Origin of the sequence: Pseudoxanthomonas sp. LjRoot125 (genome assembly GCF_964252705.1) — a bacterium.
Lineage (GTDB): Bacteria > Pseudomonadota > Gammaproteobacteria > Xanthomonadales > Xanthomonadaceae > Pseudoxanthomonas_A.
On the sequence record NZ_CAXUOY020000001.1, the window covers coordinates 1803775 to 1861445 of the forward strand.

The 57671-nt window shown below is 67.0% G+C and carries 50 protein-coding genes and 1 tRNA gene (2 of these 51 only partly in view); 41 read left to right on the forward strand and 10 right to left on the reverse strand.

The window, feature by feature from the left end; translation table 11 throughout:
* The 29 genes from ACSION_RS08310 to ACSION_RS08450 all read left to right on the forward strand — a co-directional run.
* A protein-coding gene (locus ACSION_RS08310; RefSeq protein ID WP_014603538.1) for a hypothetical protein crosses the window boundary here: on the forward strand, positions 1-210 show its 3' portion. It extends 117 nt beyond the left edge of the window; the window shows 210 of its 327 coding nt (coding positions 118-327); its start codon lies off the left edge, out of view; it ends in the stop codon at positions 208-210.
* Positions 207-1574 (forward strand): P-type conjugative transfer protein TrbL, encoded by a 1368-nt coding sequence (trbL, locus tag ACSION_RS08315; protein ID WP_001000746.1) that lies wholly within the window; start codon positions 207-209, stop codon positions 1572-1574. The genes ACSION_RS08310 and trbL overlap by 4 nt, the downstream gene beginning before the upstream one ends.
* Before the next feature lie 18 nt (positions 1575-1592).
* On the forward strand, positions 1593-2297 hold the full coding sequence (gene trbF / locus ACSION_RS08320; RefSeq protein ID WP_001211312.1) for a conjugal transfer protein TrbF: 705 nt from the start codon (positions 1593-1595) through the stop codon (positions 2295-2297).
* Entirely contained in the window at positions 2294-3286 is a 993-nt protein-coding gene (gene trbG / locus ACSION_RS08325; protein WP_000776560.1) for a P-type conjugative transfer protein TrbG, read from the forward strand. Before trbF ends, trbG begins: the two co-directional genes overlap by 4 nt.
* 2 nt (positions 3287-3288) lie before the next feature.
* Positions 3289-4569, forward strand: coding sequence for a TrbI/VirB10 family protein (locus ACSION_RS08330; RefSeq protein ID WP_435305603.1), 1281 nt, complete (start codon positions 3289-3291; stop codon positions 4567-4569).
* Positions 4566-4811, forward strand: coding sequence for a DUF2274 domain-containing protein (locus ACSION_RS08335; RefSeq protein ID WP_000108283.1), 246 nt, complete (start codon positions 4566-4568; stop codon positions 4809-4811). The genes ACSION_RS08330 and ACSION_RS08335 overlap by 4 nt, the downstream gene beginning before the upstream one ends.
* A 608-nt stretch (positions 4812-5419) precedes the next feature.
* Positions 5420-5776 carry an NADH-quinone oxidoreductase subunit A gene (locus tag ACSION_RS08340; protein ID WP_056881208.1) on the forward strand — a complete coding sequence of 119 codons (357 nt, stop codon included), beginning with the start codon at positions 5420-5422 and terminating at the stop codon, positions 5774-5776.
* Positions 5767-6321: a NuoB/complex I 20 kDa subunit family protein gene (locus ACSION_RS08345; protein WP_056881209.1), complete on the forward strand. Its 555-nt coding sequence runs from the start codon at positions 5767-5769 to the stop codon at positions 6319-6321. The genes ACSION_RS08340 and ACSION_RS08345 overlap by 10 nt, the downstream gene beginning before the upstream one ends.
* Positions 6322-6363: 42 nt before the next feature.
* Positions 6364-7089: an NADH-quinone oxidoreductase subunit C gene (locus ACSION_RS08350; RefSeq protein ID WP_056881210.1), complete on the forward strand. Its 726-nt coding sequence runs from the start codon at positions 6364-6366 to the stop codon at positions 7087-7089.
* Positions 7086-8390 carry an NADH-quinone oxidoreductase subunit D gene (locus ACSION_RS08355; RefSeq protein WP_435305604.1) on the forward strand — a complete coding sequence of 435 codons (1305 nt, stop codon included), beginning with the start codon at positions 7086-7088 and terminating at the stop codon, positions 8388-8390. The genes ACSION_RS08350 and ACSION_RS08355 overlap by 4 nt, the downstream gene beginning before the upstream one ends.
* Positions 8387-8914, forward strand: a complete 528-nt coding sequence (gene nuoE / locus ACSION_RS08360; protein WP_056881212.1) for an NADH-quinone oxidoreductase subunit NuoE — start codon at positions 8387-8389, stop codon at positions 8912-8914. The genes ACSION_RS08355 and nuoE overlap by 4 nt, the downstream gene beginning before the upstream one ends.
* A 4-nt stretch (positions 8915-8918) precedes the next feature.
* Positions 8919-10289: an NADH-quinone oxidoreductase subunit NuoF gene (gene nuoF / locus ACSION_RS08365; protein WP_435305605.1), complete on the forward strand. Its 1371-nt coding sequence runs from the start codon at positions 8919-8921 to the stop codon at positions 10287-10289.
* Positions 10286-12520, forward strand: coding sequence for an NADH-quinone oxidoreductase subunit NuoG (gene nuoG, locus ACSION_RS08370; RefSeq protein WP_435305606.1), 2235 nt, complete (start codon positions 10286-10288; stop codon positions 12518-12520). The genes nuoF and nuoG overlap by 4 nt, the downstream gene beginning before the upstream one ends.
* Entirely contained in the window at positions 12517-13608 is a 1092-nt protein-coding gene (nuoH, locus tag ACSION_RS08375; RefSeq protein ID WP_435305607.1) for an NADH-quinone oxidoreductase subunit NuoH, read from the forward strand. Before nuoG ends, nuoH begins: the two co-directional genes overlap by 4 nt.
* Positions 13609-13611: 3 nt before the next feature.
* The gene (nuoI, locus tag ACSION_RS08380; protein WP_162108528.1) at positions 13612-14100 is read left to right on the forward strand and encodes an NADH-quinone oxidoreductase subunit NuoI; all 489 of its coding nucleotides are present in this window, start codon (positions 13612-13614) and stop codon (positions 14098-14100) included.
* 10 nt (positions 14101-14110) lie between these two features.
* Entirely contained in the window at positions 14111-14764 is a 654-nt protein-coding gene (locus ACSION_RS08385; RefSeq protein WP_093490627.1) for an NADH-quinone oxidoreductase subunit J, read from the forward strand.
* Positions 14761-15066: an NADH-quinone oxidoreductase subunit NuoK gene (gene nuoK, locus ACSION_RS08390; RefSeq protein WP_056881218.1), complete on the forward strand. Its 306-nt coding sequence runs from the start codon at positions 14761-14763 to the stop codon at positions 15064-15066. Before ACSION_RS08385 ends, nuoK begins: the two co-directional genes overlap by 4 nt.
* A 16-nt stretch (positions 15067-15082) precedes the next feature.
* Positions 15083-17302 (forward strand): NADH-quinone oxidoreductase subunit L, encoded by a 2220-nt coding sequence (gene nuoL, locus ACSION_RS08395; protein WP_435305608.1) that lies wholly within the window; start codon positions 15083-15085, stop codon positions 17300-17302.
* 58 nt (positions 17303-17360) lie between these two features.
* On the forward strand, positions 17361-18872 hold the full coding sequence (locus ACSION_RS08400) for an NADH-quinone oxidoreductase subunit M (RefSeq protein WP_093490629.1): 1512 nt from the start codon (positions 17361-17363) through the stop codon (positions 18870-18872).
* Positions 18873-18881: 9 nt separating this feature from the next.
* Positions 18882-20345, forward strand: coding sequence for an NADH-quinone oxidoreductase subunit NuoN (nuoN, locus tag ACSION_RS08405; RefSeq protein ID WP_435305609.1), 1464 nt, complete (start codon positions 18882-18884; stop codon positions 20343-20345).
* A gap of 126 nt (positions 20346-20471) precedes the next feature.
* Positions 20472-20548: transfer RNA gene (locus ACSION_RS08410), tRNA-Met, on the forward strand.
* Positions 20549-20726: 178 nt separating this feature from the next.
* Positions 20727-21338 (forward strand): ribosome maturation factor RimP, encoded by a 612-nt coding sequence (rimP, locus tag ACSION_RS08415; RefSeq protein WP_435305610.1) that lies wholly within the window; start codon positions 20727-20729, stop codon positions 21336-21338.
* 3 nt (positions 21339-21341) lie between these two features.
* Positions 21342-22853 carry a transcription termination factor NusA gene (gene nusA, locus ACSION_RS08420; protein ID WP_435305611.1) on the forward strand — a complete coding sequence of 504 codons (1512 nt, stop codon included), beginning with the start codon at positions 21342-21344 and terminating at the stop codon, positions 22851-22853.
* A 92-nt stretch (positions 22854-22945) separates the two neighbouring features.
* Positions 22946-25594, forward strand: a complete 2649-nt coding sequence (infB, locus tag ACSION_RS08425) for a translation initiation factor IF-2 (RefSeq protein ID WP_435305612.1) — start codon at positions 22946-22948, stop codon at positions 25592-25594.
* A 2-nt stretch (positions 25595-25596) separates the two neighbouring features.
* Complete coding sequence (gene rbfA / locus ACSION_RS08430; RefSeq protein WP_142124240.1) at positions 25597-25968, forward strand: 30S ribosome-binding factor RbfA; 372 nt, start codon at positions 25597-25599, stop codon at positions 25966-25968.
* A 120-nt stretch (positions 25969-26088) separates the two neighbouring features.
* The gene (gene truB, locus ACSION_RS08435; protein ID WP_435305613.1) at positions 26089-27039 is read left to right on the forward strand and encodes a tRNA pseudouridine(55) synthase TruB; all 951 of its coding nucleotides are present in this window, start codon (positions 26089-26091) and stop codon (positions 27037-27039) included.
* A gap of 151 nt (positions 27040-27190) precedes the next feature.
* Entirely contained in the window at positions 27191-27451 is a 261-nt protein-coding gene (gene rpsO / locus ACSION_RS08440; protein ID WP_056881226.1) for a 30S ribosomal protein S15, read from the forward strand.
* 183 nt (positions 27452-27634) lie between these two features.
* On the forward strand, positions 27635-29743 hold the full coding sequence (pnp, locus tag ACSION_RS08445; protein WP_435305614.1) for a polyribonucleotide nucleotidyltransferase: 2109 nt from the start codon (positions 27635-27637) through the stop codon (positions 29741-29743).
* 143 nt (positions 29744-29886) lie between these two features.
* A complete protein-coding gene (locus tag ACSION_RS08450) occupies positions 29887-31149 on the forward strand; it encodes a CynX/NimT family MFS transporter (protein ID WP_435305615.1) in 1263 nt (420 codons plus the stop codon).
* 65 nt (positions 31150-31214) lie between these two features.
* Here ACSION_RS08450 and ACSION_RS08455 read toward each other — a convergent pair whose 3' ends face one another.
* The 3 genes from ACSION_RS08455 to ACSION_RS08465 all read right to left on the reverse strand — a co-directional run bounded on the left by ACSION_RS08455 (position 31215) and on the right by ACSION_RS08465 (position 34363).
* Entirely contained in the window at positions 31215-32372 is a 1158-nt protein-coding gene (locus tag ACSION_RS08455) for an NAD-dependent epimerase/dehydratase family protein (protein WP_435305616.1), read from the reverse strand.
* Positions 32369-33409 carry a Gfo/Idh/MocA family protein gene (locus ACSION_RS08460; RefSeq protein WP_435305617.1) on the reverse strand — a complete coding sequence of 347 codons (1041 nt, stop codon included), beginning with the start codon at positions 33407-33409 and terminating at the stop codon, positions 32369-32371. The genes ACSION_RS08455 and ACSION_RS08460 overlap by 4 nt, the downstream gene beginning before the upstream one ends.
* 78 nt (positions 33410-33487) lie before the next feature.
* Complete coding sequence (locus tag ACSION_RS08465) at positions 33488-34363, reverse strand: hypothetical protein (protein WP_435305618.1); 876 nt, start codon at positions 34361-34363, stop codon at positions 33488-33490.
* 720 nt (positions 34364-35083) lie between these two features.
* On the opposite strand from ACSION_RS08465, the gene ACSION_RS08470 reads away from it, so the two are divergent.
* Complete coding sequence (locus ACSION_RS08470; RefSeq protein ID WP_435305619.1) at positions 35084-36226, forward strand: NAD-dependent epimerase/dehydratase family protein; 1143 nt, start codon at positions 35084-35086, stop codon at positions 36224-36226.
* Between the two features lie 22 nt (positions 36227-36248).
* Here the strand turns inward: ACSION_RS08470 and ACSION_RS08475 are convergent, their stop codons facing one another.
* The 4 genes from ACSION_RS08475 to ACSION_RS08490 all read right to left on the reverse strand — a co-directional run bounded on the left by ACSION_RS08475 (position 36249) and on the right by ACSION_RS08490 (position 42279).
* Positions 36249-37328 (reverse strand): hypothetical protein, encoded by a 1080-nt coding sequence (locus ACSION_RS08475; RefSeq protein WP_435305620.1) that lies wholly within the window; start codon positions 37326-37328, stop codon positions 36249-36251.
* Between the two features lie 83 nt (positions 37329-37411).
* Positions 37412-38893 carry a DUF1501 domain-containing protein gene (locus tag ACSION_RS08480; RefSeq protein ID WP_435305621.1) on the reverse strand — a complete coding sequence of 494 codons (1482 nt, stop codon included), beginning with the start codon at positions 38891-38893 and terminating at the stop codon, positions 37412-37414.
* Between the two features lie 9 nt (positions 38894-38902).
* Positions 38903-40777, reverse strand: a complete 1875-nt coding sequence (locus ACSION_RS08485) for a DUF1800 domain-containing protein (RefSeq protein WP_435305622.1) — start codon at positions 40775-40777, stop codon at positions 38903-38905.
* 98 nt (positions 40778-40875) lie between these two features.
* On the reverse strand, positions 40876-42279 hold the full coding sequence (locus ACSION_RS08490; RefSeq protein ID WP_435306683.1) for a GntP family permease: 1404 nt from the start codon (positions 42277-42279) through the stop codon (positions 40876-40878).
* 170 nt (positions 42280-42449) lie between these two features.
* Here ACSION_RS08490 and ACSION_RS08495 point away from each other — a divergent pair, with 170 nt between their 5' ends.
* From ACSION_RS08495 to ACSION_RS08510, 4 genes are all read left to right on the forward strand, one after another.
* The gene (locus ACSION_RS08495) at positions 42450-44669 is read left to right on the forward strand and encodes a TonB-dependent receptor (RefSeq protein WP_435305623.1); all 2220 of its coding nucleotides are present in this window, start codon (positions 42450-42452) and stop codon (positions 44667-44669) included.
* Positions 44670-44781: 112 nt separating this feature from the next.
* Positions 44782-47886, forward strand: coding sequence for a PAS-domain containing protein (locus ACSION_RS08500; RefSeq protein WP_435305624.1), 3105 nt, complete (start codon positions 44782-44784; stop codon positions 47884-47886).
* Positions 47887-48123: a hypothetical protein gene (locus ACSION_RS08505; RefSeq protein WP_435305625.1), complete on the forward strand. Its 237-nt coding sequence runs from the start codon at positions 47887-47889 to the stop codon at positions 48121-48123. It begins immediately after the preceding gene.
* A gap of 55 nt (positions 48124-48178) precedes the next feature.
* Complete coding sequence (locus tag ACSION_RS08510; protein WP_093490648.1) at positions 48179-48667, forward strand: NUDIX hydrolase; 489 nt, start codon at positions 48179-48181, stop codon at positions 48665-48667.
* A 332-nt stretch (positions 48668-48999) separates the two neighbouring features.
* Here ACSION_RS08510 and ACSION_RS08515 read toward each other — a convergent pair whose 3' ends face one another.
* Positions 49000-49665 carry a response regulator gene (locus tag ACSION_RS08515; RefSeq protein WP_093299330.1) on the reverse strand — a complete coding sequence of 222 codons (666 nt, stop codon included), beginning with the start codon at positions 49663-49665 and terminating at the stop codon, positions 49000-49002.
* Positions 49666-49675: 10 nt separating this feature from the next.
* A complete protein-coding gene (locus tag ACSION_RS08520; RefSeq protein ID WP_435305626.1) occupies positions 49676-50443 on the reverse strand; it encodes a 3-hydroxybutyrate dehydrogenase in 768 nt (255 codons plus the stop codon).
* 131 nt (positions 50444-50574) lie between these two features.
* Here ACSION_RS08520 and ACSION_RS08525 point away from each other — a divergent pair, with 131 nt between their 5' ends.
* From ACSION_RS08525 to ACSION_RS08555, 7 genes are all read left to right on the forward strand, one after another.
* The gene (locus ACSION_RS08525; RefSeq protein WP_435305627.1) at positions 50575-52404 is read left to right on the forward strand and encodes a 3-hydroxybutyrate oligomer hydrolase family protein; all 1830 of its coding nucleotides are present in this window, start codon (positions 50575-50577) and stop codon (positions 52402-52404) included.
* A gap of 196 nt (positions 52405-52600) precedes the next feature.
* Positions 52601-53215: a CDP-diacylglycerol--serine O-phosphatidyltransferase gene (gene pssA / locus ACSION_RS08530; RefSeq protein WP_435305628.1), complete on the forward strand. Its 615-nt coding sequence runs from the start codon at positions 52601-52603 to the stop codon at positions 53213-53215.
* Between the two features lie 70 nt (positions 53216-53285).
* Complete coding sequence (gene phaE, locus ACSION_RS08535; RefSeq protein ID WP_435305629.1) at positions 53286-54707, forward strand: class III poly(R)-hydroxyalkanoic acid synthase subunit PhaE; 1422 nt, start codon at positions 53286-53288, stop codon at positions 54705-54707.
* Complete coding sequence (locus ACSION_RS08540) at positions 54704-55774, forward strand: class III poly(R)-hydroxyalkanoic acid synthase subunit PhaC (RefSeq protein WP_093490651.1); 1071 nt, start codon at positions 54704-54706, stop codon at positions 55772-55774. The genes phaE and ACSION_RS08540 overlap by 4 nt, the downstream gene beginning before the upstream one ends.
* Complete coding sequence (locus ACSION_RS08545; protein ID WP_435305630.1) at positions 55771-56154, forward strand: DUF5329 domain-containing protein; 384 nt, start codon at positions 55771-55773, stop codon at positions 56152-56154. Before ACSION_RS08540 ends, ACSION_RS08545 begins: the two co-directional genes overlap by 4 nt.
* A gap of 39 nt (positions 56155-56193) precedes the next feature.
* Complete coding sequence (locus ACSION_RS08550) at positions 56194-56397, forward strand: PspC domain-containing protein (protein WP_435305631.1); 204 nt, start codon at positions 56194-56196, stop codon at positions 56395-56397.
* A 3-nt stretch (positions 56398-56400) separates the two neighbouring features.
* On the forward strand, positions 56401-56835 hold the full coding sequence (locus tag ACSION_RS08555; RefSeq protein ID WP_435305632.1) for a hypothetical protein: 435 nt from the start codon (positions 56401-56403) through the stop codon (positions 56833-56835).
* A gap of 264 nt (positions 56836-57099) precedes the next feature.
* Here the strand turns inward: ACSION_RS08555 and ACSION_RS08560 are convergent, their stop codons facing one another.
* On the reverse strand, positions 57100-57671 hold the 3' portion of the coding sequence (locus ACSION_RS08560; RefSeq protein ID WP_435305633.1) for a TetR/AcrR family transcriptional regulator. It continues 124 nt past the right edge of the window; the window shows 572 of its 696 coding nt (coding positions 125-696); its start codon lies off the right edge, out of view — the gene reads right to left on this strand; its stop codon occupies positions 57100-57102.

A 57671-nucleotide genomic window follows, 5' to 3' on the forward strand; every position in this document is an offset into this window, starting at 1 on the left:
CAATGCGCGGCCGACCGGCAGGCCGTGGGCGAGGATGCCTGCCGCGCCGCCGCTGAAGCCTTCCGGCGGCGCTTCTTCGCCGGCCATACCGGGCCGGATGAATACAACTCGCTGGCTGAACTCCCGCCGATTCCGCCGAGCTTCGATACGCCCGCAGATGAATTGCCAGAGGGCGCCGTTCCGCTCACTCCGCCCGAGGATTCGCCATGAACGACGTGACCATCATCGACCGTTTCCTCGATACGTTCTCGCGCTACATCGACTCGGGCTTCGGCTTATTGCAGGGCGAAGTGGCATTTCTCACCGCCACGCTCATCGTCATCGACATGACGATCGCTGGCCTGTATTGGGCCATGAGCCACGCCACCGGCCAGGGCGACGACGTGATCGCCAAGCTGCTGCGCAAGGTGCTCTGTGTCGGCGCGTTCGCCTACATCATCGGCAACTTCAACTGGCTGGCGAGCATCGTGTTCCGCTCGTTCGCCGGCTTGGGAATTACCGCTACCGGCTCGGCCATCACGATGGAGAACTTCCTTCAGCCGGGCCGGCTGGCGAAGACCGGCATCGACGCAGCCGCGCCGATTCTGGAACAGATCGGGGACATGGCTGGGTTCCCCGAGGTGTTCGTGAACATCGACCCTATCGTGGTTCTGTTCATCGCCTGGCTGGTGGTGATCCTCTGCTTCTTCGTGCTGGCCGTACAGCTTTTCATCACGCTGATCGAGTTCAAACTGACTACGCTCGCCGGCTTCGTCTTGATCCCGTTTGCACTCTGGAACAAGACCTCGTTCCTCGCGGAAAAGGTGCTAGGCAACGTGGTGTCGTCAGGCATCAAGGTCTTGGTGCTGGCCGTCATCGTCGGCATCGGTTCAGGCCTGTTCGCCGAGTTCCAGGTGCATCCCGACGAACCATCCATCGACCACGCGCTGGTCGTGATGCTGGCCTCGCTCGCGCTGCTGGCGCTGGGCATTTTCGGCCCCGGTATCGCCACCGGCCTGGTGTCCGGTGCGCCACAGCTTGGTGCGGGCGCGATGGCTGGTGCTGCGGTCGGGGCTGTCGGCACCGGCGTTGCCATCGGCGCCGCCGTAACGGGCGTGGGCGGCGCCGTCATGGCCGGGGCACGAATGGCCCCGGCGGCCGCAAAGCTGGCCGGTGCCGGTGCGCGTGCCGCGACTTCGGCGGCCGGCAGTGCCCGATCGGCGTTCCAGGCCGGTTCCGCTGCGGCCGGCGGCGGTGCCAAGGGCGCGGCGGCTGGCCTCGGCAATGTCGCCAAGACTGGCGCACAAGCCGCAGGCCGCAGCGTCACCTCTGGTGCTTCCGCTGTTGGGCAGAAGGTGGCCGACTCCTTCCGCGCTGGCTGGAACGGCACAGAAGCCGGCAGCGACGGTGCTGGCCCCGGCCAGACCGCAGACGGCACCGCAGGCTCGCAGAAGCAAGAGCAACCGGCCTGGGCCAAGCGGATGCACCGCCGCCAGCAGGCTACCCATGCCGCGACCACTGCCGCCCACACGCTGCGCGGCGGCGACGGCGGCGGCTCCGGGCAAGGCCCGAGCCTGCGGGATTCCGATACCTAACCTTCAAGGAGAACACCCATGCGATTCAAACGACCGCAGGTGCGCTACGCCGATACGCCGCAGCCTGCCACCCCGTATCAAGCCGCCGCCCAGGTGTGGGACGACCGTATCGGCTCCGCCCGCGTGCAGGCGAAGAATTGGCGCCTGATGGCCTTCGGCTGCCTAGTGCTCGCGCTGTTGATGGCCGGCGGCCTGGTGTGGCGCTCGGCGCAGTCCATCGTGACGCCCTATGTCATCGAGGTCGATCAAGCCGGGCAGGTGCGCGCCGTGGGAGAGGCCGCCACGCCGTACCGGCCCGGCGACGCGCAGATCGCGCACCACCTGGCGCGCTTCGTGACGCTGGTTCGCTCGCTGTCCATCGACCCCATCGTGGTGCGGCAGAACTGGCTCGATGCCTACGACTACACCACCGACAAGGGCGCGGCGGTGCTCAACGACTACGCCCGCACCAATGACCCATTCGCCCGCATCGGCAAGGAATCGGTAACGGTGCAAATCACCAGCGTGGTTCGCGCGAGCGACACGTCTTTCAACGTGCGCTGGACAGAGCAGCGCTATGTCAACGGTGCGCCCGCCGGCACCGAACGCTGGAACGCCGTGCTTTCGACCGTCCTGCAAACCCCGCGTACTGAACAGCGCCTGCTCAAGAACCCATTGGGTATCTACGTCAACGGCCTGTCATGGAGCCGCGAACTGGATTCTTCCGAAGGAGCCAAACCATGAAACTTCGTTTCCGCCTTTACGTTGTTCCTTTGACGCTGCTGGCCCTCGCGGGCTGCGCCTCGCAGGGGAAGCCGCCGCCATCCATCTCGCTCGACGAGACGGTGCTGGCCCAGCCGTTGCCCGAACCGCCCAAGCCCGTCGAAGTCGTCGCCGTCCCTGAACCGCTGGCGCTGCCGGCGCAGTTGAAGCCCCTGCCGGAACTCGATGAGGCCCCCGTTGCGCCGGAGCCGGCCGACGAAAAGGTGCGCGTTTCCCGTGCCAATGCAGAAGCGCGTATCGCGCCTACCCGTGAGGGCTACGTCAACGCGATTCAGGTGTGGCCGTTCACCGATGGCGCGCTTTATCAGGTCTATGCGTCGCCGGGGCGCGTGACGGTGGTTTCGCTTCAACCGGGCGAGGAACTGGTAACGGTCGCCGCCGGCGATACCGTGCGCTGGATCGTGGGCGACACGTCCAGCGGCGGCGGGGCCGATCTGCGCGTCAATGTGCTGGTCAAGCCTATCCGCTCCGGTCTGAAAACCAATCTCGTCATCACCACCAGTCGGCGCACCTACCTGCTGGAGCTGACCTCGACCGAGAGGGCATGGATGGCGTCGGTGTCCTGGGACTATCCGAAAGACCGAATGCTCGCGTTGCAGCGCCAGGCGCAGGCAGCGCAGGCAACAACGCCTGTCGATACGGGCCTGTCGCTGGACAAGATCCGCTTCCGCTACGCGGTATCGGGCAGCAACCCGCCGTGGAAGCCTCTGCGCGCCTTCGATGATGGAGAGAAGGTCTATATCCAGTTCCCGCCGGGCATCGCCCAGGGCGAGCTGCCGCCGCTGTTTGTCATCGGCGCGCAGGGCGACGGGCAACTGGTGAACTACCGTTTTCGCTCGCCGTACTACGTCGTGGATCGCCTGTTCGGCGCGGCCGAACTGCGGCTGGGCGGCGATGGCGGCGACGTGGTGCGGATCGAGCGCACCGATGGTGTTGCACGGAGGAACTGACCATGAGCCAGGATGACACTCCCGACCTTGCCGCGCCGCAGGCGGACAAGGTGGCGCCGGAGGCAGTGGCGCTGCGCGCCCAGCCGCGTCCAGTCACACGCCTGAACCGGCGCTCGCTGGCCATCCTTGCCGGCGTCCTAGCGGTCGCCGTGCTCGGCGCGCTGATGTGGTCGCTGCAACCTCATCGACGCAGCACAGGCGAGCAGACCGAGCTTTACAACGTCGATCGCGTGTCAAAGTCGGAAGGACTGGATGCGCTGCCGACGGACTATTCCAAGCTGCCGCCGGCGTTGCTGCCTGCCGTTCCCGAACTAGGGCCACCGCTGCCGGGCGATCTTGGCCCGGCTATCGTGAAGTCGCAGCAACCGGCGACGGCTGCCTACGCGGCCCCCGGTCACGACCCGAACGATGCCCTGCGAAAAGAAGCCGAGGTGGCCGCGGCCTCGTCCGTGTTCTTCCGCTCGGGTGGGCAGAATGCGGCGCCGGTAGCGCAGACACAGGTGGCCGCTGCGCCGGGCTTCGCCGCCAATGCGGCGTTTGACCCGCTGGCGGCCGGGCCGGCCTCCACGGCGGCCCAACCTGCTGACCCGACAGCGGTGCAAAACCGGCAAGACCAGAAAGAGGCTTTCATGAAAGCTGGCCCCACTGAAACCCGTAATTCCGGCAATCTGACTCTGCCAATTTCGCCGTATCAGGTTATGGCCGGAACAGTGGTCGCAGGTGCCTTGGTGACGGGCATCAAGTCGGACTTGCCCGGCGACGTGATCGCCACGGTGACGGAGCCGGTCTATGACACAGCCACCGGGCGCTTCCTGCTGATTCCGCAGGGTTCGCGCATCCTGGGCAAATACAACAGCCAGGTCAGCTACGGGCAGAGCCGCGTTCAAGTCGTCTGGAACCGGATCATCCTGCCGGACACGTCTTCGCTCACGCTCGACAACCTGGCCGGCACCGACCCAGCCGGCTATGCCGGGCTGGAGGACGATGTGGACTACCACTGGGGCCGCATCTTTGCCGGTGCGGCACTCACCACGCTGCTGGGCGTCGGTGCCGAGCTGGCCGCGCCGGAGAACCGGCAGGATGGTGATCGCGTCATCATCGCTGGGCGCGACAGCGCGCAGGACAGCATCAATCAGGTCGGCCAGGAGATGACCCGGCGCAACCTCAACATCCAGCCGACCTTAACGCAACGGCCGGGCCTGCCGGTTCGCATCATCGTCAACCGGGATCTGGTGCTGCGGCCGTACCAGCCGCTGTTCTTCAACCGGGGGACTTCACGATGAGCACGACCAAGAAGCTGCGGCTCGGCCCGCTGCCGAAGACCGAGAGCACCAAGCTGACTTTCGTTTGCCCGACCAGCTTGAAAGTCGACCTCGACCGCTACGCCGCGCTACACGCGCAGGCGTATGGCGAGGCCGTTGATGCGGCGACGCTGATCCCGCATATGCTGGAAGCGTTCATGGCGGGGGATCGAGGATTCAGGAAGGGCACGGCGACCCGCAGCACACCACCGAAGCCGCCATGATTGCACCGCATGCTATTCAACGGCATCCATCGAACGCGCAGCCCAGGCTGCGCGTTCTTCATTCTGGATGCCGCCGAGCCTGTTGGGCTATGATGATGCGACAGGCCCGCCGTTCCTCGGCAATCCAGCACTACACAGTGCGATGCGGCTTTCTCTCCCAACGCTCCTATGTCGCTCCTAGCCGACAACGCCGCTCTTCTTCTAAGCGGCCCCGAAAGGAGCTAACCTACTGTCCCATATACGGTTTCAAGTCCTTCTTGATTTGCGCGAAAGAATTGACACCGGCACTTTTTTGTTGGCCCGCGCATCGCGATACGCGCGGGTAATCGTTTACTACCCAGTTCACCAACCGTTACAATCCCGTCGATTCATCGGGCGCCCGGTACGTGTTGCGGAAGGGGGCCCGCGGAGGGTGGATCGGCGCGGTATGCGCCGGTACGCCAAGGTGGATGTGCCGTCGGGCTCCGGGCCGTGCGGAAGTCCCGATGCCCCTGCGCCGCTGGCCAGGGCCGCGGCGAACGCCGGGCCCCGGTTGATGGCGCGAGCCCCGTTCAGGCCCGGACGCAGTCGCATGCGGTCGGGCGGAAAGGACTAGAAGAGACAAGCGAGTGCTGGCCAATTACCTGCCCACCCTGTTGTTCCTGATCGTCGCCACCGGCATCGGCATCGCGCTGATGGTGGTCGGACGGTTCCTCGGCCCCCGCCGTCCGGACGCGCAGAAGCTGTCGCCGTACGAATGCGGCTTCGAGGCCTTCGAAGATGCGCGCATGAAGTTCGACGTGCGCTACTACCTGATCGCCATCCAGTTCATCGTCTTCGATCTGGAAATCATCTTCATCGTTCCGTGGACGCTGGTGTTCCAGGAGCTCGGCCCGCGTGCGTTGGTCACGATGGGCCTGTTCGTGGGCATGCTGTTCCTCGGCTTCATTTACGTTTGGAAGAAGGGAGCGCTCGAATGGGAGTGATCCAGACCGTCGATCGTCTGATGAACAACCCGATCCCGGAAGGGCGGGTGGACGACATCCTGCGCCCCGAGGGCGACAACCCGCTGCTGGAAAAGGGCTACGTGACCACCAGCGTCGATGCGCTGATGAACTGGGCGCGTACCGGCTCGATGTGGCCGATGACGTTCGGCCTGGCCTGCTGCGCGGTCGAGATGATGCATGCCGGCACCTCGCGCCTGGACCTGGACCGCTACGGCGTGGTGTTCCGCCCGTCGCCGCGCCAGTCCGACGTGATGATCGTCGCCGGCACCCTGGTCAACAAGATGGCCCCGGCGCTGCGGAAGGTCTACGACCAGATGCCCGACCCGAAGTGGGTGATCTCGATGGGCAGCTGCGCCAACGGCGGCGGCTACTACCACTACTCGTACTCCGTGGTCCGTGGTTGCGACCGCATCGTGCCCGTGGACGTCTACGTGCCCGGTTGCCCGCCCACGGCCGAAGCGCTGGTGTACGGCATCCTGCAGTTGCAGAAGAAGATCTGGCGCACGCAGACCATCGCGCGCTGATCCGTCTCTCCCCCGTTCCCTTTCTAGAGCACGCCACGCCCCATGGCTGAGCAAGCTGCAAACTTCACCGACCAGTTGCGCGCGCGCTTCGCCGACGCGACGGTCAGCGTCGCCGAGCCGCGCGGCGAAGTCACCCTGGAAGTGCCGTCGGCATCGTGGCACGCCGTCGCGCTCGCGTTGCGCGACGAATTCGGCTTCGAGCAGGCCGTCGACGTCAGCGGCGTGGACTACCTGGGTTACGGCAGTGCCGAGTGGGATACCGCGGACGTGTCGTCCGAAGGCTTCAGCCGCGGCGTCGAAGGCTTCGGCCCGGGTCGCTTCAGCTGGGAACAGCGTCCGCGCGACGCCGCCCGGCCGAACCGTTTCGCCGTGGTCCTGCACCTGCTGTCGTACCAGCACAACCGTCGCGTGCGCGTGCGCTGCTTCGCGCCCGACGACGGCCTGCCGGTGGTGGCATCGGTGTCCGATGTATGGCCGGGCCTGAACTGGTTCGAGCGCGAAGCGTTCGACCTGTACGGCATCATCTTCGAAGGCCATCCGGACCTGCGCCGCATCCTGACCGACTACGGTTTCGTCGGTCATCCGTTCCGCAAGGACTTCCCGCTGATCGGCAACGTCGAAGTGCGTTACGACGAAGAGAAGAAGCGCGTGGTGTACGAGCCGGTCACCTCGGTCGAACCGCGCGTCGGCGTGCCGCGCGTGATCCGCGACGATGCGCGCTACCAGACCGCCGCCGGCGAAGCCGCGGCGCGTGAGGGCAAGGCATGAGCAATCCGCAATCCGGCACCGCGTTCGCTAGCAATCCTGCCGAAGCCAAGCAGGAAATCCGCAACTACACGTTGAACTTCGGCCCCCAGCATCCGGCCGCGCACGGCGTGCTGCGCCTGATCCTGGAAATGGACGGCGAGACGATCGTCCGTGCCGATCCGCACGTCGGCCTGCTGCACCGGGGTACCGAGAAGCTGGCCGAATCCAAGCCGTTCAACCAGTCGATCGGCTACATGGATCGCCTGGATTACGTGTCGATGATGTGCAACGAGCACGCCTACGTGCGCGCCATCGAGACCCTGATGGGCATCGAGGCGCCGGAGCGTGCGCAGTACATCCGCACGATGTTCGACGAGATCACCCGCATCCTGAACCACCTGATGTGGATCGGTTCCAACGCGCTCGACCTCGGCGCGATGGCGGTCATGCTGTACGCGTTCCGCGAACGCGAAGAGCTGATGGATTGCTACGAAGCGGTCAGCGGTGCGCGCATGCACGCGGCGTACTACCGTCCCGGCGGCGTCTACCGCGACCTGCCGGACCGCATGCCGAAGTACAAGGAATCGCCGTGGCGCAAGGGCAAGTCCCTGGCCCACTTCAACCAGGCGCGCGAGGGTTCGCTGCTCGACTTCCTGGAAGACTTCACCAACGAGTTCCCCAAGCGCGTCGACGAGTACGAGACGCTGCTGACCGACAACCGCATCTGGAAGCAGCGCACCGTCGGCATCGGCGTGGTCTCGCCGGAACAGGCGCGCGCGCTGGGCATGACCGGCGCGATGCTGCGCGGTTCGGGCATCGCGTGGGACCTGCGCAAGAAGCAGCCGTACGCGAAGTACGACGTGGTCGATTTCGACATCCCCGTCGGCGTCAATGGCGACTGCTACGACCGCTACCTGGTCCGCGTCGCCGAAATGCGCCAGTCCAACCGCATCATCCAGCAGTGCGTGAAGTGGCTGAAGGCCAACCCCGGCCCGGTCATGGTGCAGAACTTCAAGGTCGCTCCGCCCTCGCGCGAGGAAATGAAGGACGACATGGAAGCGCTGATCCACCACTTCAAGCTCTTCAGCGAAGGCTACTGCGTGCCGGCCGGCGAAACCTATGCCGCGGTCGAGGCGCCGAAAGGCGAGTTCGGCTGCTACCTGGTGTCCGACGGCGCCAACAAGCCGTTCCGCGTGAAGCTTCGCGCACCGGGCTTCGCGCACCTGTCCTCGATGGACGAAATCGTGCGCGGCCACATGCTCCCCGACGTCGTCGCGATGATCGGTACCTATGATCTTGTCTTTGGTGAGGTGGACCGATGAGGGCCACGGGTAATTTCGAAGCGGCGCAGAACGTCGATCCGCTGGTGGCGTTGAGCGACGAGACGCGCGCGCACATCGATCATTGGCTGACCAAGTTCCCGCCGGACCGCAAGCGCTCCGCGGTGCTGCAGGGCCTGCACGCCGCGCAGGAACAGAACGAGGGCTGGCTGACCGACGAGCTGATCGCCGCCGTCGCCAAGTATCTCGACCTGCCGCCGGTGTGGGCCTACGAGGTCGCCAGTTTCTACTCGATGTTCGAGACCGAGAAAGTCGGCCGCAACAACGTGGCTTTCTGCACCAACATCAGCTGCTGGCTCAATGGCGCCCAGGACCTGGTCGCGCATGCCGAGAAGAAGCTGGGCTGCAAGCTCGGCGAATCCACCGCCGACGGCCGCGTGTACCTGAAGCGCGAAGAAGAGTGCGTGGCCGCGTGCTGCGGCGCGCCGGTGGTCGTGATCAACGGCCACTACCACGAGAATCTCACGCCGGCGAAGGTCGACGAGCTGCTGGACGGGCTGGAGTAAGCGCATGGCAGGCCATTCCCACTATTCCGAAGGCTACGGCCCGGTCGGTCCTGCTCCGAAGGAGCACCAGGCCGTCTACACCACGCTGCATTTCGACAAGCCGTGGTCGTACGAGAACTACCTGAAGACCGGCGGCTACGCCGCGCTGCGCAAGATCATCGAAGAGAAGATCCCGCCGGCCGACGTCGTCGAGATGGTCAAGCAGTCCGGCCTGCGCGGCCGTGGCGGCGCGGGCTTCCCCACCGGCCTGAAGTGGAGCTTCATGCCCAAGGGCGACATGCAGAAGTACATCCTCTGCAATTCGGACGAATCCGAGCCGGGCACCGCCAAGGATCGCGACATCCTGCGCTATAACCCGCATGCGGTGATCGAGGGCATGGCGATCGCCTGCTACGCCACCGGCTCGACCGTGGGCTACAACTACCTGCGCGGCGAATTCCACCACGAGCCCTTCGAGCATCTGGAAGAAGCGACCGCTGAAGCCTACAAACACGGTTGGCTGGGCAAGAACATCTTCGGCTCCGGCGTGGACATCGACCTGTACAACGCGCTCGGCGCGGGCGCCTACATCTGCGGCGAAGAAACCGCGCTGATGGAGTCGCTGGAAGGCAAGAAGGGCCAGCCGCGCTTCAAGCCGCCGTTCCCGGCCAACTTCGGCCTGTACGGCAAGCCGACCACGATCAACAACACCGAGACCTATGCGTCGGTGCCGGCGATCGTGCGCAATGGCGCCGAGTGGTTCATGAGCCTCGGCAAGCCGAACAACGGCGGCTGCAAGATCTTCTCGGTCTCCGGCCACGTCGCACGTCCGGGCAACCATGAGATCCGCCTGGGCACCTCGTTCGCCGACCTGCTGGAGCTTTGCGGCGGCATGCGCGAAGGCCGCAAGCTCAAGGCGGTCATTCCGGGCGGCTCCTCGATGCCGGTGCTGCCGGGCGAGGTGATGATGGGCCTGACGATGGACTACGACAGCATCCAGAAGGCTGGTTCCGGCCTGGGTTCGGGTGCCGTGGTCGTGATGGACGACACCACCTGCATGGTGCGTGCGTGCCAGCGCATCGCGCGCTTCTACTTCAAGGAAAGCTGCGGCCAGTGCACGCCGTGCCGTGAAGGCACCGGCTGGATGTACCGCATGCTGACCCGCGTGGCCGAGCACAAGGCCACGATCGAGGACCTGCAGACGCTGCGCGCGGCCGCGGGTCAGATCGAAGGCCACACCATCTGCGCGTTCGGCGAAGCCGCCGCGTGGCCGGTGCAGGGCATGCTGCGCCATTTCTGGCACGAATTCGAATACGCGATCGTCAACAAGCGTTTCCTCGTCGATGACGAGCGGGACGGCAAGGTGGTCCGTTCCAACCTGGAGGTGGCCGCGTGAGTGCGCAGCCCGTGAATCCCAACCTGCCGCCCGACCACGTCACCGTCTTCATCGACGGGCAGGAGTTGGCCGCGCCCAAGGGTTCGATGATCATCCAGGCGGCCGACAAGGCCGGCATCCCGATCCCGCGCTTCTGCTACCACGAGAAGCTGCCGATCGCGGCCAACTGCCGCATGTGCCTGGTGGAAGTCGAGAAGATGCCGAAGCCGGCACCGGCCTGCGCCACGCCGGTGATGGATGGCATGAAGATCGCCACGCGCAGCGACAAGGCGTTGAAGTCGCAGCGCAACGTGATGGAATTCCTGCTGATCAACCACCCGCTGGACTGCCCGATCTGCGACCAGGGTGGCGAATGCGAGTTGCAGGACCTGTCGCTGGGCTACGGCCGTTCGGTCAGCCGCTTCCAGGAGCGCAAGCGCGTGGTGCCGGACGAGGACATCGGTCCGCTGGTCGCCACCGAGATGACCCGCTGCATCCAGTGCACGCGCTGCGTGCGTTTCACCGCGGACGTCGCCGGCACGTATGAGCTGGGTGGCATGTATCGCGGCGAGAACCTGCAGATCGGCACCTACGACGGCAAGCCGCTGACCACCGAGATTTCCGGCAACGTCATCGACGTCTGCCCGGTGGGCGCGCTGACCAACAAGGTGTTCCAGTTCCGCGCCCGCCCGTGGGAACTGATCGCGCGCGAATCCATCGGCTTCCACGACGCGATGGGCTCCAACGTGTTCCACCACGCCCGCCGTGGCCAGGTGCTGCGCACGGTGCCGCGCGAGAACGAGGCGGTCAACGAATGCTGGTTGTCCGATCGCGACCGCTATTCGCACCAGGGCCTGTACGCCGAGGACCGCGCGGTGAAGCCGCTGCAGAAGGTCAACGGCGAGTGGCGAGACGTCTCCTGGGCCGAAGGCCTGTCCGCCGCCGCCGAGATCCTGCGCGCGAACCGCGGCGACAGCCTTGGCGTGCTGGTGCACCCGGCGGTGTCGAACGAGGAGGGTGGCCTGCTGGCGAAGCTTGCCGAAGGCCTCGGTACCGGCAACCTGGACCACCGCATCAACAACCGCGACTTCTCCGACGGCGCCGTCGCCGAGCCGTTCACGCTGCCGCTGGCGGAGATCGAGCAGGCCGACGTCATCGTGCTGTTCGGCACCAACGTGCGCCACGAATTGCCGCTGCTGCACCAGCGCATCCGCAAGGCCGTCCGCAAGGGCGCCAAGGTGCACGTGGTCAATCCGGTCGACTTCGATTTCGCCTTCAGCGTGGCCGGCAAGCAGATCGTCGCGCCGTCGCAGCTGGGCGGCGCCCTCAATGACGCCGCGTTGCGTGAGGTCGCGAAGAGCGCCAACCGCGCTGTCGTGCTGGTCGGCGGGATCGTGGAGAATCATCCGCAGGCCGCTGCGCTGCGTGCCGCCGCTGGCGAGTTCGCCGGCGCGACGGGCGCCTCGCTGTGCCGCATCCCGCAGGGCGCCAATGCCGTCGGCCTGGCGCGCCAGGGCGTGCTGCCGAGCGCTCGCGACGTCGCCGGCATGTTCGCCGAGCCGCGCAACGCCTACGTCATCTACGGCATCGAACCGGGCCTGGATTTCGCCGATACGCCGGCGGCTACCAAGGCGCTGGTTTCGTCGAAGGTCGTGGCGTTCAGCCACTTCGCCTGCAAGTCCACGCGCGACGTGGCCGACGTGATCTTGCCGATCGGCGCACTGCCGGAAATCGAGGCAACGCTGACCAATCTCGATGGCAAGAACCAGCATACGCAGGCCTCCGGCAAGCTGCCGGGCGAAGCACGCGAGGGCTGGAAGGTCCTGCGTGCCCTGGGTGGCGAGCTGCAGTTGGCCGGTTTCGAGTTTGCCGACGCCGCGGGCATGCGCGACGCGATTGCGCATCCGAAGACGGTCTCCATCGCCAAGTCCGCGGCGCCCGCGGCGCAAGGGCAGGGCCTGGAGCTCGCGGTCAGCGCCGCGATCTATCGCACGGACGGCACCGTCCGCCGCGCCGAAGCGCTGCAGGCGCATCCGCTGAATGTCGGCGCGCGCATCGTGCTCAACCCGGCCGATGCGCAGGCCGCCGGCGTGGCCGATGGCCAGGTCGCGAAGGTCGGCAACGGGATCGGTACCGCGGCGCTGCCGGTGGTGGTCGATGCCCGCGTCGCGGCGGGTGCGGCCTGGATCGAAAGTGGCTACGGCGCCACGGCCCCCCTGGGTGCCGGACGCGTGACGGTGGTGAGCGCATGAACGAACTGTTGATCAACGCCGTCGGCCCCCTGCGCGAGTGGTTCTTCGGGCTGGGCGACATCGGCACGGTGCTGTGGATCGTGCTGAAGATCCTGGTGGTCGCCATGCCGGTCATCATCTCGGTCGCGTTCTACGTGGTCTGGGAACGCAAGCTGATCGGCTGGATGCACGTGCGCCACGGGCCGATGTACGTGGGCATGGGCATCTTCCAGGCCTTCGCCGACGTCTTCAAACTGCTGTTCAAGGAAATCATCCAGCCCAGCAGCGCGCAGAAGGCGATGTACGTGATCGCGCCGCTGATCGTGCTCGCACCGGCGTTCGCCGCGTGGGCGGTGGTGCCGTTCGACTACCAGCTGGTGCTGTCCAACGCCAATGCCGGCCTGCTGTACCTGCTGGCGATGACCTCGTTGGGCGTGTACGGCATCATCATCGCCGGCTGGGCGTCCAACTCGAAGTACGCGTTCCTGGGCGCGATGCGCTCCGCAGCGCAGGTCGTCAGCTACGAGATCGCGATGGGCTTCGCGCTGGTGGGCGTGCTGATCGCCGCTGGCAGCCTGAACCTGACCGACATCGTGATGGCGCAGGCGGGCGATTCCGGCTTCTTCGAGTGGTTCTGGCTGCCGCTGTTCCCGCTCTTCATCGTCTACTGGGTGTCCGGTGTCGCCGAAACCAACCGTTCGCCGTTCGACGTGGTGGAAGGCGAATCGGAGATCGTGGCCGGCCACATGGTGGAGTACTCGGGTGCGGCGTTCGCGCTGTTCTTCCTGGCCGAATACGCCAACATGATCCTGGTCAGCTTCCTGGTGTCGCTGTTCTTCCTCGGCGGCTGGCTCAGTCCGCTGCAGGGCTGGATCACGGCCGACGTGTCGCCGTGGATCAACTGGATCTGGACCGGCGGTTGGCCGTGGCTGCTGCTGAAAGTCCTGTTCTTCGCCAGCGCCTACATCTGGTTCCGTGCCAGCTTCCCGCGTTACCGCTACGACCAGATCATGCGCCTGGGCTGGAAGGTGTTCATCCCGCTCACGATCTTCTGGATCGCGGTGACGGCGTTGCTGGTGTTCTTCGGCGTGTTCGAGAAGGGTGTGTAAGACATGAGCAAGGTTGTGCACTACTTCAAGAGCCTGATGCTGCTGGAGCTGCTCCAGGGCCTGTGGCTGACGCTGAAGTACACCTTCAAGCCGAAGTACACGCTGATGTACCCGATGGAGAAGTTCCCGCAGTCGCCGCGCTTCCGCGGCCTGCACGCGCTGCGCCGCTATCCGAACGGCGAAGAACGCTGCATCGCCTGCAAACTGTGCGAAGCGGTGTGTCCTGCGCTGGCGATCACCATCGATTCGGCCCCGCGCGAGGACGGCACGCGCCGCACCACGCGCTACGACATCGATCTGTTCAAGTGCATCTACTGCGGCTTCTGCGAAGAGAGCTGCCCGGTGGACTCGATCGTGGAAACGCACGTGCTGGAGTACCACTTCGACAAGCGCGGGCAGAACATCGTCACCAAGCCGCAGCTGCTGGCGATCGGAGACCGGCTGGAAGCCGAGATCGCCGAGCGCCGCGCCGCCGACGCCGCCTTCCGTTGAGGTCCGAAGCATGGATTGGGTCCTGATCAGTTTCTACGCCTTCGCCACCGTCGCGGTCATCGCCGCCGGCGCGGTGATCAGCGTGCGCAACCCGGTGCATGCCGTGCTGTGCCTCATCCTGACGTTCTTCTCGGTGGCCTGCACTTGGCTGCTGGTAGGCGCCGAGTTCCTCGGCGTCGCCCTGATCCTCGTCTACGTGGGTGCGGTGATGGTGCTGTTCCTGTTCGTGGTGATGATGCTCGACATCGACATCGTGAAGATCCGCGAGGGCTGGGTGAAGTTCCTGCCCATCGGCCTGCTGGTGGCGGTGGTGATGCTGGGCCAGATGCTGGTGCTGATCGGTATCAAGGCGCGCACCGCCACGCCGTTCCCGGACAACGCCGCCTCCGCTGCCGCCGACGTCTCGAACACGGCATGGTTGGCGCGCTCGCTGTTCACCGAGTTCCTGCTGCCGTTCGAATTCGCCGCCGTCATCCTGACCGTGGCCGTTGTGGCCGCCGTCATGCTGACGCTGCGCAAGCGCACGGGCAACAAGACGCAGGACCCGGCGGAGCAGTCGCGGGTCAAGGCCAGCGACCGCATCCGCATGGTGTCGATGCCGGCCGAGAAGCCGGTGCGCGAAGTGCCGGCCAGCGCGCCGGTGGAAGGGGAGGGCAAGGCATGATTTCCGTAGGCCACTTGCTGGCGCTGGGTGCGGTGCTGTTCTGCATCAGCCTGGCCGGCATCTTCCTCAACCGGAAGAACGTCATCGTCCTGCTGATGTCGATCGAGCTGATGCTGCTGTCGGTCAACATCAACTTCGTCGCCTTCTCGCGCGAACTGGGCGACGCCGCCGGACAGATCTTCGTGTTCTTCATCCTCACCGTGGCCGCGGCCGAGGCCGCCATCGGCCTGGCGATCCTGGTCACCCTGTTCCGCACCCGGCGCACGATCAACGTGGCCGAAGTCGATACGCTCAAAGGCTGATGCACCGATGACCGGTATGGAAGTCCTCCTCTCCAAGAACGTGCTGCTGGCCATCGTGCTGGCGCCGCTGCTGGGCTCGATCATCGCTGGCCTGTTCGGTCGGCTGGTCGGTCGCGCGGGCGCGCACACGGCCACCATCCTGGGTGTGGCGGTCAGCTGCGCGCTGTCCTGCTGGGTGCTATATCAGCTGGTCGCGCAGGGCGCGTCGCCGTTCAACGAGAACCTGTACACGTTCTTCGAAGTCGGCAACTACACCGGCCATGTCGGCTTCATGATCGACAAACTGACCGCGATGATGATGGTCGTGGTGACCTTCGTGTCGCTGCTGGTCCACGTCTACACGATCGGCTACATGGCCGAGGATCCGGGTTACCAGCGCTTCTTCAGCTACATCTCGCTGTTCACTTTCAGCATGCTGATGCTGGTGATGAGCAACAACTTCCTTCAGCTGTTCTTCGGCTGGGAAGCCGTGGGCCTGGTGTCCTACCTGCTGATCGGCTTCTGGTTCAAGCGTCCCACGGCGATCTTCGCCAACATGAAGGCGTTCCTGGTCAACCGTGTCGGTGACTTCGGTTTCCTGCTGGGCATCGGCTGCGTGCTGCTGATGTTCGGCACGCTGGACTACGCCACCGTGTTCGCCAATGCGCCCATGTTGGCGGGCAAAGTGGCCCCGGTTTGGTCCGGCGCGGTCACGATGTTCGGCCACACCACGCAGATCCTCGACCAGCCGGTCGTCTGGTCGATGGCCACGTTGACCTGCATCTGTCTGTTCATCGGTGCGATGGGCAAGTCGGCCCAGGTGCCGCTGCACGTGTGGCTGCCGGATTCGATGGAAGGCCCGACGCCGATCTCCGCGCTGATCCACGCCGCGACGATGGTGACCGCCGGCATCTTCATGGTGGCGCGCATGTCGCCGCTGTTCGAGCTGTCGCAGACCGCGTTGGATTTCGTGCTGTTCATCGGCGCGACTACGGCGCTGTTCACCGGTTTGATCGGCATCGTGCAGAACGACATCAAGCGCGTGGTGGCGTATTCCACGCTGTCGCAGTTGGGCTACATGACGGTCGCGCTGGGCGTGTCGGCTTATTCGGCGGCCGTGTTCCACCTGATGACGCACGCCTTCTTCAAGGCGCTGCTGTTCCTGGCGGCCGGCTCGGTCATCATCGGCATGCACCACGAGCAGGACATGCGGAAGATGGGCGGCCTGCGCAAGTACATGCCCATCACCTGGATCACCAGCCTGATCGGCACGCTCGCCCTGGTCGGTACGCCGTTCTTCTCGGGTTTCTATTCGAAGGACACCATCATCGAGGCCGCCAAGCACCACCAGCACGTGGCGCACGAGTTCGGCGGGCAGATCGCGGAGATGGGCATGATGGCGCCGCAAGACGTGCACGGCCCGAGCGTCTGGATCGCCAACTATGGTTATTGGGCGGTGCTGCTCGGCGTGTTCGTCACCAGCTTCTACAGCTTCCGGCTGCTTTACCTGACTTTCCATGGCAAGGAACGGTTCCGCGACGCGCACGACGATCATGCCCACGGGCACGATGCGCATGACGATCACGCGCACGACGACCATGCCAACGACGATCACGGACATGGCCATCACGGCGCGCACGAGCCGCACGAGTCCCCGTGGGTGGTCACCTTGCCGTTGGTGCTGCTGGCGATTCCGTCCATCGTGATCGGTTTCTTCACCATCGGTCCGATGCTGTTCGGTACCGATTGGGCGGGCCACCATGAGGCGACCCCGTTCTTCCTGGGTGCGATCGATTTCATCACCCCCAGTTCGGACACGGTGGCGGCATTGAAGGGCGAGTTCTGGCACGGCCCGGTGAAGTACGCGATCCACGGCATGCAGATGCCGCCGTTCTGGCTGGCGCTGGGCGGCTTCGCACTGGCGACGTTCCTGTACCTGTTCAAGCCCGAGCTGCCCGGCAAGATCCGCAGCAGTGCGGTCGGCGCCTTCCTGACCAACATCCTGGACAAGAAGTACTGGGCCGACCACCTGTGGATCAACGGTTTCGCCGGTGGTGGCGTGAAGCTGGGCCAGGCCTCGCGTGCGATCGACAGCCATGTCATCGACGGCGCGGCGGTCAACGGCACGGCGAAGCTGGTGGACCTGGGAGCGCAGCTGCTGCGCAAGACCCAGTCCGGCTACCTGTACCACTATGCGTTCGCGATGATCATCGGCCTGATCCTGCTGCTGGGCGCGGTCATCAAGTTTTGGCAGTAACGACCTGACGTAGCCGCTCGCGGAACGTCCTGGCGAAGAACTCAACGGATATCACAACGTGTCGAACTGGCCCCTGCTTAGTGTTCTGATCTGGCTGCCCATCCTGGGCGGCGCGCTGGTGCTCGCGCTCGGCAATGCCCGCGCGAACGCAGCCCGATGGCTGAGCTTCGCGGTGGCGGTGCTGACCTTCGTGTTCAGCCTGGGCCTGCTGAGCGGCTTCGACTACGCCAACCCGGGCCTGCAGTTCGTCGAAAGCCACGCGTGGATCCCGAGTTTCGACATCCACTACAACCTGGGTGCCGACGGCATCGCCGTCGCCCTGTTGCTGCTCAACACGCTGATCACCGTGCTGACGCTGGCGGGTGCGTGGGGTTCGGTGAACAAGCGCGTGGCCCAGTACGTGGCTGCGTTCCTGATCCTCGAAGGCCTGACCAACGGCATCTTCGCGTCCAGCGACGCGGTGCTGTTCTACGTGTTCTTCGAGGCGATGCTGATCCCGATGTTCCTCATCATCGGTGTCTGGGGCGGTCCGCGCCGCATCTACGCGTCGTTGAAGTTCTTCCTGTACACGTTCCTCGGCTCGGTGCTGATGCTGGTCGGCTTGGTGTACCTGTACGTCAAGGGAGGCAGCTTCCAGCTGGCCGACCTGTACGCGATGCCGCTGTCCGCGAAGGAGCAGACCTGGCTGTTCTTTGCCTTCCTGATCGCGTTCGCGGTGAAGATCCCGATGTTCCCGGTGCACACGTGGCTTCCCGATGCGCACGTGGAAGCGCCGACCGCGGGCTCGGTGATCCTGGCAGCGATCGCGCTGAAGATCGGCGGTTACGGCCTGCTGCGCTTCAGCCTGCCGATCGTGCCGGATGCCGGTCACGAGTGGTCCACTTTCGTCATCGTGCTGTCGCTGATCGCGGTGGTCTACGTGGGCCTGGTGGCGCTGGTGCAGGACGACATGAAGAAGCTGATCGCTTATTCGTCGGTCTCGCACATGGGCTTCGTCACCCTGGGCATTTTCATCGCGTTCACCCTGGTGCGCGATTACGGCAACCTGGACGGCGCGCGACTGGGCCTGCAGGGCGCGATGGTGCAGATGATCAGCCACGGTTTCATCTCGGGCGCGATGTTCACCTGCGTGGGCGTGCTGTACGACCGCATGCACACGCGCATGATCAAAGACTACGGCGGCGTCATCAACACGATGCCGTGGTTCGGTGCATTCTTCATCCTGTTCGGCATGGCCAACTCGGGTCTGCCGGGTACCAGCGGGTTCGTCGGCGAGTTCATGGTGATCCTGGCGAGCTTCCAGCAGCACCCGTTGATCGCCTTCTTCGCCGCCGCCACGCTCGTGATCGGCGCCGCTTACACGCTGTGGCTGGTGAAGCGCGTGATCCTCGGCGACGTGGCCAATGCCCACGTGGCCGAACTGAAGGACGTCTCCTTGCGCGAGGCGGTGGTGCTGGGTGGTTTCGCACTGTGCGTGCTGGCGCTGGGCGTATACCCCAAGCCGCTGACCGACCTGATGGAGCCGTCGATCGCGCAACTGGCGATGCAGCTCGCCAACAGCAAGCTGTAAGGAAGAACCATGACGACGCCGATGCCCATCTCCGCCGCCGACCTGCAGCCGCTGCTGCCCGAGTTGACCCTCATCGCCGGCGCGTTCGCGCTGCTGATGCTGGACCTGTTCCTGGATGCTTCCCGCCGCGTGGTCACCCACGCCCTGGCGCTGGCCGTGATGGTCGCCGTGGTGTGGATGCTGGCCACGGGTGTGGGCGGGCAGGGCAGTGTGTTCAGCGGCATGTTCGTGCGCGACACCCTGGCCGATGTCAGCAAGGTCGTGATCGTCGCGGTCAGCGCGCTGTCGCTGGTCTACGGCTGGCCCTACCTGCGCGAGCGCAACCTGTATCCGGGCGAAGCGCCCGTGCTGGTGATGTTCGCCACGGCCGGCATGATGATGATGGTGTCCGCGGGCAGCCTGGTGATGATGTACCTGGGCCTGGAACTGCTGGCGCTCTGCTCCTACGCCCTGGTCGCGTTGAACCGCGACGACGGGCTGTCGACCGAAGCGGCGATGAAGTACATCGTCCTCGGTTCGCTCGCATCGGGCCTGCTGCTCTACGGCATGTCGCTGGTGTACGGTGCCACCGCTTCGCTGCACCTGCCCGCGATCTTCCAGGCCACGGGCGATGCGCTCGCCGGCGGCGGAGACCAGCGCCTGTTGTTGCTTACGGGCGTGGTGTTCATGGTGGCCGGCGTGGCGTTCAAGCTGGGTGCGGCGCCGTTCCATATGTGGCTTCCTGACGTTTACCAGGGTGCACCGACGCCAGTGACGCTGTTCATCAGCGCGGCGCCCAAGCTCGCGGCCTTCGGCATGGCGTTCCGCCTGCTGCAGGACGGCGTGGGCCCCGCGGCCGCCCAGTGGCAATGGTTGCTCGCTGGCCTTGCCGCGGCATCGCTGGTGATCGGCAACGTCATCGCCATCGCGCAGACCAACCTCAAGCGCATGCTGGCGTACTCCACGGTATCGCACGTGGGCTTCCTGCTCGTCGGCTTCGCCGGTGGTGGCGAAGTCGGCTACTCGGCGGCCCTGTTCTACGCGATCAGCTACGCCATCATGTCGGCCGCCGCTTTCGGCGCCATCATCGTGCTGTCGCGCCAGGGTTTCGAAGCCGACAAGATCGATGATTTCAAGGGCCTGAACGCCCGCAACCCCTGGCAGGCCGGCCTGGTGCTCTGCGTGATGGCGTCGTTGGCAGGCATTCCGCCGTTCCTGGGCTTCTGGGCGAAGCTGGTGGTGCTGGGTGCCGCACTGAATGGCGGTTTCCTGTGGCTGGCGATCCTGGGCGTGCTGTGCGCGGTGATCGGTGCGTTCTACTACCTGCGTGTGATCAAGGTGATGTACTTCGACGAACCCGTGGGCGAGTTGCCGCCGCCGCGTGCGGACCGTGTAGTGCCGCTGGTGTTTGGCGTCAACGCGCTGGCCCTGCTGGCCTTGGGCATTGCCTGGAACCCGATCATGGCGTGGTGCAAGCTGGCGTTCGCCGGCTGAGGGGCGCAAGCCCTTGATTGCTGCCGGTGGCGTTCCACCGGCGACGCGCGATGAACGCGTTGTTTCAATTTGGTGCATGGCAAGGCTTGCAATGCACCGCCGTATTCATCATAATTTCGCTTCTGCTGCGGGGTGGAGCAGTCTGGCAGCTCGTCGGGCTCATAACCCGAAGGTCGCAGGTTCAAATCCTGCCCCCGCTACCAAGTTTTCCGGTTCATCGGTCGGTGTCGCCGACTCGATGTCCGGGCAACTCGGGCACGCAACGACGCATGTTCCCGTCGTTGCACCGACATCCAGCGTTATCGGACAAGGGGCCCGTAGGGCCCCTTGTCGTTTCTGGCGTCATCCGATCCGCATCCACGACACCACGGCACAGACCACGTGAGCGAGAAGGCCAACCACATCGTCGAACTGCTCGCCCCGACCGTCCAGGCGCTGGGGCTCGAGTTGCTCGGCATCGAGTACCTGCCGGCCCCCGGCGGCGCGACGCTGCGCCTGTACATCGACGTGCAGGAAGCCGAGCGCGCCACCCGCCACGTCAACATCGAGGACTGCGAAGCCGTCAGCCGCGAGGTTTCCGCGCAACTGGACGTCGAAGACCCGATCACCGGCAATTACACGCTGGAAGTGTCCTCGCCCGGCGTGGACCGCCCGCTGTTCAGCCTGGCCCAGTACGTCCGCTTCGTCGGCGACTCGGCCAAGGTGGTCATGAAGCTCCCGCAGGATGGCCGTCGCCGGCTGCAGGGCGTGATCAGCCGCATCGAAGGTGGCGACATCGTGTTCACCGTCGACGGCACCGAGCTGAAAGTCGCCTTCGACAACATCGACAAGGGTCGCCTGGTTCCCGACTGGGCGGCTCTGGGCCTGGCGCCCGAGAAACCCGGTGGTGCCCGCAAGGCTCCCGCCAAGGCTGGCGACGCCAAGCGTGCGCCGGCCAAGAAAGCCAAGAAAAAACCCAACCAACCGGCGGCCCGCAAGCCGCGCGCGGAGTGATCAATGAGTAAGGAATTGTTGCTGGTCGTGGACGCGGTGGCCAACGAGAAGGGCGTGCCGCGCGAAGTCATCTTCGATGCCATCGAAGCCGCCCTGGCGTCCGCCGCCAAGAAGCGCTACCTGGATCAGGACGTGCAGGTGCGCGTCACCATCGACCACAAGGACGGCAGCTACGAGACGTTCCGCCGCTGGGAAGTGGTGGCCGACGACGTGGTGATGGAATCGCCGGATCGCCAGATCCGCCTGATGGACGCCGAGGACGAAGCCGAAGGCGCCGAAGTGGGCGACTGGATCGAAGAGAAGATCGAGAACCCGGATTTCGGCCGCATTGCCGCGCAGGCCGCCAAGCAGGTCATCGTGCAGCGCGTCCGCGAGGCCGAGCGCGCACAGGTGGTCGACGCCTGGAAGGACCGCGTGGGCGAGCTGGTCACCGGCGTCGTCAAGCGCGCCGAGCGCGGCAACATCTACGTGGACCTGGGCGGCAACGCCGAGGCCTTCATCCCGAAGGACAAGGGCATCCCGCGCGACGTGCTGCGCGCCGGCGACCGCGTCCGCGGCTACCTGTTCGACGTGCGTTACGAACCGCGTGGCCCGCAGCTGTTCATCAGCCGCGCCGCCCCGGAATTCATGATCGAGCTGTTCAAGCTGGAAGTGCCGGAAGTGGGCCAGGGCCTGGTCGAGATCAAGGCCTGCGCGCGCGATCCGGGCGACCGCGCCAAGATCGCCGTGCTCGCGCACGACACCCGCACCGATCCGATCGGCGCCTGCATCGGCATGCGCGGTTCGCGCGTGCAGGCCGTGAGCAACGAGCTCAACGGCGAGCGCGTGGACATCGTGTTGTGGAACGACAACCCGGCCACCTTCGTCATCAATGCGATGGCGCCGGCCGAAGTGCAGTCGATCATCGTCGATGAAGAGAAGCACTCGATGGACCTGGCCGTAGCGGAAGACCGCCTAGCGCAGGCGATCGGCAAGGGCGGCCAGAACGTCCGCCTGGCCAGCCGCCTGACCGGCTGGCAGCTCAACGTCATGACCGCCGACCAGGTCCAGGCCAAGAGCGAGGCCGAGCAGGCCGTCGCCCGCCAGCTGTTCATGGACAAGCTGGAAGTGGACGACGAGATCGCCGCCATCCTGGTCGCCGAGGGTTTCAGCACGGTCGAGGAAATCGCGTACGTGCCGGTCGGCGAACTGCTGGCCGTGGAAGGTTTCGACGAGGACATCGTCGAAGAGCTGCGTTCGCGTGCCCGCGATGCGCTGCTGAACGAGGCGCTGGCCGAGGAAGAGGGCCTGGAGGAGAACCACCCGGCCGAGGACCTGCTGGCCCTGGAAGGCATGGACGAAGAGACCGCGTTCGCGCTCGCTTCGCACGGCGTTCGTACCAGCGAGGACCTGTCCGACCTGGCTGCCGATGAAGTGGTCGAGTTCGGTATCGAGGGTCTGGACGACGCGCGCGCCGCCGCGCTCATCCTCGCCGCCCGCGCCGAGGAGATCGCCCGGTTGGAACGCGGCGCATGAGCCAGCGATGAACACCGCCCTGGCACCCGCAGGGCTTAGAATCCGCGTTCCCTTCTGGGTTGGAGGGGCGCAACACAGAACCTAGGATCCGAATGTCGCAGCAAACCACCATCCGCAAGCTTGCCGAACTGGTCAACACGCCGGTCGAAAAACTGCTGGAGCAGCTGGCCGAGGCCGGCATGAGCTTCAGTGGTCCCGACCAGGTCGTGACCAGCATGGAAAAAGTGAAGCTGCTCGGCTTCCTCAAGCGCTCGCACGGCAAGGCCGAGAGCGTCGCGGATGATGCCGCGCCCAAGAAGATCACCCTGGCCCGCCGCAAGGTCCAGGAAGTGACCGTCGCCGCCGGTCGCAGCAAGACGACCGTCAACGTCGAAGTGCGCCAGAAGCGCACCTACGTGAAGCCGACCGACGCCGAATCCGCCAGCACCAACTGGCAGAACGAGGCCGATCCGGAACGCGCCGAGATCCTGCGCAAGCTGGAGGAATCCCGCCAGCGCAACCTCGATGAACAGCAGCGCTTGGCCCAGGAAGATGCCAAGCGCGCCGAAGAGCTCGAGCGCCGCCGCCAGGAAGAGGCCGCTGCCCGCGCCGAGGCCGATGCCGCGCGCGCGCAGGCCGATGCCGAGGCCGCCGCGTTGGCGGCCGGTGCCGTGGCCGTGGATGGCGATGAGACCGCGCGTCCGGCCAAGACCAGTACCCCGGGCCACCACGTACCGAAGATGGTCGTGCGCAAGGATCCGCCGCGCACCGACGACCGCAACAATGCCGCCGCCGCCAAGCACAAGACCCGTGGTTCCCACGCGATGGTCGCCGGCGTCGAGGACGACGACAACACCAGCCGTTTCGCCGGCCAGTTGCACCTGTCCGCGGCCGATCGTGCCCGTCGCGGCGCTTCGCGCGGCAAGCCCAAGCCGCCGCGCCGCCATGAGCAGAGCCGCGGTGGCGGCGGTGCGCACGGCTTCGAGCGCCCGACCGCCCCGATCGTGCGCGAAGTGGCGATCGGCGAGACGATTACCGTGGCCGACCTCGCGCAGAAGCTCGCGCTGAAGGGCGGCGACGTGGTGAAGGCGTTGTTCAAGATGGGCGTGATGGCCACCATCACCCAGTCCATCGATCACGACACCGCTGCGCTGATCACCGAAGAGCTCGGCCACAAGGCTGTGCACGCCGACGCCAACGACGTCGAGAACGAACTGCTCGCGCACTCCGAGGAGCAGCAGGGCGAGAAGGTCGCGCGTCCGCCGGTGGTCACCATCATGGGCCACGTCGACCACGGCAAGACCTCGTTGCTGGACTACATCCGCCGCACCAAGATCGCCAGCGGCGAAGCCGGCGGCATCACCCAGCACATCGGCGCCTACCACGTGGAAACGCCGAAGGGCGTCATCAGCTTCCTGGATACCCCGGGCCACGCCGCGTTCACCGCGATGCGTGCCCGTGGCGCCAAGCTGACCGACATCGTGGTGCTGGTCGTGGCCGCGGACGACGGCGTCATGCCGCAGACCCGCGAAGCCATCCAGCACGCGAAGGCGGCCAAGGTGCCGCTGATCGTGGCCGTCAACAAGATCGACAAGTCCGACGCTGACCCGCTGCGCGTGAAGAACGAGCTGCTGGCCGAGGAAGTGGTCGCCGAAGATTTCGGCGGCGACACCCAGATGGTGGAAATCTCCGCCAAGACGGGCCAGGGCGTGGACAACCTGCTGGACGCCATCTCGATCCAGGCCGAACTGCTGGAACTGAAGGCCGTGGAAGACGGCCGCGCCAGCGGCGTGGTCATCGAATCCTCGCTGGACAAGGGCCGCGGCCCGGTCGCGACGGTGCTGGTGCAGCAGGGCACTCTGAAGAAGGGCGACTACCTGGTCTGCGGCATCCAGTACGGCCGCGTGCGTGCGCTGTTCGATGAAACCGGCGGCCAGCCGGCGTCGGCGGGTCCGTCGATCCCGGTGCAGGTGCTGGGTCTCTCCGGCGTGCCGGAGGCGGGCGACGACTTCGTCGTCGTCGGCGACGAGCGCCTGGCCAAGGACGTGGCGCAGCAGCGCGACACCAAGCGCCGCGAGTCGCGCCTGGTGCAGTCCGCCGGCAGCCGCATGGAAGACATCATGGCGCAGCTGGGCAAGGGCGAAGGCCAGCTCAGCCTCAACCTGATCATCAAGGCCGACGTGCAGGGTTCGGTGGAGGCGCTGCGTCACTCGCTGACGGCGCTGTCCAACGAATCGATCCGCATCAACATCATCCACTCCGGCGTGGGCGGCATCACCGAGTCCGACGCCAACTCCGCGGTCACCTCGAAGGCCACGGTCATCGGCTTCAACGTGCGTGCCGACGCCTCCGCGCGTCGCATCATCGAAGCCAACGGCGTGGACCTGCGCTACTTCTCGATCATCTATGACGTGATCGACCAGGTGAAGCAGGTGGCGTCCGGTCTGCTGGGCGTGGAGATCCGCGAAGAGATCATCGGCATCGCCGAAGTGCGCGACGTGTTCCGCAGCTCCAAGTTCGGTGCGGTCGCGGGCTGCATGGTCGTCGAAGGCGTGGTCAAGCGGAACAAGCCGATCCGCGTGCTGCGCGCCAGCACCGTGGTGTTCGAGGGCGAGCTGGAATCGCTGCGCCGCTTCAAGGAGAACGTCGACGAAGTGCGTAACGGCACCGAGTGCGGTATCGGCGTGAAGGCCTACAACGACGTCCAGCCGGGCGACCAGATCGAGTGCTTCGAGCGCATCGAAGTGCAGCGCACGCTCTGATCATGCCGACCAAGTCGTTCCATCGCACCGACCGCGTGTCCGCCCAGCTCCGCCGGGAGCTGGGTACGTTGGTGCACGAGGCCGTGCGCGAGCACGGCCTGCCGTCGGTCAGCGTGTCCGACGTCGAAGTCACCCGCGACATGGCGCACGCCAAGGTGTTCGTTACCGCGTTGATGCCCGAGCGTTCCGTCGAGGCCGTGAAGGGCCTGAAGGAACTCGCCTGGGGCCTGCGCATGGAACTGGCGCGTCGCGTGAAGATGCGCCACGTGCCGGAGCTGCATTTCCACTACGATGATTCCGTCGATCGCGGCGAACGCATCGAGAACCTGCTGCGCGACCTGCCGCCGCCGCCGGCCGACGACGACAACGCGTAAGGCGGTAGCCCACGCTCTCCGTTGGCCTGTGGCCATGGCGGCGTCGGTGCACCAGCATCGCGGGCATGGACCCCATGCGGGCCAGGAAGCCTGCTCCCACCAAGGAATGCGCGCGCTCCGATGTCGCTGCCGAAGCTCAAATTCCGTCCGCTGGATGGCCTGCTGCTGCTGGACAAGCCCCAGGGCATGAGTTCGAACGCCGCCCTGCAGGTCGCGCGGCGCCTGTTCCGGGCGGAGAAGGGCGGGCATACCGGCAGCCTGGACCCGCTGGCGACCGGCCTGCTGCCCCTGTGCTTCGGCGAGGCGACCAAGATCGCCGGTTTGCTGTTGGGTTCCCGCAAGGCTTACGACACCGTCGCGGTGCTGGGCACCACCACCGATACCGATGACGCCGACGGTGCGCCGCTGCGCGAACGCCCGGTGCCGCTGCTGGACCGCGCGAGCGTCGAGGCCGCGCTGGCGCCGCTGACCGGCCGCATCCGCCAGCGCGCCCCGATCTATTCGGCCCTGAAACAGGGTGGGGAGCCGCTCTACACCAAGGCCCGTCGCGGCGACGTCATCGAAGCGCCCGAGCGCGACGTCGAGGTCCACGGCATCGAGATCCTGGACATCGCACCTGGACGCTTGTCGCTGCGGGTGGAATGCGGTTCGGGCACCTATGTGCGCAGCCTGGTCCGCGACCTGGGTGAGACGCTGGGCTGCGGCGCCCATGTTGGCGTGTTGCGCCGCCTCTGGGTGGAGCCGTTCAGGGAGCCGCGCATGTTCACCCTGGAAGCCTTGCAGACTCTGGCCGCGGAGGGCGGGGAAGCAGCGCTCGACGCCTGCCTGCTGCCGATCGAGGCGGGTCTGACTGGGTTCCCGCGGGTCGACGTGGACGCCGAAGGCGCCCGTCGGCTGGGGCTGGGCCAGCGCCTGCCGGGGCAGCCCCCCTGCGAGGGCCCGGCCGCCGTGCATGGGCCCGATGGGCGGGTCCTGGGGCTGGCGACCGTCGATCCCGCCGGCGTCCTGTCGCCGCAGCGCCTGTTCACCTGGACGGCCAAAGCCGCCCTCACGGTGCGCGGCGGCCAATAAAACCTTGTTCCACAAGGCGCCCGCGGCGTACAATGCGCCGCCGGTTTTCACCGGCCGTCTTCATTTCCCCGCTTCATCAACGGCGAACCAGGCGGTGCGCGCGGAGGACAGCCCGCGTTCCTGCAGGTCACGCATCCAACAGAGAGAAACCATGTCCGTCGATACCCAGAAAGTGATTGCCGAGAACGCCCGCGGCACCAACGACACCGGCTCCCCGGAAGTCCAGGTCGCCCTGCTGACCGCCCGCATCGAGCACCTCAGCGGCCACTTCAAGACCCACAAGAAGGACCACCACAGCCGTCGTGGCCTGCTGCAGCTGGTCAACCGCCGCCGCAGCCTGCTTGATTACCTCAAGAAGAAAGACAACGAGCGCTACAAGACCTTGATCGAGAAGTTGGGTCTGCGTCGCTGATATACCCCCCACCGCGGCGCAGAGATGCGCCGCGGTTTGCATTTCAGGGAACGGAATGCGCTGCACCCGCTGGCCGCACCGGGCCCGCCCCTCACAGCACCACCGGCCGGACGCTTCCGGCCAGCCGCACGCGACAAGGGTCGCGTGAGGTCCAACCCGCACAAGGCACCTCAAGGAACCCCCGTGGCAAAAATCACCAAAACCTTCCAGTACGGCAAGCACCAGGTCACCCTGGAAACCGGCGAAATCGCCCGTCAGGCCGGCGGCGCCGTCGTCGTCAAGTTCGACGACACCGTGCTGCTGGTCACCGCCGTGGCGGCGAAGTCGGCCCGTGAAGGCCAGGACTTCTTCCCCCTGACGGTCGACTACCAGGAGAAGTTCTACGCCGGCGGCCGCATCCCGGGTGGCTTCTTCAAGCGCGAAGGTCGCGCGACCGAGAAGGAGACGCTGATCTCCCGCCTGATCGATCGCCCGCTGCGTCCGCTGTTCCCGGAAGAATTCCGCAATGAAGTGCAGGTCATCGCCACGGTGATGTCGCTGAACCCGGAAATCGACGGCGACATCCCGGCCCTGATCGGCGCGTCCGCCGCCGTCGCCCTGACCGGCGCGCCGTTCAACGGCCCGATCGGTGCCGCCAAGGTCGGCTACATCAACGGCGAGTACGTGCTGAACCCGACCGTCAGCGAGCTGAAGGACTCCAAGCTTGAGCTGGTCGTCGCCGGTACCTCCAACGCCGTGCTGATGGTCGAATCCGAAGCCGCCGAGCTGTCGGAAGACGTGATGCTGGGCGCCGTGATGTTCGGCCACCGCGAAATGCAGAAGGTCATCAACATCATCAACGAGCTGGTGGTCGAAGCCGGCACGAAGAACTGGGACTGGACCGCGCCCGCCAAGAACGAAGCGCTGATCTCCGCGCTGAAGGAAGCCGTGGGCACCCAGCTCGACAGCGCCTTCCAGGTGCGTGACAAGCTGCAGCGCCGCGACGCGATCTCGGCCATCAAGAAGGACGTCCTGCAGCAGCTGGCCGGTCGTGCCGAAGCCGACGGCTGGGCCGCCGGCGCGCTGTCGAAGGAATTCGGCGAGCTGGAATACCAGACCATGCGTGGTTCCGTGCTGGCCACCAAGGTCCGTATCGACGGCCGCGCGCTGGACACCGTCCGCCCGATCACCTCGAAGGTCGGCGTGCTGCCGCGTACCCATGGCTCGGCGCTGTTCACCCGCGGTGAAACGCAGGCCATCGTGGTCACCACGCTGGGCACCGCGCGCGACGGTCAGGTCATCGACGCCGTCGGCGGCGAGTGGAAGGACCACTTCCTGTTCCACTACAACTTCCCCCCGTACTCGGTGGGCGAAGCCGGCCGCATGATGGGCCCGAAGCGTCGCGAAATCGGCCATGGCCGCCTCGCCAAGCGCGGCGTGCTCGCCGTGATGCCGACGATGGAAGAGTTCCCGTACACCATCCGCGTGGTGTCGGAAATCACCGAATCGAACGGTTCGTCCTCGATGGCCTCGGTTTGCGGCAGCTCGCTGGCGCTGATGGATGCCGGCGTGCCGGTCAAGGCACCGGTCGCGGGCATCGCGATGGGCCTGGTGAAGGAAGGCGACAACTTCGTCGTGCTGAGCGACATCCTGGGTGACGAAGACCACCTGGGCGACATGGACTTCAAGGTCGCCGGTACCGCCAACGGCGTGTCCGCGCTGCAGATGGACATCAAGATCGAAGGCATCACCGAAGAGATCATGAAGCAGGCGCTGACGCAGGCGAAGGCCGGCCGACTGCACATCCTGGGCGAAATGGCCCACGCGATGACGTCGCCGCGCCAGGAGCTGAGCGAGTTCGCACCGCGTCTGATCACCATCAAGATCCACCCCGACAAGATCCGCGAAGTGATCGGTAAGGGCGGTTCGGTGATCCAGGCCATCACCAAGGAAACCGGCACCCAGATCGACATCCAGGACGACGGCACCATCACCATCGCTTCGGTGAATGGCGCTGCTGGCCAGGCCGCCAAGGCCCGCATCGAGCAGATCACGTCCGACGTCGAGCCGGGCCGCATCTACGAAGGCAAAGTCGCCAAGATCATGGACTTCGGTGCGTTCGTCACCATCCTGCCGGGCAAGGACGGCCTGGTGCACGTCTCGCAGATCTCCAACGATCGCGTCGAGAAGGTCAGCGACGCGCTGAAGGAAGGCGACGTGGTCAAGGTCAAGGTGCTGGAAGTCGACAAGCAGGGCCGCATCCGCCTGTCGATCAAGGCCGTGGAAGAAGGCGAGGGCGTGTCGGCCGAATAAGCCGCACGACATCGCGACGCGATACGGAAAAGCGGGCTTCGGCCCGCTTTTTCTTTGTCCCTCTTCCAAACACCGGGCACGCAGGACACAGCGTCTCCATGCGCGCGAAGAAAGCGATCACACGGTCGACGATAATGGCGGCCATGGATTCGACGAACACACGCGCGGGCGCACCGGCGGCGCTCTGGTCCGGCCGCGGGCTGGTATTGCTCGGCATCGTGCTGTCGGCGTTCAACCTGCGCACGGCCGTCACCTCGCTGACGCCGTTGCTCGACACGCTGGGCGATACGTTCGGTTTTGGCGCGACCATGACCGGCGTATTCGGCATGTTGCCAACGGCCGCGTTCGCGTTGTTCGGCGTGGCGACGCCGGCGCTCGCGCATCGCATCGGCCTGGAGCGGACCGCGTTGCTGGCGATGCTGCTGGCCATGCTGGGTCTGTTGCTGCGCAGTGCGGCAGGCGACACCACCGCGTTGATGGCCGCCTCGCTGACGGCGCTCGCCGGCATGGGCATCGGCAACATCGTGTTGCCGCCGCTGGTGAAGCGCTACTTCGCCGATCGCGTGGGCACGGTCAGCACGCTGTACATCACCGTGCTGCAGGCCGGCACCATCCTGCCCGCGCTGGTCGCGGTGCCGGTGATGGAAGCCGCCGGCTGGCGCATCTCGCTGGGCCTGTGGGCGGTGTTCGCCGCCGCGTCGGCGGTGCCGTGGTGCCTGGTGCTGTGGCAGGAACGCAGCAAGGCCTCGCCCCTGGCACGCGCGCACGATGCCGCCGTCACCGTCGACGATGAGGCGCCCGAACTCGCTGCCCCGCGCCCCGCCGGTCGCGCGTGGCGTTCGCCCGTGGCCTGGGGCATGGCACTGATGTTCGGCATGACCTCGCTGGTGACCTATTCGATGTTCACCTGGCTGCCGAAGCTGTTGGTCGAAGCCGGCGGCACGCCCGCACTGGGCGGCACGATGGTGGCGCTGTTCTCCACGCTGGGACTGGTGGCGTCGCTCACCATGCCGTTGATCGCGGTCCGCATGCGCAATCCTTTCGTCGTGGTCGTGGTCTGCGCCGGCTTTTACGCTTCCGCTTTTTCCGGCCTGCTGCTGGCGCCGATAGCGGCCCCCGCGTTGTGGGTGGCGCTGCTCGGCCTGGGCCCCAGCACCTTCCCGCTGTCGCTGACGATGATCAACCTGCGCACGCGCACGCCGGAGGGTTCGGCCGCGCTGTCGGGCTTCATGCAGGGCGTGGGCTACACCTTGTCCTGCGCGGGACCGCTGGCGTTCGGCCTGCTGCACGAATACACCCATGGCTGGGCGCTTCCGATGGCGTTCCTCGCCGCGTGCGTCGGCGTGCTGCTGGTCGGCGGTTACCTGGCCTGCCGGCCACGCTATCTGGAAGACACCTGGCACTAGCCCGCAAGTTGGCTTGAATCGCAGGCGTTACCCATCGTCTTGGCGTTGCCGACTCGGCGCGCTGCTCAGATCAACCGCGCAAACCGCATCCACTCCGCCGTGCGCTGCGCACCGAGCTCGAAGGAATGCGCCGGCTTCCAGCCCAATCGCGCCTTGGCATGATCGTTGGCGACCCACGCACGATAGGCCTCGCGCACCACGCGGCCTTCGCTGGGCATGCGCACGGAGGGCGCTTCGTCGACATGTGCGGGCGCGCCGCGTCCCCGTAGCCGCGACTTGATCTTGAGTTTCTGCTCCGGCGTGATCCGGCGCGCCACCATTTCCTTGGCGCCGCGGATCAGCTGGCCCAGCGAGGGAATCGTGCCGAGTTGCGCATGGAACGCCGGCGAAGCCGCCAGCCGGATCGCCGCCTTGACGCTGTCGCGCGCGTTGGGCTGCTTCGACTTCCAGTACGCGGTGATATCGTCGAGCGCATGGTCGTGGACGGTCTTCTCGCCCTCGACCATGCCGGCGAACGTGGTGATGAACTCGCCCCACGTCATGCGCGTGTCGCCGTTGATCAGGAATACCTCGCCGACGGCGTCGTCGCGCTGGATCGCCGCCATGATCGCTTCGCAGACATCGTCCACGTAGACCGCATTGCACAGGCCGCGGCCGCCATCGATCAGGCTGATCTTGCCGCCGCGCGCATCGTGCACGATCGGCGTGACGAAGAAACTGTACGGCCCGTAGACGATGGTCGGGCGGATCACCACCGTCTCCAGCGCACCGCGCTTGCCGGCGGCCACCACCACGGCCTCGGCGGCGGCTTTCGCGTCGGAATAGGCTTCGCCCCAGCGTTCGATCGGCGCGGTGGCCTCGGTCAGCACGTCCAGCGTCGGCGAGGGGCCGTGCACGGCCATCGAACTGATGTGTACGACGCGACGCACGCCCGCGCGCGTGCAGGCGTCGATCAGTTGGGTGGTCTGCTTCTGCGCGCTTTCGTCGTCGCCATGGGCGAGGTTGATCACGGCATCGCAGCCTTCCACCGCGCGGGCGAGGCTGGCGGCGTCGAGCATGTCGCCGGCGACCAGCTCGGCGTCGAGGCGCGCGATGCGCGCGGCGCGCGAGAAGTCGCGGACCATCGCGCGGTACGGCACGCGGAACTCGAGCGAGAGCATTTCACACAGGCGCGAACCGATGAAGCCGGTGGCACCGGTGACGAGAATCTTCCTGGGGGTCATGCCGTGGCCTCCCGCCGCGCCAGCCAGGGCTGCGCCATCGAGGTCCGCCGTGCGTACGCCGTCTCGATGACCGACAGCGCCTGCAGGGCCGATTCCCCGGTGACGAACGGCGCGCGGCGCTCGCGGATCGCGCCGATGAAGTCGTTGAGCTGCGCGCGATAGTGGCTGCGCCCGTCCCAGCGTTTGGCGCACAGGATCTGCATTTCCATCGGCCCGCGGCGGGTGCTCCGGTGCAGGGTCAGGGTGCGAGGGTCGGACGTGTGCGCTTCCAGCGTGCCGCGCTCGCCGACGACACGGATGCTGCGGCGCAGCCGGTGCGACCAGCTGAACTCCATGCGTGTCGGCACCGCGCGCCCGCCGATCTGCAGCGTGCCGGTCAGCTTGGCGTTGCTCTCGAAGCCGCCGAAGGCGTCGTCCTCGTAGGCAATGTCGCCGAGGTCGCCGAACAGCCACAGCACGCGGTCGAGCAGGTGCACGCCGCTGTCGAACAGCACGCCGCCGCCGGTCGCGTTGCGGTCGAAATAGCTGTTGCTGGCCATCGGCCAATCGAGCGGTGCGCCGTCCTCGACGATGACCTCGCGGACCTCGCCGATCTCGCCTTCCTCCACCAGGTCGGCGAGCCAGCGGTTGTGCGGGAAGAACCGCATCATCAGCGCGACGGCCAGGATCCGTTCGGTCCGGCGCGCGGCGTCCACCATCTTCCGGCCGTCGGCCGCGGTGATCGCCAGCGGCTTCTCGCACAGCACGTCGATGCCCATCTCCATCAGCTGGATCGCGATGGGCGCATGGAAGCGCGGGGGCACCGCCACGATCGCGGCATCGACCTTGCCGGCAAGTTCGGCGATGTCGGTCGCGATCTCGGCGTCGACGCCGCTGGCATGCGCGGCATGGGTGGCGTTGCCGCGGTCACGGTCGCAGAGCACGGCCAGATCCACCCGGCGGTCGCCGATGATCACCGGTAGGTGCGCCTCGCGGGTGATCGCCCCGCAGCCCACAATGCCCAGCCGCACGGGCCGGTTCGAATCAAGATTCGTCAAGGTGTCCTTCCCCCTGTCCACACCCGTGATACGTGGATAGGGGGGGAAACCGGCCACGAGGGTCCGGGAGCCGCGTCTTCAGCCGCCCAGCTTGATCTCCAGCTTCGCCCGCATCTGCCGGCGGAACGTATTGGCCAGGGTGGCGAAGCCAGCGCCGGTGGGGTGCATCTCGTCGAACCACTGGTCGCTGCGGGTCAGCACGCCGCGCAGGTCGACGAAGTCGAAGACCTTGCCGGTGGTGCGGTCGTCGCGCAGCGGCACCAGCACGCGGTCGACGAAGCCGTCGATCAGCAGGCGCGCGAACTCGCGCTGTTGTTCGATGCGCGGCAGCACATGCGCGACCTTGTTGCCGATCCACGGGCCCACGCCTTTCTTCAACAGCGCGGCGGCGCCCAGGTTGCCCAGGGTCAGCTGCGCCGCGCGGCCCAGCTCGCGTGGGTAGTCGTAGGTGTGCGCCAGGATGGGCGTGTGCGGACGAATGGCCTGGAAGGCGGTGACGAAGGCGCGGTAGCGGTTCAGCACCTCGGCGTAGCGCCCAGTGTCCACGACGCGCTGGAACGCTGCCGTGGGGCTCATCGGCGACGCGCCGCGGAACGTGGTCTGCAGGAAGGTATCGACGAAGTCGTTGCCGCCGGCGCTGATCAGCACCAGGTCGAATGCGAAGCCGCGGTACCACGAGGACAGATCGCGGATGCCGCGCGCGGTGAACATGTCGACCGCCAGGTCGCCGCTGTCCTCGGTACGGAAGAACAGGCCGCCCGCCCCGAACAGCGGCACGCCCTTCTTTTCGTCCTCGGGCGCGGGGTACACCAGCCAGTCCAGCAGGTTCATCGACAGCGGTGTGGAGAACCACGAGTCGCCTTCGCAGAACACGATGGGCGTGGAAGCAAAGGCTTCCGGTTTGCGGGCAAGGGCCCGGTACAGCGTGCGGAACTCACCGCGACGGGTGGTCATCAATGACTGCGAAGCGGGCATCGCGTTTCTCCATGGGGCAGGGGTCCCCAAGGGAACCAACGCACGGGAAGGGCAAAGACGGCCGTCGTGGGTCTCGCTCGTGAGGCAGCGTGCATGGACGCTGGCGGGGCAGGGGTGACGGCTCACCCGACACGCTCGACTCGCAAAGCAAGAAGACTCGCCGGCGACCTTCCGATTCCCAGCGTTGAGTCGCATGTGCTTCGGGTGCGACTCGAAAATCCTCGAGCGCGAGTGTCCGGGCTTCGCGGTGCAAGCCTCGACAGGTCGGCTGCCAATCGCTGAGTGTCGGCTGCAAGGCGCGAAGCATCGCGGTCCACCCGCCGCATGTCGGCGGCGAGGCTTCGGCACTTGAAGCGACAAGCGTATCTGGCTCGTGCGCGACATTCCTCGTGTCGCCGGCGAGACTCTGAAGGTCACGCGCGCGTCTTTTCCGCTGACGTGTCAGAGGCCGAATCTCGCCGGCGACTCCTCCAGAGTCGACGACGAGTCCCCGCGGGTCGCGCATGACACGCGGGGTGCGGCGCATGAGGTGGACGGTGTCGAAGGCCGGCCCATCGGCGCCGTGCTCGGGACACGGACGGCCTCCGTCGTCCCGGCCATACCGAGCGTTCACAGGAAGTCACAACGACTTCCGGCAGGGGTTTGCCGACCGGGGCGGTGCTATCTAGTCGGATTCCTGACACCGCTGGGGAGCACCGCATGACCACCCGTCGTGACCTGTTCAAGCTGGGCGCGCTGGCCGCTGCCGCGGCCGCGCTGCCGTCGTTCGCCACCGCCGCTGGTGAAGCCAAGCCCGTGGGCAAGGCGGCCAAGCCGCTGAACATCCTGATCCTCGGCGGCACCGGCTTCACCGGGCCGTTCCAGGTCGACTACGCGCTCAAGCGCGGGCACAAGGTCACGTTGTTCAACCGCGGCAAGCGCCCGTCGCCGGAATGGCCGTCGGCCGTCGAGCAGTTGCACGGCGACCGCAACACCGGCGACCTCGCCGCGCTGAAGGGCCGCAAGTGGGACGTGTGCATCGACAACCCCACCAGCCTGCCGTTCTGGGTGCGCGATGCGGGCCAGGTGCTGAAGGGCAACGTGGGCCACTACCTCTTCATCTCCACCATCTCGGTGTATGCCGACGGCAGCAAGCCGGGCATCAACGAGGCCTCGCCGCTGGCGCAGTACAAGGGCAAGGATGCGATGGCCGAAACGCAGCAGACGCTGCGCGCCGACATCGAGAACCTCTATGGCCCACTGAAGGCGCTGAGCGAAGCCGAAGCGCACAAGCAGTTCGGCAAGAACGTCACCATCGTGCGGCCCGGTTACATCGTCGGTCCGCGCGACGAGACCGATCGCTTCACCTATTGGCCGCACCGCGTGGCGCAGGGAGGCGAGATCCTGGTGCCGGGCGATGGCCACGACCCCATCCAGATCATCGATGGCCGCGACCTGGGTGAATGGATGATCCGCCTGGCCGAGGCGCGCACGCTGGGCACGTTCAACGCGTGCGGCCCGGACTATTCGCTGTCGATGGACGCCATGCTCTACGGCTGCCAGGCCGTCACCGGCGGCGGCATGACGCTCACCCACGTGCCGCCGGCGTTCCTGGACGAGCATGAGGTCGGCCTGCCGATCTGGGTGCCGTCGAAGGACAACCCGTACGCGGGCTACGGCGCGGTCAGCAACCAGCGTGCGATCGCCGCGGGGCTGACGTTCCGTCCGCTCGCCACCACGGTGGAAGACCTGCTGGCGTGGTTCCGCAGCCTGCCGGCCGAGCGCCAGGCGAAACTGGGTGCGGGCATCCCGCGCGAGAAGGAAGCCGAACTGCTGAAGGCGTGGCACGCGCGCAAGGGCTGAGGCCTGCGCGCGTGGCGGCGCATCAATCGTCGCTGCATTGGGCGCGCAGCATGCCGCCCGGAAGGCCTCGCGCTTCGGCGCGCGAGGTGTCGTTGGAGGACGGCATCGCCGGTGGCGCGTAGTCGCGCGCCATGTCGGCGGACAGTTGGCGCGCCTGCGCCAGTGCGGCGGGGTCGAGCTGGGTTTCCAGTTCGCGGATCGAACGGGTCAGGCGGTTGTCGCGCATGGCCTGCCGGTTGGCGCTGCGCGGCGAGGTCGCCGGCGGCGCAGGCAACTGGGTCTGCGCATGCAGGAAGAAGGCGAGGGCGCGTGCGCCATCGGGCTTGACCGCCTGCGCCAGCAGCGAGCGACGCTGCTCCCGGTTGTTGGGCGAATAGGCGTGGCCCAGCGCCATCACCATCGTGCGATCCCCCGACTGTGCGGCACGCAGGGCCAGCGATTCGGCTTCGCTCCGGTACACGCGCAATGCGTCCAGCTGGTCCAGCACGCTCTCCTGCCGGAACGCGTTGCCGCTGGCGTACATCCGCAGGGCCATCGGGTTGCCGCCCAGCGCGGCGCTGCGCCAGTACTGCACGCGTTGCACGGGCGTGGACGCGGGCACGCCCTCGCAGTGCGCGCTTTCTTCCAGCAGGCGTTCGCTGCGCGCGACCAGCGCCTGCTCGGATTGGCGCTGCTCCTCCCGCTCCTGCGGGATGGCGTTGGGATCAATCTGCCCGAAGCGCACGGAGGCGTCGGTGCCGTCGCGGAGCATGTCGGCGGCGCTGGCCAGGCGCATGCGGATCTGCGCGCAGAAATCCAGCTCGGCCGCCAGCCGGCACGAGGCCGCGGCTTCGCCGGCGTCGGCACGCCGTTTCAGTTCGGGCAGGATGTCGCGCAGCGGCGGCGCCAGCGGCGGAAGCGGCCGATCCGGTGGACGCTGGGCCGGCGTGCGCGGCGAGGCGGTGGCGCCAGCGGCAGGTGCCGCGCTTCCGGCGTCTTCCACGCCGCGCGCTTCAGTGGACGGGGCACCCTGGCTGGCGCGGCCTCCCAGCCAGCCGAGGCCGCCGGCGGCGGCCGCAAGTACAAGGGCGATCGAAGCGAACAGCAAGGGGCGTCGGGACATCCGGTCGGTACCGCATCCTGGGGGGGCCAGCACACCACAGCGACATCCCAGGTTTCAAGCGCGCAGCCGTCGCGCGCCGGGCTTCAACGCTCCCGGCGCACCAGCGTGCGATCCACCGGGCCGCGACGCTGCCAGTCGGGCACGACGCGTTCGGCGGTGGCGCTGTCCGAAGGTGTTGCGGTCGCCGCGCCCGGCACGACCAGCGAAGGAATCGATGCCGTGACGGCGGCCTCTTCCAGCTTCGGCGCCAGGTCGGTGCCCTGCACGAGCCCCAACGGCGCGTAGCCGGCGTAACCCGGGAATACCTGGCTGAGGTTGGCGTTGCCCATGCGGCGGATCAGGATTTCCGACAGCACGCGGCGATAGTCGGTGGTCACCGGCACGTCGCCGAACGTGGGCGAGAGCGTTTCCGGATTCAGTCCAGGCCAACTGCCGTAGAAGCGTCGGCCGTTCACCGCGCCGCCCAGCACCAGCATCGGATTGCCGTAACCGTGGTCGGTGCCGCCATTGGCGTTCGCGCGCACGCGGCGGCCGAATTCGGACTGCACCACCACCGTGACGCGCGCCATCTCGCCGGTGCCGTTGAGCTCCGCGTAGAACGCGGCCAGGGCGGCGGAAAGTTCGTTGATCTTGTTCTGGTAGTAGTTGTAGCCGCTGCCGGCGGTGCCCTGGCCTTCGTGCGTGTCCCAGCCGCCGAGATCGAGCGTGGCGTAGCGCAGGCCCAGGTCGAAGCGGATCGATTGCGCGATGGTCCACAACTGCTGAGCGAAGTTGCCGGTCGGCCAACTCGCCGGCAGGCTGGCGTAACCCTGCTGGCCGATCAGGCGCAGTGCGCCATCGGCGCGACGGCCGGCGGTCTCGAGCCCGGTCTGGCCGTTCCACAACGCCCCCACGGTTTCGGCCACGCCGCGCAGCCCGGCGGGCGAATCCGACCGCGTACGCTGCCAGCTCCACGCGGTGGTGTTGAGCGAAAAGTCGGAGGGGCTGCTCATTGTCATCGCATCCACCGCGCCCATCAGGCCGGCGGGCTGCGTGCCGCTGATGCCGAGAGCGGGCAGTGTGCCGGTGCCGTTCGGTCGCGTTTCCCACGCGCGTGTCATCCAACCGGTGGGTGAGCCGTACTTTCCGGGCGTGCCCAGGTCGATGTACAGCTGCGCATCGAAATGGCTACGCGTGACCGTGGTCGCCATGCCGCAGGCGTGCACGATGGCCAGCTTGCCGTCGTTCCACAGATCGCGCAGGCCCGTGGCCGAGGGGTGCAGGCCGAAGCCGGTGTCCGCACCGCCGGACAGGGTGAGCGGCAACGCGCCGTAGGCGCCGCTGGTCTCGATCTTCAGGCTCGGCCGTGCTTCCTCGTAGAAGCCGCGGTCCACGCCGCCGGTCGGCACGACCAGGTTCAGCCCATCCAGGCCGCCGCGCAGGAACAGGTGCACGACGGTGTCGTAGCTGTTCACCGCGGCTTCCACGGGGTCGGCGAACATCAGTGTGCCGCCGGTGGCGCTGACGATGGCGGCGCTGCCGCAGCCTTTGACGAATTCGCGTCGGGTCAGTTTGAAATCGCGCATGGCGGGCCCTCAGCGGCTCATGAATTCGGGGGTCATCAGGATCAGCGCCACCAGGCTGCGCAAGCGCTCGTGGTTGTAGTGCCGCTTCAGGTCGCTGCCCTGCCACGTGTTGGTGTCGGTGATGACGTAGGTATTCGCGTCGCCGTTCTGCGCCATGAACGCCACCAGCGCCTGCTTGCGCGCCGCTTCCGGCTGGTAGCCCAGCAGGCGCGTGCACCACCACGTCACCAGGTTGGCGGCGGTCCAGTTGGCGACCGGCACGTTGGCGCGCGTGGTGTCGACCACCGGATGCAACGGCACTTCGCCGTCCTTGCTTTCCGTGAGCCAGCCGAGCACGCGCCAGGTCATCGCGAACGAGTTGGAGCCCGACCACGCCAGCCCGGTGTCGGGATACCCGTTCGGCGCCGGCCAGTTGTACGGCGCATGGCCGGTGAAGCCGTACAGCCACATGAAGTCGTTGCTGCGGCTGTGGTCCAGGCGCAGCGTCCAGTCGCCGCCCAACGTGCGCATCGCGGCCACGGACGCATCGAACGGCCGGCGGTTCTTTTGCCCGAAGCTGTTGATGAAGTCGTCGGAGTTCAGGATGTGGCGCATCACCAGTTCGATCTGATTGGGCGCCTGCCAGTTCGCGCGGAAGATCGCCGCGGCGCTGTCGATCAGCGCTTGCTTGGGCGTGTCGTTGACGAACCGGCGGATCAGCTTCTTGCAGATGAACTTGGCCACGCGCGGGTGGCTGGCGAGCCGGTTCAGCACGTCGCGGCCGTCCTTCATCGCCGGCTGCTCGGGGTAGATCAACATGCCGAGCAGGAACTTCGGGCCAGCGTCGTGCCAGGACTGGCGGTAGACGAAGGTGCCGTCGTTCTCACTGGGGAACTGCCAGTGCGCGTTCTTGGCCGACCAGCCGGTGAAGGCGGCCGAGGTCTCGTACACGTCGATGTCGGTGTAGCCGATCGGGTATGCAGGATCCTCGGGGCAGGGTGGGACCTGGAACGGGTCCATGAAGCCCAGGTAGTTCTCCGCGCCGAAGGTGTGCAGCTCAAGCAGTTCGCGGGCGAAATTCTCGTTCGGGCCCGAGCGCGAATTGCTGATGTTGTCCAGGTAGTACAGCATCGCCGTGCTCTGGGCCACGCCTTCCAGCATCGTGCGGAAGTTGCCCTTGGCGTTGGCGCGGATCACGTCGCGGTCGTAGTGCACGAACACCGGACCCACGCTGAAGTCCGTGCCCAGCACGTTGAAGTGGTCGTGCCAGAAGTTCACCAGCACTTCGCGCAACTGCCGGCGCGAGTACACCGCGCGCACGAAGGCCGCGCGCTGCACCTCGTTGGCGGGACGCATGCGCGTGTTGTACTCGGGGTCGGGCACCACGTGGTCGGCCCACAACTGGCTCAGCGACTTGTTGAGCGTGGTGTAGCCGCTTGCGGTGAGACGATTGGTGACGGCGCTGTCGTCGATGGCATCCCAGTTGAGCTGCCAGTCCACGTAGTTGGCCAGGCGCTGACGGTCGGTGCTGCCCAGCGCATTGAACTCGGCGATGGTGGTGGCGGTAGCGCCGTAGCTGAGATTGTTCAGCGCCTGCACCGCGAACGGCGGGCGTGCCAGGGTCAGCAACCGCGGCGTAGTCTGGCCGACGGCCACGCGACCCCCACTCTCCACCGTGGCGGGAGCCTCCGGGGCGGGGGACGTGTCCTTGGGGCTGGGTTGTTCGCCCCCTTTCCAGCCGTACAGGCGGTTCAGGCGCTGGTGGACCTGGGTGCCGAGGTCGGCAACCGGTCGCAGCGAGGGCGTTTCGATGTCCGCTTCATGACGGAGGACCGGACCGGCGGCGGTCCGGCGGATCGGTCCACGCGCAGCGAACCGGCGCCACGGGAGGGTATAGCGCGCCATGCGGTGTTTCCCACAGTCCCCAGAATGGCCGGAGTATTGGCCAAGTCACGCACGATGTATGCGACCGCGCGCACAGCCCGGTCACACGGAAAGCGGCTTCAGACCAGACCTGTGGCGTAGAACACGCCGATCACCACGAAGACGGCCGTCGTCTTGATCAGGGTGATGGCGAAGATGTCCTTGTACGACTGCCGGTGGCTCAGGCCGGTCACGGCCAGCAGCGTGATCACCGCACCATTGTGGGGCAGGGTGTCCATGCCGCCGGAGGCCATCGAGGCCACGCGGTGCAGGACGTCCATCGGGATGCCGGCCGCGTTCGCGTTGGCGATGAAGCTGTCCGCCATGGCCGCCAGCGCGATGCTCATGCCGCCCGAGGCCGAGCCGGTGATGCCGGCCAGCGCGGTGACCGAGATCGCTTCGTTGACCAGCGGATTGGGAATGGCCTGCAGTGCGTTGGCTACCACCAGGAAGCCGGGCAGGGCGGCGATGACGGCGCCGAAGCCGTACTCCGAGGCGGTGTTCATCGAGGCCAGCAACGCGCCGCCGATGGCGCTCTTGGTGCCCTCGGCGAAGCTGGCGAACACCGGCTTCCACGCGAACGCGATCACCGAGACGATGCCGACCAGCAGCGCGCCCTGCACGGCCCAGATCGCGGCGACCTTCGAGACTTCCTGCACCACCGGTGCGGGATTGCCGATCACGGCCGGGATGAAGGACTGGCTGTCGCCGTAGAAGCCGGGGATCCAGCGGGTGAACAGGAAATTCGCCACGCCCACCAGCAGCAGCGGCAGGATCGCGATCAGCGGATGCGCGAGGCGATCGCCCTTGAAGGGTTCGGGTTCGTTGCGCAGTTCCTCGCTGCCGGCATAGCCCTCGCCGTTGCGCGCGGCCACGCGACGCCGCCACTCCAGGTACGTCATGCCGACGATCAGGATGAAGATGCCGCCGATCGTGCCCAGCACCGGCGCAGCCCAGCCGGTGGTACCGAAGAACGAGGTGGGGATGATGTTCTGGATCTGCGGCGTGCCCGGCAGCGCATCCATGGTGAAGGTGAAGGCGCCCAGCGCGATGGTGCCCGGCACCAGCCGCTTCGGGATGTCGCTCTGGCGGAACAGCTCCGCCGCGAACGGATACACCGCGAACACCACCACGAACAGCGACACGCCGCCGTAGGTCAGCAGCGCACACACCAGCACGATGGACAGCATCGCGCGCTGCGCGCCGACCACCTTGATGGTCGCTTTCACGATCGCCTTGGAGAAACCGGAGATCTCGATCAGCTTGCCGAACACCGCGCCCAGCAGGAATACCGGGAAGTACAGCTTCAGGAAGCCGACCACCTTGTCCATGAACAGGCCGGTGAACATCGGCGCGACCAGCGACGGATCGGTGAGCAGCACCGCGCCCAGCGCCGCGATCGGCGCGAACAGGATGACGCTGTAGCCGCGGTACGCCACGAACATCAGGAAACACAGCGCGGCCAGCACGATCAGGAACGACATCCAACACTCCTCGGCCAGCGCCGGTTGCAGTGCGGCGAGTATCGGCAGGGCCATGCCGGCCGTCCCACTGTACGAAGGTACGATGCCCTCCGCGCGGGCCACCCCCTAGTGTTCGCTTCAATCGGCGGCATCCGCCCGCCGCCAACGTCATACCCGGGAGGGGGAGACCCATGAAGCGCAAGCACCTGAGCCTGGCCATCGGCTGTGTCCTGTTGTCATCCGTGCCGGTGGCATTGGCGCAGGACGCCGCGCCGGCCGCCAGCACGCCAGCCACCAACGCCACCACGCTCGATTCGGTCAAGGTCACCGCGCGCAAGCGCGAGGAGACCCTGCAGGACGTGCCGGTCGCCGTCACCGCGTTCACGCCGGAGACGCTGGACAAGCTCAACATCAAGGACCTTGGCGACCTCGACGCGCAGGTGCCGAACCTGACCGTGTACGCGGCACGCGGCTCCACCAGCACCGTGACCGCCTACATCCGCGGCGTGGGCCAGGCCGATCCGCTGTGGGGCGTGGACCCGGGCGTGGGCATCTACCTGGACGACGTCTACATCGCCCGTCCGCAGGGCGCGCTGCTGGACGTGTTCGACGTGGAGCGCATCGAAGTGCTGCGCGGCCCGCAGGGCACGCTGTATGGCAAGAACACCATCGGCGGCGCGATCAAGTACATCTCGCGCGGCCTGCCGCAGGAGACCACCGGCTTCGCCTCGTTCACCGTGGGCAACTACAACCAGCTGGACGTCAAGGCGGCGCTGGGCGGCGAAATCGGCGGCAAGGACAGCGGCCTGCGCGCCCGCGTGGCCGTGGCCAGCATGAACCGAGATGGCTTCGGCGAGAACACCTACACCGGCCAGGAAGTCAGCGACAAGGAAATCAATGCGATCCGCGCGCAGCTCGGTGCGTACTCGGAAGACGACTTCGACGTGCAGTTCGCCTTCGACTACATGGACGACCAGTCCGGCGTGCGTGGCGCGAAGATGCTGGCGCCGAACCCGCTGGCCCCGACCTACCCGCCGACCGACGACCGCTACGACATCCGCAGCGGCATGAAGAACATCAACGACACCGAGATGAAGGGCGCCTCGGTGACCGTCAACTGGCGCCCGAGCGACGACTGGGCGTTCAAGTACGTTGCCGCCAAGCGCGAGTCGGATACCGAGACCAACATCGATTTCGACACCACGCCACGCCCGCTGGTGGACGTGCGTGCGTTCTACAGCGACAGCCAGGTCAGCCAGGAACTGCAGGCCAACTACGACGGCGGCGGCCGCGCCCGCGGCGTGATGGGCCTGTACTGGTTCAACGGCGACGCCGGTGGCCAGGTGTTGAACTACTTCTGGAACCCGCTGCTGGCCACCGGCCTGACCAACCCGCTGTTCGGCGATACCCAGGGCGTGGTCAACACCAAGAGCGTCGCGCTGTACGCGGACTGGACCTTCGACCTGACCGACCGCCTGAAGCTGGACGTGGGCGCGCGCTACACGGACGAAGACAAGCACGCCATCGCGTTGAACCGCTTCTACACCAACAACCAGTACGAAACCTCCTGGGGCACGGCGGCGAACTTCAACAAGACGGTCAACTTCAAGAACGTCTCGCCTAAGGTCTCGCTGGACTACCAGGTCACCCCGGACATCATGGTCTACGGCCTGGCCTCGCGCGGCTTCAAGTCGGGTGGCTACAACATCCGCGCCAACACCACTGCGGTGCCGCGCTCGGGCGAGCCGTTCGACGACGAATCGGTCGACAGCTTCGAGATCGGCAGCAAGATGTCGTTCCTCGACCAGCGCCTGTTCCTGAACCTCTCGGCGTTCCACAACAAATACGAGGACATCCAGTTGTCGGTGTTCACCTCGTACACGCTGCCGAACGGTTCGCAGAGCTTCTTCGGCGACTTCACCAATGCCGGCAAGGGCACGGTGAACGGCGTGGAAGTCGAGTACCAGTTCCTGCCGACGGCCAACTGGCTGATCAGCGGCAACCTGGCGTGGCTGGACGCGAAGTACGACGAGTTCATCACCAGCGGCGTCAACGTGGCCGACAGCCAGCGCTTCACCAACGCACCGGAATTCTCCGGCGCGATCAACGTGGAGTACCGCACCGACCTGGCCAATGGCGGCAACCTGTCCGCACGCGTGGGCTACTCGTACCAGTCCGAAGTGTGGCCGACCACCGATCTGAGCCCGCTGATCAAGCAGGACGGCTACGGGCTGGTCAGCGCCGGCGTGATCTGGAAGCTCAACGATGCATGGAGCATGTCGCTGCAGGGCACCAACCTGGCCGACGAGGAGTACCGCACCACCGGTTACAACATCGCCGCCTATGGCGTGCTGACCGGCTTCTACGGTCCGCCGCGCCAGTACAGCCTGACCGCGCGCTACGACTTCTGATAGCGCACGGGTTCCACCTTGGGGATGCAACGGCGGCGGGCGAAAGCCCGCCGTCGCTGCGTTATGCTGCCGCGATGCCGATGCGCGCGCGTGACCACCGGGGGACGGACGGATGCTGAGCGTCGGCATGGTCGTGCTGGCGGGGCTGCTGTGGCTGGGCGTGCTGTTCGGTTCGGCGCTGTATGCCGAACGCCACCCGCGCGTGCTTGCCGTGCAGTGGCCCTACATCTACGCGTTGTCGCTCGCGGTCTACTGCACCTCGTGGACCTTCTTCGGCACGGTGACCCAGGCCGCGCGTTACGGCTGGCCGCTGCCACCCACCTTCGTCGGCACCATCCTGCTCTACGCGTTCGGCGCCTTCCTGTTGGTGCGGCTGGTGCGCATGGCGCGCGAGTCCAACGCGACCTCCCTGGCCGACCTGATCGCCACCCGATTGGGCAAAGACGGCTGGCTGGCGGCCACCATCACCCTGGTCGCGGCACTGGGCCTGATTCCCTACATCGCGCTGCAGTTGAAGGCGGTGGCGATGAGCTTTGCGTTGCTGACGCGTTCGCCCGGCAACGACGCGCTGCCGGCCTGGCAGGACAGCGCGCTGTACGTGGCGCTGGCGATGGCGGTGTTCGCGATGCTGTTCGGCACGCGGCGCGCCAGCGCGGTGGAGCACAACCGTGGCCTGGTGTTGGCGATGGCGTTCGAGTCGCTGTTCAAGCTGGCCGCGATGCTGGCGCTGGGCGTGTTCGTCTGGTGGGGCCTGCCCGAACTGCCTGAAGTGCCGCCGGTGCAGGCGCCGCCGTCGACCACCTACGGCTTCCTGCCCTTGGTCGCGCTCGGCGTGCTGGCGATGTTCACCCTGCCGCACCAGGTGCACGTGGGCGTGGTCGAATGCCGCGATGAGCGGCATGTGCGCACGGCGCGCTGGCTGTTCCCGCTGTACATGGTGCTGATGGCAGCGCCGTTGCTGCCGCTGGCGCGTGCCGGCGGCGCGATGTTCGGCGATGCCGTGCCCTCCGATCTCTACGTGCTGGCGCTGCCGCTGTCGCAGGGGCACCAGGGCCTCGCGCTGCTCGCCTTCCTCGGCGGCCTGAGCGCGGCGACCGGCATGGTGGTGGTCAGCACGCTGACGCTGAGCCTGATGATCGGCAATCACTGGCTGGCACCGGGCCTGCTGCGCGGTGGCTGGTTGCGCGGCACCGGCGGCGACCTGCGCGGTGCGGTGCTGGCGCAGCGGCGCATCGGCATCGTCGCGGTGATGCTGTTGGCGTGGGCCTACAGTCGGTTGGTCGCCGGCAACGATGCGCTGGCCGACGTGGGCGCGGTGTCGTTCTCCGCGCTGGCCACGCTCGCGCCCGCCCTGGGCTTCGCGATCTGGCGCCCGCAGACGCCGCCGCGGGCGGTGATCGCCGGCATCGTGATCGGTTTCCTGGTCTGGGCCTGGCTGTTGCTGTTGCCGGTGACGATGGATGCGCGCGGATTGTCGCCGGCGTGGTTGCAGGAGGGCCCGTTCGGAATCGCGGGCCTGTCGCCGGACGGCTTCTTCGGCCTGACCGGGTGGAGCCGCCTGGGGCGTGCGGTCGGCGTCAGCCTGTTCTGCGGGACGGCGGTGACGCTGCTGGTGATGGGCTGGCGCGGTCACACGCCGCGCCGTGCCGACAGTCGCGGCTTCGACAGCAAGACGTTGCGCGATGCGGGCCGCCGCTTCCTGCCGCGCGAACGGGTCGAGGAATTGCTGGCCGACGCGCCGCGCACCGGCCCCGTGCCCGGCGTGATCGAAGCGCGCCTGGAGCGCGAGTTGTCCGCGGTGCTCGGTTCCGCGTCGGCCCGCCTGCTGCTGGATGCCGCGCGCCGCGAAAGCGGCGACCTCGATACCGTGGCCGCGATCGTCGGCGAGGTCTCGCAGGACCTGCGCTTCAACCAGCAGGTGCTGGAAGCCGCGCTGCAGAACATGAGCCAGGGCATCAGCGTGATCGACCGCGAGCAGCGGCTGGTGGCGTGGAACCGGCGCTACCGGGAGATGTTCGGATTTCCGGCGGAGATGTTGCAGGTCGGGCGACCGATCGCCGAACTGACACGCTGGGCGCTGGCGCGCATGCCGCAGCGCGGCCAGGACGAACGCGCGCTGGAGCGCAGGTTGGCCTTCATGCGCGCCGGCACGGCGCACCTCACCGAGCGCGTGTTCCCCGATGGCAGCATCGTCGAGATCCGCGGCAATCCGATGCCGGGCGGCGGCTTCGTCGCCACCTACACCGATGTGACCGCTTCGCGCCAGGCCGAACGCCAGCTCAAGCAGGCGAACGAAACGCTGGAGCAACGCGTCGCCGAACGCACCGCATTGCTCGAGACCGCCAAGCGCGAGGCCGAGCATGCGAACGATGCGAAGAGCCGCTTCCTGACCGCGATCGGCCACGACCTGCTGCAACCGCTGCATGCCGCGCAGCTGTTCACCGATGCACTGTCGCAGCAGCTGCCGGAAGCGCGTCAGCGCGATACCGCACTGCAAGTGCGCGGCGCGCTGGATTCCACCACGGACCTGCTGACCGGCCTGCTGGACATGTCGCGCCTGGAAGCCGGCGGCCTGCTGCCGGAGCCGCGCGACCTCCCGCTGATGGAGGTGCTGGAACCCCTGGCGTCCGAGTTCCGCATGCTGGCGAACGAACGCGGGCTGTCGTTCGACATCGTGCCCACGCGTGCGTGGGTGCACACCGATCCGCAGCTGCTGCGCCGCATCCTGCAGAATTTCCTGGCCAATGCCGTGCGCTACACGGTGCGCGGCGGCGTGCTGCTGGGCGTGCGTCGCCGCGGCGACCGGCTGCGCGTCGAAGTGTGGGACACCGGGCCCGGCATCGCCGAAGCGGAGCAGCGGCGGATCTTCGAGGAATTCCGTCGCGGCGACGATGTCCCCGGGCAGGGGCTCGGACTGGGCTTGTCGATCGCCGACCGCATCGCCGCGCTGCTGGAAGCGCCGCTGTCGTTGCGGAGCCGGCTGGGGCAGGGTGCCGTGTTCGCGGTGGACCTGGTGCGGGTGACGACACCCGCACCTGCGCCGGTGGCCGTGGGCAAGCCGGGCCTCGCCGGTCGCCACGTGCTGGCCGTCGACAACGATCCGGCGGCGTTGTCCGCGCTGAAGCAGGTGCTGGAAGGGTGGGGCTGCAGCGTGGCCATCGCGGGCGGAAGCACAGGCGCGGAGATGGCGCTGCGTGAGCGTTCGGCGGACCTGTGATTGTTCGATTTCCACCTGGATGACGGCGATACCGGCGTGGCGCTGGCCGAACGCCTGCGCGCCACGCACGGCGGTCGTCCGTGCCTGATCCTCACCGCCGACCAGACCGACGCCGTACGCCGCGCGGTGCGCGATGCCGACCTGCCGCTGCTGGCCAAGCCGGTGCGGCCGCTGGCGTTGAAGTCGGTGCTGGACCGGCTGCTGGCGGCGCGCGCGTCGGCTGTGGCGGCTTCCTGAGTCGGTCTCCCGACCGCCAACGCTAGAATGCGCGCCTGGATTCCGGAGTTCGCGCATGCCTTATACCCCCATCGTCGCCACCCTCGGCTACGTGCTCTCGCCCGATCGTTCGCAGGTGCTGCTGATCCATCGCAACGCGCGCCCGGATGACCAGCACCTGGGCAAGTACAACGGGCTGGGCGGCAAGATCGAGCGGGATGAGGACGTGGTGGCCGGCATGCGCCGCGAGATCCACGAGGAGGCCGGCATCGACTGCGACGCGATGACGCTGCGTGGCACGATCAGTTGGCCGGGCTTCGGCAAGCACGGCGAGGACTGGCTGGGCTTCGTCTTCCTCATCACGCGCTACAGCGGCACGCCGTTCGAACGCAATCCGGAAGGCACGCTGGAATGGGTGCCGGTGGAGAAGATCATGGAACTGCCGCTGTGGGACGGCGACCGCCACTTCCTGCCGCTGGTGTTCGACGACGATCCGCGTGGCTTCCACGGCGTCATGCCGTACCACGAGGGCCGCATGGTCTCGTGGGACTACTCGCGCATCTGAGGCACGAGGTTCCACGCATCGCGTGCCGCGTGGCGTTGTCCACACCCCCTGTGGAATGACGTTGGGGAAAGCATGTGGATAACCGCGCGGCCGCCTTGCACCGCAAGCCTGTCAAGGTGTGTGGCGAAATTTTGACCAGTCCGTGACGGTCGGGTTTCCGGGTTGTCCACACCGCATGTGGATGGTCTGTCGACCAACATGTGGATAAGCGTTGGCACACGTTGCGGCACAACGCTGTCAAGGTGTGTGGCGAATTTATGATCACCGCACATCAGCGGTGATCCACGCTTGGTTCCACGTCATCGCGCCGTCCGTGGAAACGGCGTGGAACCTCAGCCTTCGATCTGTCGTGCCGGGTCGGCAAGTTCCAGTTCGCGCAGCACCACGCCGGCCTGGGTGCGGTTGCGCACGCCGAGGCGGTCGAAGATGGCGGACAGGTGCGCCTTCACGGTGCGCTCCTGCACATCAAGGCGGTCGGCGATCTGCTTGTTCAACAGCCCCTGCGCCACCAACGTCAACACGCGGAACTGCTGCGGCGACAGGCTGGCCAGGCGACCGGCCAGTTCGGTGTCGTGTTCGGACGATTGCGCGCGCGCCACCGCGCCGCGCAGCGAGGCCGGCAGCCACTGCTCGCAGGCGAGCACGCTGCGGATGGCGTCGCGCAGTTCGTCCAGGCCCGAGCTTTTCGGCAGATAACCCGCGGCGCCATGGTCCAGCGCACGACGGACCACGCGCGGATCGTCGTTGGCGGACACCACCACGACGGCGACTGCGGGAAACTGTGCACGGATCGCCGCCAGCCCGGCCAGGCCGTGGTTGCCGGGCATATGCAGGTCGAGCAGCACCAGATCGATGTCGTCGTGCGCTTCCAGCGTGGCGATGACGCCGTCCAGCGACTCCGCTTCGCGTACCGACAACTGCGCCACGGCATCGGCGGCCGCACCACGCAGCGCGGCGCGGAACAGCGGGTGGTCGTCGGCGATCAGGAGGTTGGGCATGCGGTGCGGCTTACTGCACGGTCCAGCCGCCATCCACGACGATCGTCTGGCCGGTGATGTTGCGCGCGGCCGGCGAGGTGAGGAAGGCGGTGATGCCGGCCAGTTCGTCCAGGCCGATGAAGACACCTTTCGGCATCGGCTTCAGCATCACCTGGCTGACCACGTCGGCCTCGGAGATGCCGCGCGTGCGCGCCTGGTCGGCAATTTGCTTGTCCACCAGCGGCGTCTTCACGTAGCTGGGGCAGACGGTGTTGATGGTGATGTCGGTGTCGGCGGTTTCCAGCGCGAGCACCTTGGAGAAACCGACCAGGCCGTGCTTGGCCGCCACGTAGGCGCTCTTGTACGGGCTGGCGACCAGCGCATGGATGCTGCCGATGTTGACGATGCGGCCGAAGCCGCGTTCGCGCATGCCCGGCAGCACGGCGCGGGTCAGGCGGGCCACGCCGACCAGCATCACCTGCACGAGGAAGTCCCACTTTTCGATGGGGAAGTCCTCCAGCGGCGACACATGCTGCAACCCGGCGTTGTTGACCAGCACGTCGATGGGGCGCGAGACCGCCGCGAGCGCGGCATCGATGCTGTCCTGCGAGGTGACGTCCAGCGCGACCGCTTCGGCCGAACCGCCGTCGGCGCGGATCTGCACCGCGACCGCCTCGGCGGCCGCCAGGTTGAGGTCGCTGACGATGATGTGGCGGCCCGCTTCGGCTAGCTGGGACGCAATGCCGGCGCCGATGCCGCTGGCCGCGCCGGTGATGAGGAGGGTGTGGGTCTTCTGCATGGGGGCTCCTGCGTGCTGCGGCTAGGGTAGCAGGCAGGCAGGATCCGTTCGTGGTACCAAAGTACGATGACGGCGCTTCCCGCGGAGGGTAGTTTCGTGGCACTGACCGGAACCCTGGACGCTTTCCACGCATGAACGCGAAGACGCGCATTTCCTGCGGCCTGTTGCTCGGCGCGGCCCTGGCCGCCTGCAGCAGCGCGCCGCCCAAGCCCGAGGCCCACATGATCCAGCCCCAGCGCATCACCGAACACCGCGGCGGCGACGATCTGCTCACCGCGGGCCTGGGACTCGACGGCCTGCGCGCGATGGCCGCGCCTGCGTTCGCCGATCCGGCGCACCCGACGGCGGCCGAACTGCGTCGTCGCGCGATCTGGGCGAACTGGCGCGGCATCGCCGACCTGTCGCTCACCGGCGCCTATGGCCAGGCCTACGGCAGCGTGGCCAGTGTGCCCGGCCGCGAGTATTCCGCGCTGGCGAAAGTCCCGGGCGCGGCGCAACCGCATCGCGTGCTGGTGCAGGTGCCGGACAATTTCGATGCGACCAAGCGCTGCATCGTGGTCACCGCATCGTCGGGTTCGCGTGGCGTCTACGGTGCCATCGCGGTCGCCGCTCCGTGGGGCTTGCCGAAAGGCTGCGCGATCGCCTACACCGACAAGGGAGCGGGCACGGATTACTTCGATCTCGACGCGCAGCAGGGCGCACGTGAGGACGGTACCGTGGGTGCGCTGGGCACCGATGCGCTGGCCTTCGTGCCCGACGCACCGGTCGGCGCCAGTGGCGTGGCGGTCAAGCACGCGCATTCCAAGGACAACCCCGAAGCGGACTGGGGCCGCCACGTCAAACAGGCCGCCGAGTTCGCGCTGGCCGCGCTGGACCAGGCGTTCCCGCAGGCGGCGCCGTTCCGTTTCGACAACACGCGCGTCATCGCGGTCGGTATCTCCAACGGCGGCGGTGCCGTGCTGCGCGCCAGCGAAGAAGAAGGTGGCTGGCTGGATGCCGTGGTCGCGGGCGAACCGAACATCCTGGCGGCCGATGCGCCGGGTGCGCGTTCGCTGTACGACTACACGACCGAAGCCGCGCTGCTGATGCCGTGCGCACTGCTGGACCTGCCGGCGGATTCGCTGCCGCAGCCGCCGCTGCGCGCGCAGGTCGAGCCGCTATGGACGGCACGTTGCACCACCTTGAAGGCGGCCGGCCTGGTGACCGGTGCGGACGTCAAGGCGCAGGCTGCGTCCGCACGTGCGCAATTGAAGGCGAATGGCTGGACCGATGAAGCCTTGGTGGCAGGCGCGCTGAGCGTGGGCTTCGACCTGTGGCGTGCGGTCGCGGTCACCTACGCCTCGGCCTATGGTCGCTACGGCGTCGGCGAGCATCCGTGCGGCCATGCGTTCTCCGCGCAGAACCCGGACTTCAGCGCACGCGCAGCGAGCGCCGCCGAACGTGCCGCGTGGTGGTCGGACGGCAGCGGCATTCCGCCGGGGGCGGGCGTGGGCATCGTGGACACGAAACTGGCGCCGCCGGACTTCACCCTGCCGGGTCTGCAGTGCCTGCGTGCACTGCAGACCGGCAGCAGCGACGATGCGCGCCGCGTGCAGGCCGGCATCGCGCAGACCGCCGCGCGCTTCCCGCGCACGCGGCGGCCGGTGGTGGTGATCCATGGCCTGGACGATGGACTGGTGCCGCCGGCGTTCTCCAGCGCACCGTACGTGCAGGCCGCGCGCGCCGCGAATCCTGACGTGCGCTACTGGCAGGTGCGCAACGCGCAGCACTTCGACGGCTTCCTCGCGTTGCCTGCCTACGGCACGCGTTACGTGCCGCTGCTGCCCTACGTCTACGCGGCACTGGACCAGGTCAGCGCCACCCTGGACGGCAGCCGCGAACTGCCGGCCAACGCGCTGATCAACGCCAAGCCACGCGGTACCGGCAGCGTCGAAGCGAGCCAGTTCGCGATCCCGCGGTAGAGCGTCTCTGTAGGAGCGACGTAAGTCGCGACCGCGGCGATGGAGCGGCCAGGATCTCTCGCATGGCCAGACTACGTGGACTGGCCAGGTCTACGGTCGCGACTCACGTCGCTCCTACAAGGGAACCGGTCGCCCCCACGACGGATTCACCCGGTTCGGCTTACCCTGTAGGCCGTTCCTGGTCACGCGTGCCGCCATGCCCCGACACTTCTCGATGATCCGCGACTTCCAGCTGGCCGACTGGTTCACGCTGGGCAACGCCTTCTGCGGCACCGGCGCCATCTTCGCCGCGATGCGCTTCCTGCAGGAGGGCATCCTGCGCGACCTGATGATCGGCATGGCGCTGATCCCGCTGGCCTTCATCTTCGACGCCCTCGACGGCCGGGTCGCGCGCTGGCGCAACCAGGCATCGGTCCTCGGGCGCGAACTGGACTCGCTGGCGGACGTGATCTCCTTCGGCGTGGCGCCGGCGGCGCTGGCCTACGCCTGCGGCATGCAGGGCGGTTGGGACTGGCTGGTGCTGTCGTACTTCGTCGCCTGCGGTGTCAGCCGCCTGGCGCGCTACAACGTCACCGCCGAGTCGCTGGCCGGGGGCGGCGACAAGGTGAAGTATTTCGAAGGCACGCCGATCCCCACCAGCCTGCTGCTCGTGGTGCTGCTGGCCATCGCGGCCTACCTCGGCCACGTGGGCCCGCAGCTGTGGCTGGGTGCGGTGAAGCTCGGCCCTTGGCTGCTGCATCCGCTGGTGTTGCTGTACGCCATCTCCGGCACCTTGATGATCAGCAAGACCCTGCACATCCCGAAGCCCTGAGCCGTGAGGTGAAGGCGCGTCATGCATGCGCCGCCGGCCGCGGCTAGAATCGGTCGGGAAGGGAGGGCACATGGCAAATTTCGTTCCACCGTGGCCGGGCGATTTCGAATCGGTGGCCCAGCAGTACTGGAGCCTGTGGGGCGATGCCCTGCGGCAGGCCGGCGCAACGCCGACGATGGCCATGCCCGGCGCGGTCCCCGGCTGGCAGCAGACCGTCGATTGGTGGTCGAAACTGGTGCCGGGTAGCCAACCCCAGGTCAACGACGTGGTGGGCCGCTTCCAGCAGCAGGCCAGCCAGTGGTTCGGCCAGATGCAGCAGGTCGCCGCGCAGTTCACCGGCCGCGATCATGACGCCACCGACATCGGCCGTGCCTGGCGCTCCGCGCTCGGCATGGCCGAGCCCACCCCGGCGCACAACCCGTTCGCCGACATCTTCCGCCACATGCAGGGTGGTGCGCACGGCCTGGATGGCTGGATGCAGCAGGTGCGCCCCTGGCTGGACAACCTGCAACGGGACGGTGACCGCTGGCTGCACCTGCCCACGTTCGGCCTGTCGCGTGAGCATCAGGAGCGTTGGCAGCAGCTCGCGCAGGCGTACCAGGACTACCAGCACCGGGTCGGCGAGTACGACCAGCTGATGTTGCAGGTGGCGCAAGGCGCGTTCACGCTTTTCGAAAGCAAGCTTGAAGCGCACGCCGAACCCGGTCGCCAATTGCAGAATGCGCGCGCGCTGTTCGACCTGTGGATCGACGCGGCGGAAGAAGCGTACGCGAAGGTCGCGATGTCCGACGATTTCCGCCATGTCTACGGCGGGTTGGCGAACGCACAGGCGCGCCTGCGATTGGGCGTACAGCGTGAAGTCGAGCAGGTATGCAATCTATTCGGCATGCCCACGCGCACCGAAGTCGATTCCGCGCATCGCAAGATCGTCGAACTGGAGCGCGCGCTGCGAAAGCTGACGCGCGCGCAGGCGGCGCCCGCGCGGCGGGAGCCCGTGCAGCGCACCGCGGCACCGCTCGAAACCCCGGCACCGAACCAGGCGAAGCCGACGGTGAAAGCGGATGCGTCCGCGAAACCCAAGGCCATGAAGAAGCGCGCGCCGGCCCGTCGCGCACCAGCGCCCAAGGTCGCGAAGAAAGCGCGCTCCGTCGCGAAGAAGGCGGCGCCCAAGAAACGCGCCCGTCGCGCCATCGCCGCGGTTGCGCCGGTGGCCACGCGACAGGAAGCCACGCCGGCAAAATCGCGCGCGCCCGCACGCAAGGCGGTAACGAAGAAGGCGGCCGCCACGGCCGTGTCGAAGACGCCGGTGGCCAAGGCGAAGGCACCACCGAAGAAGGTTGCGCCCCCACGCTCCAAACCTGCGCCGCCTGCGACGGCCAAACCGGCATCGGTGGTCTCGATGAAGGACTGGGTGGCGCGCAATGCCACGCGCGCCGCGACCACCGAGTCGCCCAAAGCCGCCAAGAAGGCGAAGCGGGGTAAAGGCAAATGAACGGACCGCTCAACTTCACCGCCGAAGCGCTGGCCCAGGAGGCCACCACGCTGACGCAGAAGCTCTCCGCCGGCCTGCATACGCTGCCGGAAGTGGAGGACGTCCATTACGGTGCCACCCAGAAGCAGGAAGTCTGGCGCGACGGCAAGGTGGTGCTGTACCGCTTCGTCGGCGAAAAGGCACCGACGGCGAAGGTGCCGCTGCTGATCGTCTACGCGCTGGTCAACCGGCCGTACATGGTCGACCTGCAGCACGACCGCTCGCTGGTGAAGGGCCTGCTGGCGCAGGGCGAGGATGTCTACGTGATCGACTGGGGTTACCCGGACCGGTCGGACCGCTTCCTCGAGCTCGACGACTACATCAACCGCTTCATCGACGGAGCAGTGGACCACCTCTGCGACAGCAGCGGCCGCGATGCGGTCAACGTTCTGGGCATCTGCCAGGGCGGCGCGTTCTCGCTGTGCTACGCCTCGCTGCATCCCGAGAAGGTCAAGAACCTGATCACGATGGTCACGCCGGTGGATTTCCACACCGCGGACAACATGCTCTCGCACTGGACGCGCGAACTGGACGTGGACCTGTTCGTCGAGGCGCTGGGCAACGTGCCGGCCGACATGATGAACGCCTGCTACCTGATGCTAAAGCCGTTCCGGCTGAACCTGCAGAAGTACGTGGGGCTGGTCGACATCCTCGACGACAAGCGCGCGATCGAGGACTTCCTGCGGATGGAAAAGTGGATCTTCGATTCGCCGGACCTGGCGGGTGAAGCGTTCAAGCAGTTCATCACCCAGTTCTACCAGCGCAACGGCTTCATCAAGGGCGGCATCCAGATCGGCGGTGAAGCGGTCGACCTGGGCTTCGTCGACATGCCGGTGTTGAACATCTATGCCGAACAGGACCACCTGGTGCCGCCGGATGCCTCGCGCGCGCTGAAGGACGTCGTCGGCACGGCCGATTACACCGAGCTGAGCTTCAAGGGCGGCCACATCGGCATCTATGTGTCCAGCCGCGCCCAGCGCGAAGTGCCGACGGCCATCCATCATTGGCTGGGCCAGCGCGCACGATGAACCTGTCGAAGCGACGTCTCGTCGTCCTGCTGGCTTTGCTGTTGCCTGTCGCGGCACATGCCGCGCCCTCGGCAGCGGCAAAGCGCGAGATCCAGGGACTGATGGACGCGTTGTCGGCGTCGTCGTGCGAGTTCCAACGCAACGGCACGTGGCACGGACGCGAGGAGGCGCGCAAGCACTTGCAGCGCAAGTACGACTACCTGCTGAAGCGCGACCTGGCCGACACCGCCGAGCAGTTCATCGAACGCGCCGCCAGCAAGAGCAGCATCAGTGGGCGCGCCTATCAGGTGCGTTGTCCGGGACAGCCGGCGCAGCCGGCCGCCACCTGGTTCAAGGCGAAGCTTGACGCGCTGCGCGGTTCAGCCGCACGGGCGCGCTGACGCGATAGACTGGCCGCGGACAACCGTGGGGAGTTGGCGATGAGTACCGTATCCAAGCCGTTTGCCAGGTCGTTGAACGACCGCATGATCGCGGGCGTGATGGGCGGCATCGCCCACCGCTTCGGCTGGAGCTCCACGCTGCTGCGCGTGATCTTCGTGATCGTCTCGATCGCGTCGGCGGCGTTCCCCGGCATCCTCGTCTACCTGATCCTCTGGCTGTTGATGCCCACCGAGCAGGATTGATCCATGTCGCCCGCGCTGTGGCTCGCGCGTGTGCTCGGCATCGTATGGGCGGTGCCCAATACCTTGATCGGTGTCCTTGCTGGCGTGATCGGCATGGCGTTCGGCGCGCGCGCGGAATGGAGCCGGCGTGATTTCGCCGTCGTATTCCATCGCTGGCCCTGGGGCCCGGGCGGCGCGATCACCTTCGGCAACAGCATCCTGCATACCGGCGATACGCTCGAATCGGAATGCATCACGTATGAACATCGTGCCGGGCGCATGCAGCACCCGCGCATCCGGCTGGGCGACCACGAGCGTGCACACGTGTACCAGTACATGGTGCTGGGCCCCTTGTTCCTTCCGGTCTACCTGCTGTGCGGTGGCGTCAGCGTGCGCAATCCGTTCGAGCGCGCGGCCGATCGCTATGCGCTGACGGGCAAGGGGTGGTGGCCGGGCTGACCGACGGACGGCGCACGGTCTTTCACCGGCTGCACACATTGGGACGCGTAGCGTCGGCGCTGTCCGAAGCCCGCAGAGAACCCTTATCAATGCGGATCGGCAAGGAGGGCCCAGCCACCCGGGACATTCCCGACGTGACTGGGCCTTCTCGCATGCATTGCCCGCTGCGCGCGATCTTCCATGTCGCGTTTCGCGCGTGAATCAGGAGGTCGATTGTCGCCGCAGTCGCTCGAACAAGAGCGGCGTCGCCGTGCGCGTCCTGGATCAGCGCGGCAGCGCGCCCTGCAGGAATAGCTCCACTGCAGCCAGCGCCTGCGCTTCCAGCGTGTCGACATCGGGCAGCTGGTTGCTGCCTGCCGCGAGGCGGACGATCTGGTCGCCGAACAGGCTCATGTAGAACTGCGCGGCGGCGGCCTTCGGCGAGGCCAGTTGCATGCGTCCTGCAGCTACCTGTTGCTCGAAATAGTCGGCAAGCGTGGAACGGATGGACGCCACGGCCTGATCGAAGAACCAGTCGCGCAGCGCCGGGAACGATTGGCCTTCGCCGATCACGATGCGATAGACCACCTGCGAGTCCGTGCGTGCCATGACCTGCGCCATGCGGATGGCCACGCGGCGCAGCGCCTGTTCCGGCGGCAACTCGGTCAGGTTGAGGTCGCGCAGCAGGTGCGTATGCATGTCGAGGCGGCGTTCGAGGATGGCGCTGGCCAGTCCTTCCTTGTCGCCGAAGATGCGGTACAGCGTGGCCAGCGATCCGCCCGCCCGCGCGACGATCTCGCTCAGTCGCGCATGCTGGTATCCCTTCTCTGCGAAGACCTCGGTGGCCGCGTCGAGGA

What these genes read in the sequence shown, in the direction of transcription:
- trbL (WP_001000746.1), top strand. Translation starts at nt 207, where the DNA reads ATGAACGACGTGACCATCATCGACCGTTTCCTCGATACGTTCTCGCGC.
- trbF (WP_001211312.1), top strand. Translation starts at nt 1,593, where the DNA reads ATGCGATTCAAACGACCGCAGGTGCGCTACGCCGATACGCCGCAGCCT.
- trbG (WP_000776560.1), top strand. Translation starts at nt 2,294, where the DNA reads ATGAAACTTCGTTTCCGCCTTTACGTTGTTCCTTTGACGCTGCTGGCC.
- ACSION_RS08330 (WP_435305603.1), top strand. Translation starts at nt 3,289, where the DNA reads ATGAGCCAGGATGACACTCCCGACCTTGCCGCGCCGCAGGCGGACAAG.
- ACSION_RS08335 (WP_000108283.1), top strand. Translation starts at nt 4,566, where the DNA reads ATGAGCACGACCAAGAAGCTGCGGCTCGGCCCGCTGCCGAAGACCGAG.
- ACSION_RS08345 (WP_056881209.1), top strand. Translation starts at nt 5,767, where the DNA reads ATGGGAGTGATCCAGACCGTCGATCGTCTGATGAACAACCCGATCCCG.
- ACSION_RS08350 (WP_056881210.1), top strand. Translation starts at nt 6,364, where the DNA reads ATGGCTGAGCAAGCTGCAAACTTCACCGACCAGTTGCGCGCGCGCTTC.
- ACSION_RS08355 (WP_435305604.1), top strand. Translation starts at nt 7,086, where the DNA reads ATGAGCAATCCGCAATCCGGCACCGCGTTCGCTAGCAATCCTGCCGAA.
- nuoE (WP_056881212.1), top strand. Translation starts at nt 8,387, where the DNA reads ATGAGGGCCACGGGTAATTTCGAAGCGGCGCAGAACGTCGATCCGCTG.
- nuoF (WP_435305605.1), top strand. Translation starts at nt 8,919, where the DNA reads ATGGCAGGCCATTCCCACTATTCCGAAGGCTACGGCCCGGTCGGTCCT.
- nuoH (WP_435305607.1), top strand. Translation starts at nt 12,517, where the DNA reads ATGAACGAACTGTTGATCAACGCCGTCGGCCCCCTGCGCGAGTGGTTC.
- nuoI (WP_162108528.1), top strand. Translation starts at nt 13,612, where the DNA reads ATGAGCAAGGTTGTGCACTACTTCAAGAGCCTGATGCTGCTGGAGCTG.
- ACSION_RS08385 (WP_093490627.1), top strand. Translation starts at nt 14,111, where the DNA reads ATGGATTGGGTCCTGATCAGTTTCTACGCCTTCGCCACCGTCGCGGTC.
- nuoK (WP_056881218.1), top strand. Translation starts at nt 14,761, where the DNA reads ATGATTTCCGTAGGCCACTTGCTGGCGCTGGGTGCGGTGCTGTTCTGC.
- nuoL (WP_435305608.1), top strand. Translation starts at nt 15,083, where the DNA reads ATGGAAGTCCTCCTCTCCAAGAACGTGCTGCTGGCCATCGTGCTGGCG.
- nuoN (WP_435305609.1), top strand. Translation starts at nt 18,882, where the DNA reads ATGACGACGCCGATGCCCATCTCCGCCGCCGACCTGCAGCCGCTGCTG.
- nusA (WP_435305611.1), top strand. Translation starts at nt 21,342, where the DNA reads ATGAGTAAGGAATTGTTGCTGGTCGTGGACGCGGTGGCCAACGAGAAG.
- infB (WP_435305612.1), top strand. Translation starts at nt 22,946, where the DNA reads ATGTCGCAGCAAACCACCATCCGCAAGCTTGCCGAACTGGTCAACACG.
- rbfA (WP_142124240.1), top strand. Translation starts at nt 25,597, where the DNA reads ATGCCGACCAAGTCGTTCCATCGCACCGACCGCGTGTCCGCCCAGCTC.
- truB (WP_435305613.1), top strand. Translation starts at nt 26,089, where the DNA reads ATGTCGCTGCCGAAGCTCAAATTCCGTCCGCTGGATGGCCTGCTGCTG.
- rpsO (WP_056881226.1), top strand. Translation starts at nt 27,191, where the DNA reads ATGTCCGTCGATACCCAGAAAGTGATTGCCGAGAACGCCCGCGGCACC.
- ACSION_RS08450 (WP_435305615.1), top strand. Translation starts at nt 29,887, where the DNA reads ATGGATTCGACGAACACACGCGCGGGCGCACCGGCGGCGCTCTGGTCC.
- ACSION_RS08455 (WP_435305616.1), bottom strand. Translation starts at nt 32,372, where the DNA reads ATGACCCCCAGGAAGATTCTCGTCACCGGTGCCACCGGCTTCATCGGT.
- ACSION_RS08465 (WP_435305618.1), bottom strand. Translation starts at nt 34,363, where the DNA reads ATGACCACCCGTCGCGGTGAGTTCCGCACGCTGTACCGGGCCCTTGCC.
- ACSION_RS08470 (WP_435305619.1), top strand. Translation starts at nt 35,084, where the DNA reads ATGACCACCCGTCGTGACCTGTTCAAGCTGGGCGCGCTGGCCGCTGCC.
- ACSION_RS08475 (WP_435305620.1), bottom strand. Translation starts at nt 37,328, where the DNA reads ATGTCCCGACGCCCCTTGCTGTTCGCTTCGATCGCCCTTGTACTTGCG.
- ACSION_RS08480 (WP_435305621.1), bottom strand. Translation starts at nt 38,893, where the DNA reads ATGCGCGATTTCAAACTGACCCGACGCGAATTCGTCAAAGGCTGCGGC.
- ACSION_RS08485 (WP_435305622.1), bottom strand. Translation starts at nt 40,777, where the DNA reads ATGGCGCGCTATACCCTCCCGTGGCGCCGGTTCGCTGCGCGTGGACCG.
- ACSION_RS08490 (WP_435306683.1), bottom strand. Translation starts at nt 42,279, where the DNA reads ATGTCGTTCCTGATCGTGCTGGCCGCGCTGTGTTTCCTGATGTTCGTG.
- ACSION_RS08495 (WP_435305623.1), top strand. Translation starts at nt 42,450, where the DNA reads ATGAAGCGCAAGCACCTGAGCCTGGCCATCGGCTGTGTCCTGTTGTCA.
- ACSION_RS08500 (WP_435305624.1), top strand. Translation starts at nt 44,782, where the DNA reads ATGCTGAGCGTCGGCATGGTCGTGCTGGCGGGGCTGCTGTGGCTGGGC.
- ACSION_RS08510 (WP_093490648.1), top strand. Translation starts at nt 48,179, where the DNA reads ATGCCTTATACCCCCATCGTCGCCACCCTCGGCTACGTGCTCTCGCCC.
- ACSION_RS08515 (WP_093299330.1), bottom strand. Translation starts at nt 49,665, where the DNA reads ATGCCCAACCTCCTGATCGCCGACGACCACCCGCTGTTCCGCGCCGCG.
- ACSION_RS08520 (WP_435305626.1), bottom strand. Translation starts at nt 50,443, where the DNA reads ATGCAGAAGACCCACACCCTCCTCATCACCGGCGCGGCCAGCGGCATC.
- ACSION_RS08525 (WP_435305627.1), top strand. Translation starts at nt 50,575, where the DNA reads ATGAACGCGAAGACGCGCATTTCCTGCGGCCTGTTGCTCGGCGCGGCC.
- pssA (WP_435305628.1), top strand. Translation starts at nt 52,601, where the DNA reads ATGCCCCGACACTTCTCGATGATCCGCGACTTCCAGCTGGCCGACTGG.
- phaE (WP_435305629.1), top strand. Translation starts at nt 53,286, where the DNA reads ATGGCAAATTTCGTTCCACCGTGGCCGGGCGATTTCGAATCGGTGGCC.
- ACSION_RS08540 (WP_093490651.1), top strand. Translation starts at nt 54,704, where the DNA reads ATGAACGGACCGCTCAACTTCACCGCCGAAGCGCTGGCCCAGGAGGCC.
- ACSION_RS08545 (WP_435305630.1), top strand. Translation starts at nt 55,771, where the DNA reads ATGAACCTGTCGAAGCGACGTCTCGTCGTCCTGCTGGCTTTGCTGTTG.
- ACSION_RS08550 (WP_435305631.1), top strand. Translation starts at nt 56,194, where the DNA reads ATGAGTACCGTATCCAAGCCGTTTGCCAGGTCGTTGAACGACCGCATG.
- ACSION_RS08555 (WP_435305632.1), top strand. Translation starts at nt 56,401, where the DNA reads ATGTCGCCCGCGCTGTGGCTCGCGCGTGTGCTCGGCATCGTATGGGCG.